General features: G+C 40.8%; 58 protein-coding genes and 2 tRNA genes (1 of these 60 running past the window's edge). 26 read left to right on the plus strand and 34 right to left on the minus strand.

All coding sequences use genetic code 11. The annotated features are described in order from the left end of the window. Nucleotides 1–1,313: type VI secretion IcmF C-terminal domain-containing protein (locus C5471_RS13920; protein ID WP_278250160.1), on the plus strand; the 1,313-nt coding region annotated here is incomplete at its 5' end. Nucleotides 1,314–1,424: 111 nt separating this feature from the next. On the opposite strand, the gene pykF is transcribed toward C5471_RS13920, so the two are convergent. From pykF to C5471_RS13940, 4 genes are all read right to left on the minus strand, one after another. Beyond that, nucleotides 1,425–2,834 carry a pyruvate kinase PykF gene (gene pykF / locus C5471_RS13925; RefSeq protein WP_133812839.1) on the minus strand — a complete coding sequence of 470 codons (1,410 nt, stop codon included), beginning with the start codon at nt 2,832–2,834 and terminating at the stop codon, nt 1,425–1,427. A 416-nt stretch (nt 2,835–3,250) separates the two neighbouring features. Then, a tRNA-Val gene (locus C5471_RS13930) sits at nt 3,251–3,327 on the minus strand. Between the two features lie 32 nt (nt 3,328–3,359). After that, a tRNA-Val gene (locus C5471_RS13935) sits at nt 3,360–3,436 on the minus strand. A 170-nt stretch (nt 3,437–3,606) separates the two neighbouring features. Next, nucleotides 3,607–4,980, minus strand: coding sequence for an MATE family efflux transporter (locus C5471_RS13940; RefSeq protein WP_133812840.1), 1,374 nt, complete (start codon nt 4,978–4,980; stop codon nt 3,607–3,609). A 226-nt stretch (nt 4,981–5,206) separates the two neighbouring features. Here C5471_RS13940 and C5471_RS13945 point away from each other — a divergent pair, with 226 nt between their 5' ends. Together C5471_RS13945 and C5471_RS13950 are read left to right on the plus strand one after the other, a co-directional pair. After that, nucleotides 5,207–5,863 carry a riboflavin synthase subunit alpha gene (locus C5471_RS13945; RefSeq protein ID WP_133812841.1) on the plus strand — a complete coding sequence of 219 codons (657 nt, stop codon included), beginning with the start codon at nt 5,207–5,209 and terminating at the stop codon, nt 5,861–5,863. Nucleotides 5,864–6,290: 427 nt separating this feature from the next. Beyond that, nucleotides 6,291–7,268, plus strand: a complete 978-nt coding sequence (locus C5471_RS13950) for a CgnE/CgnB domain-containing protein (RefSeq protein ID WP_133812842.1) — start codon at nt 6,291–6,293, stop codon at nt 7,266–7,268. Between the two features lie 52 nt (nt 7,269–7,320). On the opposite strand, the gene cfa is transcribed toward C5471_RS13950, so the two are convergent. After that, complete coding sequence (gene cfa / locus C5471_RS13955; RefSeq protein ID WP_133812843.1) at nt 7,321–8,472, minus strand: cyclopropane fatty acyl phospholipid synthase; 1,152 nt, start codon at nt 8,470–8,472, stop codon at nt 7,321–7,323. 270 nt (nt 8,473–8,742) lie between these two features. Further along, nucleotides 8,743–9,942 carry a purine nucleoside transporter PunC gene (punC, locus tag C5471_RS13960; RefSeq protein ID WP_133812844.1) on the minus strand — a complete coding sequence of 400 codons (1,200 nt, stop codon included), beginning with the start codon at nt 9,940–9,942 and terminating at the stop codon, nt 8,743–8,745. A 146-nt stretch (nt 9,943–10,088) separates the two neighbouring features. Here punC and punR point away from each other — a divergent pair, with 146 nt between their 5' ends. After that, nucleotides 10,089–10,997 carry a DNA-binding transcriptional activator PunR gene (punR, locus tag C5471_RS13965; protein WP_133812845.1) on the plus strand — a complete coding sequence of 303 codons (909 nt, stop codon included), beginning with the start codon at nt 10,089–10,091 and terminating at the stop codon, nt 10,995–10,997. 6 nt (nt 10,998–11,003) lie between these two features. On the opposite strand, the gene purR is transcribed toward punR, so the two are convergent. Further along, nucleotides 11,004–12,029, minus strand: coding sequence for an HTH-type transcriptional repressor PurR (gene purR, locus C5471_RS13970; RefSeq protein WP_133812846.1), 1,026 nt, complete (start codon nt 12,027–12,029; stop codon nt 11,004–11,006). 677 nt (nt 12,030–12,706) lie between these two features. On the opposite strand from purR, the gene C5471_RS13975 reads away from it, so the two are divergent. After that, a complete protein-coding gene (locus C5471_RS13975) occupies nt 12,707–13,054 on the plus strand; it encodes a Grx4 family monothiol glutaredoxin (RefSeq protein WP_133812847.1) in 348 nt (115 codons plus the stop codon). Nucleotides 13,055–13,168: 114 nt separating this feature from the next. On the opposite strand, the gene rnt is transcribed toward C5471_RS13975, so the two are convergent. Together rnt and gloA are read right to left on the minus strand one after the other, a co-directional pair. Continuing rightward, nucleotides 13,169–13,825 (minus strand): ribonuclease T, encoded by a 657-nt coding sequence (gene rnt, locus C5471_RS13980; RefSeq protein WP_133812848.1) that lies wholly within the window; start codon nt 13,823–13,825, stop codon nt 13,169–13,171. Continuing rightward, on the minus strand, nt 13,825–14,238 hold the full coding sequence (gloA, locus tag C5471_RS13985) for a lactoylglutathione lyase (protein WP_133812849.1): 414 nt from the start codon (nt 14,236–14,238) through the stop codon (nt 13,825–13,827). The genes rnt and gloA overlap by 1 nt, the downstream gene beginning before the upstream one ends. A 172-nt stretch (nt 14,239–14,410) precedes the next feature. Here gloA and C5471_RS13990 point away from each other — a divergent pair, with 172 nt between their 5' ends. Both C5471_RS13990 and slyA read left to right on the plus strand, forming a co-directional pair. Then, nucleotides 14,411–14,650: a DUF1289 domain-containing protein gene (locus C5471_RS13990; RefSeq protein ID WP_133812850.1), complete on the plus strand. Its 240-nt coding sequence runs from the start codon at nt 14,411–14,413 to the stop codon at nt 14,648–14,650. Between the two features lie 559 nt (nt 14,651–15,209). Beyond that, the gene (gene slyA / locus C5471_RS13995) at nt 15,210–15,641 is read left to right on the plus strand and encodes a transcriptional regulator SlyA (RefSeq protein ID WP_036849508.1); all 432 of its coding nucleotides are present in this window, start codon (nt 15,210–15,212) and stop codon (nt 15,639–15,641) included. Between the two features lie 87 nt (nt 15,642–15,728). Here slyA and C5471_RS14000 read toward each other — a convergent pair whose 3' ends face one another. After that, nucleotides 15,729–16,199, minus strand: coding sequence for an outer membrane lipoprotein (locus C5471_RS14000; protein ID WP_023045584.1), 471 nt, complete (start codon nt 16,197–16,199; stop codon nt 15,729–15,731). Between the two features lie 344 nt (nt 16,200–16,543). Here C5471_RS14000 and anmK point away from each other — a divergent pair, with 344 nt between their 5' ends. From anmK to pdxY, 4 genes are all read left to right on the plus strand, one after another. Then, nucleotides 16,544–17,656, plus strand: coding sequence for an anhydro-N-acetylmuramic acid kinase (gene anmK, locus C5471_RS14005; RefSeq protein WP_133814197.1), 1,113 nt, complete (start codon nt 16,544–16,546; stop codon nt 17,654–17,656). Between the two features lie 48 nt (nt 17,657–17,704). Then, complete coding sequence (gene pdxH / locus C5471_RS14010) at nt 17,705–18,358, plus strand: pyridoxamine 5'-phosphate oxidase (RefSeq protein ID WP_133812851.1); 654 nt, start codon at nt 17,705–17,707, stop codon at nt 18,356–18,358. A 119-nt stretch (nt 18,359–18,477) separates the two neighbouring features. Next, nucleotides 18,478–19,752, plus strand: a complete 1,275-nt coding sequence (gene tyrS, locus C5471_RS14015; protein ID WP_133812852.1) for a tyrosine--tRNA ligase — start codon at nt 18,478–18,480, stop codon at nt 19,750–19,752. Nucleotides 19,753–19,976: 224 nt separating this feature from the next. Then, the gene (pdxY, locus tag C5471_RS14020; RefSeq protein WP_133812853.1) at nt 19,977–20,840 is read left to right on the plus strand and encodes a pyridoxal kinase PdxY; all 864 of its coding nucleotides are present in this window, start codon (nt 19,977–19,979) and stop codon (nt 20,838–20,840) included. Nucleotides 20,841–20,911: 71 nt separating this feature from the next. On the opposite strand, the gene gstA is transcribed toward pdxY, so the two are convergent. The 9 genes from gstA to pspF all read right to left on the minus strand — a co-directional run bounded on the left by gstA (nt 20,912) and on the right by pspF (nt 30,603). After that, complete coding sequence (gstA, locus tag C5471_RS14025; RefSeq protein WP_133812854.1) at nt 20,912–21,517, minus strand: glutathione transferase GstA; 606 nt, start codon at nt 21,515–21,517, stop codon at nt 20,912–20,914. Between the two features lie 384 nt (nt 21,518–21,901). Continuing rightward, nucleotides 21,902–22,660: a hypothetical protein gene (locus C5471_RS14030; protein WP_133812855.1), complete on the minus strand. Its 759-nt coding sequence runs from the start codon at nt 22,658–22,660 to the stop codon at nt 21,902–21,904. Nucleotides 22,661–23,071: 411 nt separating this feature from the next. Continuing rightward, complete coding sequence (fabI, locus tag C5471_RS14035; protein WP_133812856.1) at nt 23,072–23,860, minus strand: enoyl-ACP reductase FabI; 789 nt, start codon at nt 23,858–23,860, stop codon at nt 23,072–23,074. Nucleotides 23,861–24,025: 165 nt separating this feature from the next. Further along, nucleotides 24,026–24,844 carry a putrescine export ABC transporter ATP-binding protein SapF gene (gene sapF, locus C5471_RS14040; RefSeq protein ID WP_133812857.1) on the minus strand — a complete coding sequence of 273 codons (819 nt, stop codon included), beginning with the start codon at nt 24,842–24,844 and terminating at the stop codon, nt 24,026–24,028. Next, complete coding sequence (gene sapD / locus C5471_RS14045) at nt 24,845–25,837, minus strand: putrescine export ABC transporter ATP-binding protein SapD (protein WP_133812858.1); 993 nt, start codon at nt 25,835–25,837, stop codon at nt 24,845–24,847. Beyond that, nucleotides 25,837–26,727 (minus strand): putrescine export ABC transporter permease SapC, encoded by an 891-nt coding sequence (gene sapC, locus C5471_RS14050; RefSeq protein ID WP_133812859.1) that lies wholly within the window; start codon nt 26,725–26,727, stop codon nt 25,837–25,839. The genes sapD and sapC overlap by 1 nt, the downstream gene beginning before the upstream one ends. After that, nucleotides 26,714–27,679 (minus strand): putrescine export ABC transporter permease SapB, encoded by a 966-nt coding sequence (gene sapB / locus C5471_RS14055; protein ID WP_133812860.1) that lies wholly within the window; start codon nt 27,677–27,679, stop codon nt 26,714–26,716. Before sapB ends, sapC begins: the two co-directional genes overlap by 14 nt. After that, nucleotides 27,676–29,340: an ABC transporter substrate-binding protein SapA gene (gene sapA / locus C5471_RS14060; protein ID WP_133812861.1), complete on the minus strand. Its 1,665-nt coding sequence runs from the start codon at nt 29,338–29,340 to the stop codon at nt 27,676–27,678. The genes sapB and sapA overlap by 4 nt, the downstream gene beginning before the upstream one ends. 258 nt (nt 29,341–29,598) lie before the next feature. Then, on the minus strand, nt 29,599–30,603 hold the full coding sequence (pspF, locus tag C5471_RS14065) for a phage shock protein operon transcriptional activator (protein WP_133812862.1): 1,005 nt from the start codon (nt 30,601–30,603) through the stop codon (nt 29,599–29,601). 183 nt (nt 30,604–30,786) lie between these two features. On the opposite strand from pspF, the gene pspA reads away from it, so the two are divergent. The 6 genes from pspA to tyrR all read left to right on the plus strand — a co-directional run bounded on the left by pspA (nt 30,787) and on the right by tyrR (nt 36,431). Then, entirely contained in the window at nt 30,787–31,461 is a 675-nt protein-coding gene (gene pspA, locus C5471_RS14070; RefSeq protein ID WP_133812863.1) for a phage shock protein PspA, read from the plus strand. Between the two features lie 36 nt (nt 31,462–31,497). Continuing rightward, nucleotides 31,498–31,716 (plus strand): envelope stress response membrane protein PspB, encoded by a 219-nt coding sequence (gene pspB, locus C5471_RS14075; protein ID WP_021325598.1) that lies wholly within the window; start codon nt 31,498–31,500, stop codon nt 31,714–31,716. Then, nucleotides 31,716–32,069, plus strand: coding sequence for an envelope stress response membrane protein PspC (pspC, locus tag C5471_RS14080; protein ID WP_133812864.1), 354 nt, complete (start codon nt 31,716–31,718; stop codon nt 32,067–32,069). The genes pspB and pspC overlap by 1 nt, the downstream gene beginning before the upstream one ends. Before the next feature lie 62 nt (nt 32,070–32,131). Next, a complete protein-coding gene (locus C5471_RS14085; protein WP_133812865.1) occupies nt 32,132–33,529 on the plus strand; it encodes a YcjX family GTP-binding protein in 1,398 nt (465 codons plus the stop codon). After that, nucleotides 33,526–34,590, plus strand: coding sequence for a YcjF family protein (locus tag C5471_RS14090; RefSeq protein ID WP_133812866.1), 1,065 nt, complete (start codon nt 33,526–33,528; stop codon nt 34,588–34,590). Before C5471_RS14085 ends, C5471_RS14090 begins: the two co-directional genes overlap by 4 nt. Nucleotides 34,591–34,847: 257 nt before the next feature. Next, nucleotides 34,848–36,431 carry a transcriptional regulator TyrR gene (gene tyrR, locus C5471_RS14095; RefSeq protein ID WP_166296008.1) on the plus strand — a complete coding sequence of 528 codons (1,584 nt, stop codon included), beginning with the start codon at nt 34,848–34,850 and terminating at the stop codon, nt 36,429–36,431. A gap of 41 nt (nt 36,432–36,472) precedes the next feature. Here the strand turns inward: tyrR and tpx are convergent, their stop codons facing one another. Next, on the minus strand, nt 36,473–36,976 hold the full coding sequence (gene tpx / locus C5471_RS14100) for a thiol peroxidase (RefSeq protein WP_132351589.1): 504 nt from the start codon (nt 36,974–36,976) through the stop codon (nt 36,473–36,475). A 170-nt stretch (nt 36,977–37,146) separates the two neighbouring features. On the opposite strand from tpx, the gene C5471_RS14105 reads away from it, so the two are divergent. Further along, nucleotides 37,147–38,769 carry a peptide ABC transporter substrate-binding protein gene (locus C5471_RS14105; RefSeq protein ID WP_133812867.1) on the plus strand — a complete coding sequence of 541 codons (1,623 nt, stop codon included), beginning with the start codon at nt 37,147–37,149 and terminating at the stop codon, nt 38,767–38,769. Between the two features lie 16 nt (nt 38,770–38,785). Beyond that, nucleotides 38,786–39,769 carry a zinc transporter ZntB gene (zntB, locus tag C5471_RS14110; protein WP_133812868.1) on the plus strand — a complete coding sequence of 328 codons (984 nt, stop codon included), beginning with the start codon at nt 38,786–38,788 and terminating at the stop codon, nt 39,767–39,769. Nucleotides 39,770–40,124: 355 nt separating this feature from the next. Here the strand turns inward: zntB and ttcA are convergent, their stop codons facing one another. The 7 genes from ttcA to C5471_RS14145 all read right to left on the minus strand — a co-directional run bounded on the left by ttcA (nt 40,125) and on the right by C5471_RS14145 (nt 45,245). Beyond that, nucleotides 40,125–41,057: a tRNA 2-thiocytidine(32) synthetase TtcA gene (gene ttcA / locus C5471_RS14115; RefSeq protein ID WP_208862174.1), complete on the minus strand. Its 933-nt coding sequence runs from the start codon at nt 41,055–41,057 to the stop codon at nt 40,125–40,127. 819 nt (nt 41,058–41,876) lie between these two features. Continuing rightward, nucleotides 41,877–42,299 (minus strand): hypothetical protein, encoded by a 423-nt coding sequence (locus C5471_RS14120; RefSeq protein ID WP_133812870.1) that lies wholly within the window; start codon nt 42,297–42,299, stop codon nt 41,877–41,879. A 47-nt stretch (nt 42,300–42,346) separates the two neighbouring features. Further along, nucleotides 42,347–42,667: a hypothetical protein gene (locus C5471_RS14125; protein ID WP_242688709.1), complete on the minus strand. Its 321-nt coding sequence runs from the start codon at nt 42,665–42,667 to the stop codon at nt 42,347–42,349. Nucleotides 42,668–42,786: 119 nt separating this feature from the next. After that, a complete protein-coding gene (locus tag C5471_RS14130) occupies nt 42,787–43,203 on the minus strand; it encodes a hypothetical protein (protein ID WP_242688710.1) in 417 nt (138 codons plus the stop codon). 47 nt (nt 43,204–43,250) lie between these two features. Then, the gene (locus tag C5471_RS14135; RefSeq protein ID WP_133812872.1) at nt 43,251–43,670 is read right to left on the minus strand and encodes a hypothetical protein; all 420 of its coding nucleotides are present in this window, start codon (nt 43,668–43,670) and stop codon (nt 43,251–43,253) included. A 152-nt stretch (nt 43,671–43,822) separates the two neighbouring features. Further along, nucleotides 43,823–44,242 (minus strand): hypothetical protein, encoded by a 420-nt coding sequence (locus C5471_RS14140; protein ID WP_133812873.1) that lies wholly within the window; start codon nt 44,240–44,242, stop codon nt 43,823–43,825. A 1-nt stretch (nt 44,243) separates the two neighbouring features. Further along, a complete protein-coding gene (locus tag C5471_RS14145) occupies nt 44,244–45,245 on the minus strand; it encodes a hypothetical protein (RefSeq protein WP_133812874.1) in 1,002 nt (333 codons plus the stop codon). A gap of 449 nt (nt 45,246–45,694) precedes the next feature. On the opposite strand from C5471_RS14145, the gene C5471_RS14150 reads away from it, so the two are divergent. Continuing rightward, nucleotides 45,695–46,174 (plus strand): Hcp family type VI secretion system effector, encoded by a 480-nt coding sequence (locus C5471_RS14150; protein ID WP_133812875.1) that lies wholly within the window; start codon nt 45,695–45,697, stop codon nt 46,172–46,174. A gap of 266 nt (nt 46,175–46,440) precedes the next feature. Here the strand turns inward: C5471_RS14150 and C5471_RS14155 are convergent, their stop codons facing one another. Further along, nucleotides 46,441–46,749 (minus strand): hypothetical protein, encoded by a 309-nt coding sequence (locus C5471_RS14155; protein WP_242688712.1) that lies wholly within the window; start codon nt 46,747–46,749, stop codon nt 46,441–46,443. Nucleotides 46,750–46,847: 98 nt separating this feature from the next. After that, nucleotides 46,848–47,738 (minus strand): hypothetical protein, encoded by an 891-nt coding sequence (locus C5471_RS14160; protein ID WP_133812877.1) that lies wholly within the window; start codon nt 47,736–47,738, stop codon nt 46,848–46,850. Nucleotides 47,739–48,313: 575 nt separating this feature from the next. On the opposite strand from C5471_RS14160, the gene C5471_RS14165 reads away from it, so the two are divergent. Further along, a complete protein-coding gene (locus C5471_RS14165; protein ID WP_133812878.1) occupies nt 48,314–48,793 on the plus strand; it encodes an Hcp family type VI secretion system effector in 480 nt (159 codons plus the stop codon). Nucleotides 48,794–49,437: 644 nt separating this feature from the next. Here the strand turns inward: C5471_RS14165 and C5471_RS14170 are convergent. Genes C5471_RS14170 through C5471_RS14180 form a run of 3 tightly spaced genes read right to left on the minus strand, consistent with a single transcriptional unit; the run spans nt 49,438 to nt 51,197 of the window. Then, nucleotides 49,438–49,848 carry a hypothetical protein gene (locus tag C5471_RS14170; RefSeq protein WP_166296013.1) on the minus strand — a complete coding sequence of 137 codons (411 nt, stop codon included), beginning with the start codon at nt 49,846–49,848 and terminating at the stop codon, nt 49,438–49,440. A 34-nt stretch (nt 49,849–49,882) separates the two neighbouring features. After that, nucleotides 49,883–50,305, minus strand: a complete 423-nt coding sequence (locus C5471_RS14175; protein ID WP_133812879.1) for a hypothetical protein — start codon at nt 50,303–50,305, stop codon at nt 49,883–49,885. Between the two features lies 1 nt (nt 50,306). After that, the gene (locus C5471_RS14180) at nt 50,307–51,197 is read right to left on the minus strand and encodes a hypothetical protein (protein ID WP_166296016.1); all 891 of its coding nucleotides are present in this window, start codon (nt 51,195–51,197) and stop codon (nt 50,307–50,309) included. Between the two features lie 547 nt (nt 51,198–51,744). Here C5471_RS14180 and C5471_RS14185 point away from each other — a divergent pair. Then, nucleotides 51,745–52,077, plus strand: coding sequence for a DMT family transporter (locus C5471_RS14185; RefSeq protein WP_021325552.1), 333 nt, complete (start codon nt 51,745–51,747; stop codon nt 52,075–52,077). 48 nt (nt 52,078–52,125) lie between these two features. After that, entirely contained in the window at nt 52,126–52,431 is a 306-nt protein-coding gene (locus tag C5471_RS14190; protein WP_133812881.1) for a putative hemolysin, read from the plus strand. Nucleotides 52,432–52,562: 131 nt separating this feature from the next. Here the strand turns inward: C5471_RS14190 and dsbB are convergent, their stop codons facing one another. Both dsbB and nhaB read right to left on the minus strand, forming a co-directional pair. Beyond that, nucleotides 52,563–53,072 carry a disulfide bond formation protein DsbB gene (gene dsbB, locus C5471_RS14195; RefSeq protein WP_133812882.1) on the minus strand — a complete coding sequence of 170 codons (510 nt, stop codon included), beginning with the start codon at nt 53,070–53,072 and terminating at the stop codon, nt 52,563–52,565. Nucleotides 53,073–53,253: 181 nt separating this feature from the next. After that, nucleotides 53,254–54,795 (minus strand): sodium/proton antiporter NhaB, encoded by a 1,542-nt coding sequence (gene nhaB / locus C5471_RS14200; protein WP_133812883.1) that lies wholly within the window; start codon nt 54,793–54,795, stop codon nt 53,254–53,256. A 223-nt stretch (nt 54,796–55,018) separates the two neighbouring features. Here nhaB and fadR point away from each other — a divergent pair, with 223 nt between their 5' ends. From fadR to dadX, 3 genes are all read left to right on the plus strand, one after another. Then, nucleotides 55,019–55,738 (plus strand): fatty acid metabolism transcriptional regulator FadR, encoded by a 720-nt coding sequence (gene fadR, locus C5471_RS14205; protein ID WP_133812884.1) that lies wholly within the window; start codon nt 55,019–55,021, stop codon nt 55,736–55,738. Between the two features lie 526 nt (nt 55,739–56,264). Next, a complete protein-coding gene (locus C5471_RS14210; RefSeq protein WP_133814199.1) occupies nt 56,265–57,575 on the plus strand; it encodes a D-amino acid dehydrogenase in 1,311 nt (436 codons plus the stop codon). A gap of 1 nt (nt 57,576) precedes the next feature. After that, a protein-coding gene (dadX, locus tag C5471_RS14215) for a catabolic alanine racemase DadX (RefSeq protein ID WP_166296019.1) crosses the window boundary here: on the plus strand, nt 57,577–57,671 show its start. 982 nt of this gene lie beyond the right edge of the window; the window shows 95 of its 1,077 coding nt (coding positions 1–95); it begins with the start codon at nt 57,577–57,579; its stop codon lies off the right edge, out of view.

The raw sequence follows: 57,671 nt of genomic DNA on the forward strand, positions 1-57,671 counted from the left end.
ACAAAGCGCGTAATCTGACCGAGGTGACAGACCAGTTAACCCTGATGGCGGATGGGCGTCAGTCCCCGCTGATAGCGTTAATGAACACCGTGGCGTATCAGGGGCAGACCGGCCAGCAAGGCCCGGCATCATTGGTGAAATCCGCTAAGGCGTTGCTGAATAAAACGGCGGTGCCGGTGATTAACCCGCAAGCCCATGAACTGAACGGGCCGATGGACAGCACCTTCGGCCCGTTACTGGCGTTGATGGGGAAAAATAATCCGCACAGTGTGATGACGGCGGATAACACCCTCAACTTGCAAACCTTCCTGACCCGAGTCACGCAGGTGCGTCTGAAACTGCAACAAATGAACACCAGTGACGACCCCCCGGAGATGGCGGAGAGGCTGGCGCAGACGGTGTTTCAGGGCAAAAGCGCTGACCTGACGGAGACGCAGGGCTATGGCAATCTGATGGCGGCCAGCTTGGGTGACCAATGGCGCGGTTTTGGTCAGACGATGTTCGTGCGGCCATTAAACCAGGCGTGGCAGGGGATACTGAAACCTGCGGCGGCCAGCCTGAACGCACAGTGGCAGACGGCAATTGTCGCCAACTGGAATACTGACTTTGCTGGTCGTTACCCGTTTGCTGGTGGGGAGAGTGACATTTCGTTGCCGATGTTGGGGCAGTTTATCCGTCCGGACACCGGGCGCATTGAGCAGTTTTTGACGCGTCAGTTAGGCGGGGTGCTGCACAAAGCGGGCAACCGCTGGGTACCGGACCGGGTGAACGGTCAGGGATTGCGTTTTAACCCGCGTTTCCTGAAAGCGGTGGATCAGCTCAGTCAGTTATCGGATGTGCTGTTTGCGGACGGCAGTCAGGGGCTGCGGTTTGAACTGCGTGCGCGAGCGGCGCGGGATGTGGTGGAAACCAACCTGACGATAGACGGTCAGAAACTGCGTTACTTCAACCAGATGGAAAGCTGGCAGCGTTTTCGCTGGCCGGGAGAGACCTATAAACCGGGCGTGATGTTGACCTGGACCAGTGTCAATGCGGGCGCGAGGCTGTTTGGTGATTATTCGGGAAGCTGGGGGTTGATCCGCTGGCTGGAACAGGCGAAAGCAGAAAAGCTGGATGAAAGCCGTTACCGGCTGACATTTACTATGCCGGACGGTTTGCCGATAACCTGGATATTACGCACGGAAATGGGCCGTGGGCCGCTGGCGTTGCTGAAACTGCGGGGATTTACGCTGCCGAAAGAGATTTTTATGGTAACGCCGGATGATGACACGCCTATGCCAGCGACTGATGATGGTGATTGGGAGGATGAGTAATGTTGCCTTGGTGGTTTGGTGTTACATCAGATTAGCAGGGAAAATCAACTATCTAATGTCCTGAAACACCGCCGTTTTTGCGGTGTTTCAGAAATAAAGCGACATATCAAATTAAAGGACGTGAACAGACGATGTGTTAGTTGTGCCGCTTGGCACCAGAGCACCAGATACCATAACCACGATTTCGCCTTTCTTCGCCAGCCCACTGGCCAGTGCTGCTTCTTTACCGATGCGATAGAAATCGTCGGTAGATGCGATTTCTTTAACGATTTGAGTAGCAACACCTTTAACTAATAGCAATTGGCGTGCGGTCAATTCATTGGTGGTTAATGCCAGAATAGGTGCACCAGGGAAGTACTTACGGATAGATTTAGCAGACTTACCGCCATAGGTTGCGACTACAATTAGGGGGGCTTCCAGCTTTTCGGCTGTCTCAACGGCACCACGGCATACCGCTTCAGTTACGCGCAGTCTACGGCAATTGACTGCTTCAATGCGGCTTGGCATGACACGATCTGTGCGCTCACAAATCGTTGCCATGATAGTCACGGCTTCTACCGGATATTTGCCTTTTGCACTTTCACCGGAAAGCATAACTGCATCAGTACCATCCAAAATGGCGTTAGCTACGTCACCGGCTTCAGCGCGGGTAGGGCGTGGGTTTTTGATCATGGAATCGAGCATTTGGGTTGCAGTGATAACAACTTTGCGAGCCATGTTACATTTTTGGATCATCATCTTCTGGGCGAAGATAACTTCTTCTACCGGGATTTCAACACCGAGGTCACCGCGGGCAACCATGATCCCGTCAGAAGCTTCCAGGATCTCATCAAAGTTGTTCAGACCTTCCTGATTTTCAATCTTAGAGATAATTTGAATATTTTCACCACCGTGCGCTTGCAAATGTTTGCGGATTTCCAGAACGTCAGAGCGTTTACGGATGAAAGAAGCGGCGATGAAATCAACACCTTGTTGGCAACCAAAGACCAAATCTTGTTTATCTTTTTCTGCCAGTGCTGGCAGGCTGATAGATATACCTGGCAGGTTAACACCTTTATTTTCACCTAAATCACCGTTGTTCAAAACCTGACAAATGACTTCTGACTGAGTGACTTCTTTAACTCTCATACCGATCAAGCCGTCATCAACCAGAACGGTGTTACCTGGAGCCAGATCCGCAGGGAAACCACTGTAAGTTACAGCAACGCGGTCTTTATTACCGATAACGGTTGTGTCGGTGGTAAAAGTGAAAGTCTGACCAGCCGTCAGGGAAACATCATTGCCACCTTCCAGCTTCATGGTTCGAATTTCAGGGCCTTTCGTATCCAGCAGAATAGCTGCCTGTTTACCTGTCTTAGTCATAACTGAACGGATATTTTGAATACGCTGGCCGTGCTCTTCATAGTCTCCGTGCGAAAAGTTGAGGCGCATAACATTCATGCCTGCATCCAACAGTTCGGTCAGTTTTTCTTCGGATTCTGTTTTTGGTCCGATAGTACAAACAATTTTGGTTTTTTTCATGACAACTTATCTACAGGTTTTAATGGATAAAATAGTGAACCACCAACTTTATGGTTTGCGCAGATACCATAGGGTGCTGAATGTTGCGCAACATCATTAAGGACAGGTGACGGGGAAGACATGCAGTGTTTTTTGTGTGAAATCAGGCATATGTAATTATATAAGTTTATGCATACTACCAATCTGTCATTTTTCAGCATCCAGCAAATTAATGAGCTGAAACCATTCAACTATGAATTGGGTCGTATTATAGAGATTTATTTCTGTGAAATGAATCAAAAAATGATTATATGAATTAATTATAACGTTAGGACGAAGAAATAATGCAAATAACAGCAGGGATGATAACTTACTGCTCAATTTTTTTATGGAAAATCAACTGATTATTTCAGGACGGAGGAATGATTTCAGAGATTTGGTGCGTCCGAGTGGACTCGAACCACCGACCCCCACCATGTCAAGGTGGTGCTCTAACCAACTGAGCTACGGACGCACTAAAAAGAGAGTGCTATCAATCAAGCAATTTGGTGCGTCCGAGTGGACTCGAACCACCGACCCCCACCATGTCAAGGTGGTGCTCTAACCAACTGAGCTACGGACGCAATCTAAATTGCATTGGTGACAACGGGGACGAATATTAGCGGCGAGTGAGCCTTCTGGCAAGGGGAATAATACAAATTGTTGTTCAACTGTTCGTATTTGCATCGGCTACAGTGAATTTGTCGTTTATTTCACCAGTTAAATATTCGTCCCCGGTTTTAGGGAAGGTAAATCAGTGGGTTGAGCGCAGCAGAACGACCTCGTCTGATTGTTTTTGTGTCCATAAAATACGGGAGGATATCATCACTGCTGATGCGGTCAGTCCAATAATAAAGCCAATCCAAAATCCTTGTGGCCCCATAGCGGGTACAACATGATCGGTTAATCCCAGAATGTAACCACTTGGCAGCCCGAGAATCCAGTAGGCGATGAACGTGATATAGAAGATAGAGCGCGTATCTTTATAGCCACGTAAGACACCGGAGCCCACAACCTGTATGGCATCAGACAGTTGGTAAAAAGCGGCAAACAGCATCAGATTTGATGCCATGATGATAACTTCAGGGTTATCGTTATACATCAAGGCAATCGGTTCGCGCAGAATGATAGTAAAGACCGCAGTTAAGCAGGAAAACATCAAACCGACGGCAATACCGGTATATGCTGATATCCGGGCATTTTCGATAGATTCTTGCCCCAGGTTGTAGCCAATGCGGATAGTGGTTGCTGCGGCTAAGGATATTGGAAACATAAACATCAATGAACTGAAATTCAGAGCTATCTGGTGCCCAGCAACTGCGGTAATGCCCAAAGGGGTGATCAATAATGCCACTATTGCAAATAGCGTAATTTCAAAAAATATCGCCATAGCAATAGGCAAGCCGAGGGCTGAAATACGTTTCAAGGTATGCCATTCTGGTGCCACCAAACGATGTTTAGGGCGGATATCCTTTTGTGATGATGAATGTTTCACATACCAGCGCAGTGACAGGAACATGGCCCAGTAAACACTGGCGGTAGCGACACCACAACCAATACCACCCAGAGCGGGAGCACCGAATTTACCGTAAATGAGTACGTAGTTAATCGGAATGTTAATTAATAATCCTAAAAAACCAATGATCATTCCCGGTTTGGTTTTCGATAAACCTTCACATTGATTACGGAGTACCTGATAAAACAGATAGCCCGGTGCACCCCACATTATTGCGTGGATAAATCCAACCGCTTTTTCTGCCAAAAGCGGGTCTATATTGTGTTGCCTGTCAATAAGAAATTTGCTGTGGTATAAAATAACAATAATGATGATTGAGAGGAAAGTCGCTAACCAAAATCCTTGCTGAGTTTGATTGGCAATCAGGTTTCTGCGACCAGAGCCGTTCATTTGCGCAATAATGGGTGTCAATGCTAATAGTAAGCCGTAACCAAATAAAATCACTGGCAGCCAGATAGAGGTACCAACAGCCACTGCGGACATTTCTGTTGCACTGACGCTACCCGCCATAACGGTATCCACAACCCCCATTGCAGTTTGAGAGAATTGGGCAATAATGACGGGGATCCCTAAAGCGAGCAGACTACGCGCTTCTTTTAAATACTTCTGCACGTATTACACCTTTTTTAAAAGTAAAAGAATATTAAGAAAAACTCCTGCATATAAGAAACGATTTTTGAAAAATCAACCGTTTACTAACTGGGGTATTGTATCTGTTTAATTCTATATTAGCCAACAATAATGCTGAATTTATATTCAAATGCTCAGGTGGTATTTATACGTGACAACTTGATATAAACTCACTAGTAATTTTATATGGCCATCAAGAGGTTCTTTTATGTTCACGGGTATCGTTCAGGGAAAAGCGCCATTAGTTGCTATTGATGAGAAAAATAATTTTCGGACTCATGTCGTTAAATTCCCGGCTGAATTATTGCGAGGTATTGAAACAGGCGCATCGGTTGCTAATAACGGTTGTTGTCTGACGGTAACCAAAATAGAAGGCGATGAGGTCAGTTTCGATTTAATGAAAGAGACGCTGCGCTTGACCAATCTTGGCGATTTACAGGTAGGGGATGATGTGAACCTGGAGCGGGCCGCTAAATTTGGTGATGAAATTGGTGGGCATTTGATGTCCGGTCATATCATCACTGTTGCCGAGATCGCTAAAATTTTCACTTCAGAAAATAATCATCAAATCTGGTTCAGGATCCACGATAAGCAATTGATGAAATATATCCTGCATAAAGGATTTATCGGCATCGATGGGATTAGCCTGACGATTGGTGATGTCGTGAATAATCGTTTTTGTGTCCACCTTATCCCTGAAACACTGGAGCGTACAACATTAGGTAAAAAACGTCTTGGTCATAAAGTGAACATTGAGATTGACTCACAGACTCAGGCGCTTGTCGATACAGTGGAACGCGTTCTTGCTCAGAAAGAACGGGAACGCGTTATCTCTCAGCAACCAGCCACTGTTATTGGCGAATAATCAATAAATTAACAAGCGACAGGAAGACTTGGCTTGTCGCTTCCGAACAAAATTAGCCTGTATTCCAACAAGGCTCGTTGAGCCTATTCGTGATCCTTTTGTGATTTGCATCTCAGTATTCTGTGTATTATGTTACTTAATATAGTTTGTGTTGTTATTATTGTGTTAATGCACTTTATCGTAAAGTGCAGGGTAACCTTACAAATATATTCTTAGAGACGATTTTAATGGAAAACGCGATTGAATTAGATGAATGGCTTGAAGAACCTACACATGATGATGCTATTGAAATGATGAATGCACAAGCTATTGTACCTTTCGGTACAGCACTTTGGCCTTAATGGTTCCTATAATAAAGCCTTTAGCGGTTCTCTATAATTGAAGTAAGGGGGCTTCCCCTTACTTAAAAATAAATAGGATTGCCCTCATGGATAAAAGTTTTGAAAATATGTATCGCTGTTTATCATATCACCCTGCAATTTCGGATAAAGTAAAAAAGGGTGAATGTATAAAGATATTGATTGGATCTGATACTGAGCATCGCGAAATTGCACAAAAGATGCATGGGTATAAAAAGAATTTTAATGTAAAATCTGATTTCGCTTCTTTAGAAGAAACATCAGTAGACGATATAAAACAAAAAATATCCGATTGTGACTTATTTATCTTTCTTTATGCATCATCAACATTAAAGAATGCATCTCCACAAGGGCCAGAATATTTAATCAAAATAAGAAAGTTTATTACTGAATCGTGGAAGAAATCAGTACTGTTTAAAGATTATGGCCCTCATTTTATTGAGGCATTCAGTGAACCACAAACATCAATAACAGAAAGGAACAAAAAGCTGATTGAACTATCAAGTCAGTCACAGAAGATTCAATATACAGATAATCAAGGAAACTCAATTATAGGTTATTTGGAGAAAGACCATAAGTGGACGTCCATTGATGGTAATGGAAATCTTGATGTTATTCCTGGGGAAATTGCGAGCCATATAAAGAATCTTAACGGAAGTGTTAGTTTTAGTGGCACTTTTTTGAGTACTGCGCCATTTGCCATAAAATATGGGGTTGTCAATGATATAATGACGATAAATATAAAAGAGGGTGAAATCATTGGGTTTGATTGTGATAATGCAGAATTTAATAGAGATTTTAATTTATATCTAAACCATAATCACGGAAATCGAGTTGTTGAAGAGTTTGGTATTGGCACCAACACGGGAGTGAAAGCGCTTTACGGCAGAAATGCGGGTTTTGAAGAACGCCATCCCGGTTTACATCTTGGCTTGGGAGGCGGTGTAAAGGGAAGCCATCATTTAGATTTGATATTTTCTGGTGGAAAAATAGCATTTGATCAAACGACCTTTTTTGATAATGGCTATGTTGGCTATTTTCGTTAGTGAAAAATACATCTATAAGCCACAGTGGGTTCCCACTGTAGCTTTGGGTTAATTATCGGGCTACCCGTAACCCGCCTTCAATACCTTTTGGGCTGAACATGATCTGCCATAATTGAATATCGCGCGCACGAAATGCACCTGCACAGGCATTCAGGTAATAACTAAACATACGTTTAAATGTTGGACTATAGCTATTTTGTATCTCCGGCCAACAGGCAATAAATCTTTCATGCCAAGCCATCAGTGTGCGATCATAATCTGCACCAAAATTATGCCAATCTTCCATAACGAAACGTTTTTTGCTGGTGTGTGCTATTTGCTCAATAGAAGGTACGCAGCCATTGGGAAAAATATATTTGCTGATCCACGGGTCAGCGCTGACTTTACTTTTGTTGGAGCCAATGGTGTGCAGCAGGAATAAACCATCAGATTTTAGGTTTCTTTGAACAACGTTGAAGTAAGTTGAATAATTCTTCGGGCCGACGTGTTCAAACATACCAACAGAAACAATCCTATCAAATTGCTTATGTAAATCCCGATAATCTTTCAGAATAATGTTTACGTCCAGATTTTCACATTGTTGCTGTGCATATTTCTGTTGTTCAGCTGAAACGGTTACACCGGTTACGGAAACACCATAGTTTTTCGCAGCATAAAGTGATAACCCTCCCCAACCACACCCAATATCCAACAAGGTCATACCAGGAGAGAGTTCTAATTTCTCGCAGATGAGCTTCAATTTATCAAGTTGAGCCTGTTCCAATGTTTCAGCTTGTTTCCAGTATCCGCAGGAATATTGCATATGAGGGTCAAGCATACGGGTAAAAAGATCATTGCCTAAATCATAATGTTTATGACCGACAATCCATGACCGTTTTGGTGTTTGTAAATTACGTAAGCGGGTTATTGCGATTTCCAGTGTATCTTTGAAACTACTGGGAATTTTATTTTCTAATCCAGCATGTAAAACGCGATAAAAGAAAATATCTAACCGCTCACAATCCCACCAGCCATCCATATAACTTTCACCTAATCCCATTGAACCCTGTTGCAAAACTCGTTTATAGAAATCAGGGTTTTTTACCTGAATATCATAGGGATTGTGACCATTAATTTGAACCCCTGCTTCTTGTAGCATTTCATTGGCAATTCGCTGCCAGGAATTAGTGACGGTTTTTTGGTTTTCAATGTGCGATGAACTCATATACTCTCCAATGTTAGGGCGATGGAATATTGAGGATCTCGTTTTAGCTAATAAAGTCGAGTGCAAAATGCAAAAGCGAGAAATCCTAAAAATCACTAATCCATAAGTTTAATATGGAAATTATTGCTCCTAAAAACCTCAAATTCAGATTATTTAGAATAAGGAACTTGTATGAGTATAAAAGCGGAAAATTGTTTCATCAATTAATAAATAAAGACTGTAATTAATTGATAATTAACAGTCTTTATTGAAGTAACGATTTGATTAATATCAGGAATGTTTTTCAACAGCTTGAATACAGCGATCAGCTTTTTTTTTCCACTGTATAAAATATCCTAGTGCCATCAGAATAACAGTAGAAGCCATGACCGTGGTTGTCGATATAAGCGGATTGTCAATAAATGCTGAAACAACTAGGCTGGCAATAAAACAGAGCCCTAATTGGAGCGTGTTTTGCAATGCAGCTGCTTTTCCACTGTCTTGTGGGTAAGTGGATAAAGCATTAGCGACTGCAATGGGATATGAAGCACCATTCATCGCGGCCATAAAGCAGAAAGGGACTAGGATCGTCAACATGGTCGGTTCGCTGAATTTTGCAATTAAATACAGCACAATCATGCTGACAGCATAGCCAACCAACAGATAAGGGAAAACAATTTGACTTCTTATTTTGGTCAAAATACTGCGGCATCCATAACCACCGGCCATAAAGGCTAATGTTTGTGGTACATAACTCAAACCGATATCGTTTGGGCTATAGCCCATATTAGCGAGAATAAAAGGTGAACCTGTTAGCCAGGCGAAAAAACCAGCGCTACATGATGCAAATATCAGAACGTTGCCACTAAACATCGGCGATTTTAGTATCGTAAGGAAAGATATATGGCTTTTCTGCGTTTCAGTTTCACTGTTTTTTTTGCGGTTTTCTTGCAGGAACAGAGTAGGCAGCAGCAGTAATAATGTAATTGCCAGTAATACCAGGAAAATGATACGCCAACCGCCATGTTGTAACAGCCAGGCACCCATCAAAGGTGCCAGGGCAGGGGAAAGTGCGACCAGGGGCATGATCGTGGCAAAAACGCGTTTGGTCTGGTTGGCGTCATAACGATCAATAACTAATGCTTGCCATGAAACTGCGGCTGAACAAACACCTATGGCTTGGATAAACCGCAAAACTAAAAGTTGTGTGGCATCTGTTATCCAAAGCATACCCAGACAGCCAACAGAAAACATTGATAACCCAGCGATGATAATAGGCTTTCTGCCAAAGCGATCTGAAAGAGGTCCCCACAAAAGTTGAGCAAAGGCAAAACCTGCAAGAAAGATACTTAGACTGGCACTAATTGCTCCCGCCGATGTGCCCAATTCTTGTTGCATAGAACCGAATGCTGGCAGATACATATCAATAGCCAGATAACCCAGCATACTCAAGCCTGCAAGGTAGAACATGAACTGACTTGAGTTTTTCATTTGATTATTCTCTTTGGATGTCATGATTGAAACAACTTGCTGTGTAGGTAGATAAGAAAATTTGTGTATATTCTATATGTCGTGATTTTTACTTGTGAAACGGTAATATTTGGATAATGCTGTGAAAAAAACTGAAAGGTAAAATTATGTGGTCAGAATATTCACTTGAAGTTGTGGATGCTGTTGTCAGAACGGGAAGTTTTAGTGCCGCTGCATCGGAGCTTCACCGTGTCCCCTCGGCAATCAGTTATACCGTAAGACAATTGGAGGAGTGGCTTGCCGTCCCGTTGTTTGAACGTCGTCATCGGGATGTGGAATTGACGGAGTCAGGCACTATTTTTATCAAAGAGGCTCGCATTGTTATCAAAAAAATGAATGACACTCGTCATCAGTGCCAGCAGGTTGCAAATGGCTGGAGAGGACAATTCAGCATTGCTATTGACCGGGTTGTTAAACCAGAACGCAGTCGTCAACTTATTCTTGATTTTTATCATCATTTTCCTGACATAGAACTGTTTATTCATCAGGAAGTCTTTAATGGTGTATGGGACGCGCTGGTGGATGGTCGGGTTGATGTTGCAATTGGTGCTACCCGTGTCGCGCCGGTAGGGGAAAGGTTCAATTTTCGGGATATGGGATTTATGTCTTGGCTGTGTGTCGTCAGCACCGGTCATGCTCTGACTCAGCTGGCCGGTCCACTGTCTGATGATCAAATGCGACCTTATTCAAGCTTGTGTCTTGAAGATACATCCCGCAATTTACCGAAGCGTGACACTTGGACTTTGGATAATCAGCGCAGGTTGGTGGTCCCTGATTGGGAATCTGGTCTGGCTTGTCTGAATGAGGGGTTATGTGTGGGGATGGTGCCTAAGCATAGGGCAATGCCGCTGATCCGGCAGAAGAAACTGGAAGCATTGGCATTAGAGCAGCCTTTGCCTGATAGCCCATGTTGTTTGACATGGGTGCAAAATAGCCATTCTCCGGCATTAAGTTGGCTTCTTGGCTATCTCGGCGATAGTGAAACTCTTAATGCTGAATGGCTTCAGGATGAATAGGGAGGATTAACGGCGATAGTCGATAAATGGGCCATCGGTGACAGAACGCCGTTCAACCAAACGTGGATGTACTTCAATAGTTTGTGCATCTTCACGTTTACTGACTATTCTGTCTAGCAACATAGAAAACGCCATTTGTCCCAGACGTTCTTTTGGCTGATGGATAGTTGTCAATGCCGGAGAGAAATAACGGGCATTGCGTATATTATCGTAACCGATCACAGAAATATCCTGTGGGACGCGTAATCCTAATTCATCAGCAGCACAAATAGCCCCCATTGCCATAACATCACCACCACAGAAGACTGCGGTCGGACGCTGTTTTTGATTTAGAATTTGATGCATGGCTTTGTAGCCCGATTCTGGTTCAAAATCCCCCTGAACAATCCACTCTTCTCTGATTGGAATGCTGGCTTCTTTTAATGCTTTCAAGAACCCCTGATGACGGCCACCACCGGTGTTGCGTGCCAGGGGACCAGGGATCGCACCAATATCACGATGACCACGCTCAATAAGATAGCGACCAGCCAGATAACCGCCGTGGAATGCGTTATCAATAATAGTATCAATGAAATCACCTCTGGCTTGTCCCCAATCCATGACGACCATGGGAATATTGCGATAATCTTCCAACATTCCTAATAACTGTTCCGGGTATTCTGAACACATCACCAGCAATCCATCCACCCGTTTTTGTGCCAACATGGCCAGATAGGCTTTCTGTTTATCAATGTTATTGTGTGAGTTACACAAAATTAGCGTATAGCCTTTGCTATAACAGCTGTTTTCAACGGATTCAATAACTTCAGCAAAATAGGGAGCTTCGCTGGACGTGGCCAGTAATCCGATCGATTTTGTATGGTTAACTTTCAGACTGCGGGCAACGGCACTGGGTGAATAACTCAGTTCTTTGATAGCAGCCCAAACGGCAGCCTTGGTATCTTCGGCGACGAAACGGGTTTTATTAATAACATGGGATACAGTAGTGGTTGAAACGCCAGCGTTCTTAGCCACATCTTTGATCGTTGCCATGAGATGAAAGACTCCTGACCTTTTGGTCTAAATTTAAAACTCTTTGTTAATCGTTTGCCAGTATCTTTATACATTAGGGTGTCTGCTGGCAATAAATTAGCGATAAATCCTGAATTTTGTCTGATCTGGCTCAAAAGTGAAAGCAATAATCAATGGTATAAAATGCAGGGTAGTCACTATTTTATGTTTTTTCCTTAATGTAAGGATAATTAACCATGTTAATTGAATGGTATTTGTGGTTATAGACTTCTATTCTGAGGGGGAGCGATGGATACCGATTTGAAGCTTGGCTTATTTACTGCGGTGAGTACGTTGGTGATGATTGCCATTTTTGCCGCTGTTTGCTTGATTTTTGCCTGATGTTTTGAATTGATTAGGTGATGTAAAAATTGGGTTTTTATATTGAAAGGTCAGCGGGCAGACAGCTTCAATGGCTTATCTGCCCTTTGAATGTTAGTTCGGATAGTCATCAGGTAAACTGATTCTAATGCATCTTTCGTGTGGCTATTTTTGCTAATTATCTTAATAACTTCTACGAAAAATAACAGTCAAAAAGAAACCATCCGTTCCAGGATAAAAAAATATCAGGATGCATATTGGTGAAAGAAAATGGTATTCTCCGCTAAGATTGTGACGATGTTGGTTATCAACATACTGTTGGTTTAAAGGAAATAAAAATGACGACTATTGATAAGATTGAACGCCAAATTAAAGAGAACCCGATTCTGCTGTATATGAAAGGCTCCCCTAAATTACCAAATTGTGGCTTTTCTGCACAGGCTGTTCAGGCTTTATCTGCATGTGGTGAACGTTTTGCTTATGTAGATATTTTGCAAAATCCAGATATTCGTGCAGAATTGCCAAAATATGCTAATTGGCCAACTTTTCCTCAGCTTTGGGTTGAGGGTGAGTTGGTAGGTGGATGCGATATTATCATTGAGATGTATCAACGTGGTGAGTTACAAACATTAATTAAAGAAGCCGCTGATAAATATCGCGCTCAGGACGAAAACGCGACAGAGTAATTTTTAAATTAGCGACAGGCTATTATGCTATCTCCCCATATGTTGATATATGGGGGTTTTTGTTATTGCTTAAATTTCAATTTGATTGTATTAAACTTATAGTTAGCTATAAATTTATCCGGTTTTTTCTTCTTCTGTTGTTGCTAAAGGCCAGCCACCAAGTTGTTTCCAGCGGTTAACCATTTTACAGAATAATTCAGCGGTACGCTCAGTATCATATAAGGCGCTGTGAGCCTGATTATTATCGAATGGGATCCCGGCTGTGGCGCAGGCTTTTGCTAAAATCGTTTGCCCTAATACCAGGCCACCTAAAGCCGCCGTATCAAAAGTTGCAAAGGGATGAAATGGATTCCGTTTCAGTCTGGCGCGTTCTGCGGCAGCCATAACAAAGCTATGATCAAAGTTAGCATTGTGCGCAACGATAATGGCCCGACTGCAATGACTATTTTTTATCCCTTTACGAACCATTTTAAAAATAGCGTGCAGCGCTTCATACTCGCTTACTGCTCCACGTAGCGGGTTTGATGGATCGATGCCGGTAAACGCCAGGGCCGCTGGTTCAAGATTTGCGCCCTCAAATGGCTCAATATGGAAATGAAGTGATTCGCTGGGTGCCAGCCAACCTTGATCATCCATCTCCAGTGTGATGGCGGCAATTTCAAGTAACGCGTCTGTTTTGGCATTAAAGCCGCCAGTTTCAACATCAATAACGACAGGGTAATAACCTCGAAAACGCCCACTAAGGACGTTTGGCTCTTTTTTGTCAGACATCAGATTGAGTTACCCAGGGCGTTGCGGGCATTTTTGTTTTCAATAAGCTCAATTTTGTAACCATCTGGATCTTCAACGAAAGCAATAATGGTTGTTCCACCTTTTACCGGGCCGGCTTCACGGGTAATGTTACCACCTGCTTTGCGAATAGATTCGCAAGTGGATGCGACATCATCGACACCCAATGCAATATGACCAAAGGCATCTCCCATTGCATAATGGTCAACTCCCCAGTTATAAGTTAACTCGATTGCCGCCCCTTTGCTTTCATCTGTGTAGCCAACGAAGGCGAGTGAGTACTTATATTCTGTATTCTCACTGACGCGCAGTAGGCGCATTCCTAATACTTTAGTATAAAAATCAACGGAGCGTTGCAGATCACTAACGCGGATCATGGTATGGAGTAAGCGCATAATTACCTCTCATTTAATGGTTTTACCAGTATTTTTGTGCGGAAGGTCGCACAAAAACCACTAACTATAACGTGTCTTACGGTTACAGTTCAATTTATCCATAATTATAATTTATTCTCATCTGGGTTTATAATTAAATATAGTATATGAATTGTATAGGGAACGGGATGTGATGGTCGAGCAACTGGAGTTCTTTGCTATTCCTAGTCCTTGTCGAGGAATTTGTCAGGCTAATGAGCGGGGTTTTTGTTTGGGATGTTATCGCAGCCGGGAAGAAAGATTTAATTGGATGAAAATGTCAGATGGGCAAAAGCGTGAAGTATTGAGATTGTGCCGGCAAAGATATTTACGTTCAGTGAGAGCACAAAATCAGACAGATGAAGAACTACCTGAGCAGTCATCACTATTTTAATTAGAAAATTTTGAGGCTATTAGAGTTAATAATTCAATGATTTACTTATATAGGGTTATATTTTTGGCGGAGTTATAAATGTTCTACTATAATTTACGGTGTTTTGTTTGTTATTTTTTTATTTATTGCTTAACAGGATGGCTAACGGTTTTTATTTTAAGTATTTCTGTAACTTTATGTTTTAAATGGAATTTTTAGTTTGATTGTGTGACAAATGTAAAATAAAAACAACGTTAATGTAAAAATAGATAGCTTAGCATTTAGATGACAGCTATCCTTATAGTACTTGGAATAAAGTATTGAATGATATTTATTGGTTTCTGTTTGTTTGTATTCATATTTCTGATAGTTTTTGTGGTAAAAATATTGTATGTTAATTGTTTTGTTCTAAATTTAATTTAAGTTTAGTTGTTCTTGGTTATAGTTACCTGAATTAGTTAGTTACTAAGAGTTTACTGTGATTACACAGAAGTTATATCTATTTTTTTAAGGCTAATTAGCCTGGTTTAGAAAAATTTGGCTGTTATGTTTAGTAGGCTAGTTATTTAAGGAGGGACAATTGGAATCTACATTGGGATCAGATCTGGCACGGTTAGTCCGTATTTGGCGTGCTTTAATTGATTATCGTTTAAAGCCGTTGGAATTAACTCAGACTCATTGGGTAACGTTATACAATATTAGCCGGTTACCCCAGGAGCAATCTCAGATACAGTTGGCGAAAGCTATCGGTATTGAACAACCATCTTTAGTCAGAACATTAGATCAGCTTGAGGAAAAAAGACTTATCACCCGGCATACTTGTGCCAATGATCGTCGTGCCAAAAGAATCAAGCTGACTGAAGACTCTGCATCGGTTATTAGGGAGTTAGATGGTGTTATTGCATCGACAAGAAATGAGATTCTGGATGGTATTTCACGCGAGGAACTTGCTTTTCTTTCCACTTTAGTGCAGAAACTAGAGCAAAATATTATCCAATTACAGAGTAGATAGTAATTACGATATCCATGAAATGCTAACCAGATGAAAGAAGACCGCGACTTACAAAGATCAAGTCACGGTTTTCTTATCTATATTATTTTATTGTCGAGGTGAAACCGTCAGATTATTGCCTTGGCCTGCGATTCGGACACGTTGGCCTTTACTGAAGACTGTTTTGCCTTGTTTTTGAACAACAATGATGCTTTCACCGCTGTCACGACGAATTTCCAGTTCTACACCTTTAGTTGTGTTGAGTGCCCCCTGAATGTTTTGGCCTGCAACACCACCAGCAACTGCACCCGCAGCCGTCGCCAATGTGTTGCCACTGCCACCACCAATAGTATTACCAACCAGGCCACCCAGAACTGCGCCACCGATAGCACCTAATACATTCTCATTGCTGCCTGCTTGAATATTGACAGGACGAACGGAAACAATCGTACCGTAAGAGACTGTCTGGACTTGTTTAGCTTGTCCGGCAGTATAGGTATCACCAGAAAGGGAATCGGTGTTGACACAGCCTGATAATGATGCGACTGCAACCGCGCTAACTAAAAAATGCTTAAACATAGTAACTCCTGATTTTGATGCCTGACTGCGGAAATCTGATAGCTTATGGGCAACCAGGCTACAACCGGCATTGGCAACAAGTAATAAAAAATTTATTCGGATAGAATAATCGGTACATTAGCAATCTAGTGCTAAACATATATTAAACGTCAATAGAGATTTTTAAAAGAAATAGCTATTAATGAAAAATTCCACATTTTTGTGAAGTTGTTTCCAAAACTTAGGTTTTATTCCTTTGTTTTCCTATTAACCATATACAGCTAAAACCACCGCGCTTTATAGTTATTGGCGTAATTTCTGATTTTATCAAGACAGATTCTAAGCGGGAAGGCAAATTAATGGTTATGAAGTCAGGTCGTTATATTGGTGTTATGTCGGGTACAAGTCTGGATGGGGTTGATGTGGTGCTTGCAGCAATCAGCGATAAAGTTGTTGCTCAACAAGCCAGTTATTCACATCCATTTCCATATGAACTCAAGCAAAAAATTCTTGCAGTTTGTCAGGGGCAACAAACGACATTATCTGCGATAGGCCGGTTAGATTATGAACTAGGTTCTTTATTCGCTGAGGCGGTACAAGGTTTACTCACTAAAACTGGGTTAACGACAAGCGATATCATTGCAGTGGGATGTCATGGGCAGACCGTTTGGCATGAGCCGGACAGTCATACGCCTTTCACTATGCAGCTTGGCGATAATAACCGTATCGCGGCGTTAACCGGGATGACCACTGTTGGTGATTTTCGCCGGCGAGATATGGCATATGGTGGGCAGGGTGCGCCATTAGTTCCGGCTTTTCATTTCGCTGTGTTAGGTCATCCAACAGAACGCAGGATAATTCTCAATATCGGTGGTATTGCCAACATAACGACGTTGTTACCTGGATCGTTAGTTAAAGGGTATGACACAGGCCCGGGTAACATGCTGATGGATAGCTGGGTATGGTGCCATCAGAAAAAACCGTATGATAAAGATGGTCAATGGGCCCGAGAAGGTGTCGTTAATAACAGCTTGCTCAGACAAATGCTTTCTGATCACTATTTTTCACGGCCCGCCCCTAAAAGTACTGGCCGGGAGTATTTCAATATGAGTTGGTTGGAAGCTCAATTGGTTAATTTTCCTGATATATTGCCTGTTGATGTTCAGGCCACACTGGCCGAGCTGACAGCGGTATCTGTGTCACAGCAAATCATGTTGAGTGGTGGGTGTGAACGTCTGCTGGTTTGTGGTGGTGGTGCGCGTAATCCGCAAATAATGAGCCGACTTTCTGCATTATTGCCGGGGACGGAGGTATGTCCGACAGATAAATATGGTCTTAGTGGTGATGATATGGAAGCACTGGCATTTGCCTGGTTAGCATTCCGTACGATGTCAGGAGTTTCAGGGAATTTACCTTCTGTTACCGGTGCCAGCACTGAAACTATTTTAGGTGCAATTTATCCTGTTACTAATGAATAACAATGGTAAGCTGTCTGGTATTTAATAAGTCATAAGCAGAGCTACATAATGTCAGAACGTAATGAATTTGATGTTGCAGAGTTACGCCGCGAATATGTTCGTGGCGGGTTAAGACGTAAAGATTTGACCAAAGAACCCATCGAACTTTTTGAGCGTTGGCTCAAGCAGGCATGTGAAGCCAAATTGTATGATCCAACGGCAATGTGTATCGCAACGGTTGATGAGAATGGTCAACCATATCAACGTATTGTGTTATTGAAGCATTTTGATGCCAATAGTTTGGTTTTTTATACAAATTTAGGCAGCCGAAAAGCAAAACATTTGGCGCAGAATAACAAAATCAGCCTTCATTTCCCTTGGCATCCATTGGAAAGGCAAGTTTCTTTTCTGGGTAAAGCTGAACGTCTCTCTCCTGTTGAAGTGGTGAAATATTTCCATAGCCGCCCCAAAGATAGTCAGATTGCTGCATGGGTGTCGCAACAATCTTCTCGTATTTCCACGCGTAGTGTTTTGGAAGGGAAATTCCTTGAGCTAAAACAGAAATTCCTAAATGGTGAGGTTCCTTTACCCAGCTTTTGGGGGGGATTTAAAGTGACCTTTGATTCTGTTGAGTTTTGGCAAGGTGGTGCAAATCGGCTCCATGACCGGTTTATTTATCAACGGGAAGGCGATAACTGGCATATTGATAGGCTTGCACCATAAATTGTGGATTACTATTTTTAGTACTGGCACTTATAGTATTGGCGCTTTATGCTATGCCGCACTCTTTTTGAATCGCGATTTATACAACAGACGAAATAAACAAACTGATGGAGTCATTAATGTCTAGCAATAACCTGATAAAACAACTGCAAGAGCGGGGCCTCATTGCCCAGGTTACGGATGAAAATGCGTTAGTAGAGAGACTGGCGCAAGGCCCTGTTTCCCTCTATTGTGGTTTCGATCCGACCGCTGACAGCTTGCATTTGGGGCATCTGGTTCCCTTGCTGTGTTTAAAACGATTCCAACTGGCTGGGCATAAGCCTGTGGCGTTGGTTGGTGGGGCTACGGGTTTGATTGGCGATCCAAGTTTCAAAGCCACTGAACGTAAATTAAATACCGAAGATACCGTTAAAGAGTGGGTAGAAAAAATCCGCCGGCAGGTTTCACCTTTTCTGGATTTTGATTGTGGTGAGAGCAGCGCTAAAACAGCCAATAATTACGATTGGTTTGGCAACATGGATGTTTTGACTTTCCTGCGTGATATTGGCAAGCATTTCTCAGTTAATCAGATGATTAATAAAGAGGCGGTTAAACAGCGTTTGAACCGTGATGATGTGGGTATTTCTTTCACTGAGTTTTCTTATAACTTGCTGCAATCGTATGACTTTGCCCGCCTGAATGAAGTGCATGGTGTTGAGTTGCAGATTGGTGGTTCTGACCAGTGGGGGAATATTACTTCTGGTATTGATTTAACCCGTCGTATCAACCAGAAACAAGTATTTGGTATGACTGTTCCGCTGATTACTAAATCTGATGGCACTAAATTTGGTAAGACAGAAGGTGGGGCCGTTTGGTTGGATCCGAAGAAAACCAGCCCATACAAATTCTATCAATTCTGGATTAACACTGCCGATGCCGATGTCTATCGCTTCTTGAAATTCTTTACCTTTATGAGTCTTGAAGATATTGATGCTTTGGAAGAAGAAGACAGAAACAGTGGCAAAGCGCCTCGTGCCCAGTACGTATTGGCGGAACAAGTCACTGGCATGGTGCATGGTGCAGAAGGGTTGGCAGCCGCTAAACGTATTACCGAAAGTTTGTTCTCCGGTGCGGTCGCTGATTTGACCGAAGAGGATTTCGCTCAACTGGCACAGGATGGTATGCCGGTAATCGAGTTGGAAAAAGGCGTAGATTTGCAACAGGCTCTGGTTAATGCCGGGTTAGTTCCTTCTCGTGGTCAAGCTCGAACTATGATTAGTTCCAACGCTGTTGCGGTGAATGGTGAAAAACAGCCTGAGCCTGAGTATGTGTTTACTGACAGTAATCGCCTGTTTGGTCGTTATACATTGTTGCGTCGTGGTAAAAAACACGATTGTTTGATTTGCTGGAAATAACCAATATTGCGTATATACCCAATAGATTTCAAGTTGCCGCGCGGCGGCAAGTGAACGCCTCCCCAGGCGCATAGATAACTATGTGACTGGGGTAAGTGAAAGCAGCCAACAAAGCAGCAACTTGAAAGATGAAGGGTATCAATGGGCAACGGTAATGTTGTCCATTTTCTTACTATGACGTTATCTTACAAACAGAAGCCAGAATAAAAATATAGGCCACGATTGTGAAAAATATCCTTTCGATTCAATCTCATGTTGTCTTTGGGCACGCTGGTAACAGCGCTGCGGAATTCCCTATACGACGGATGGGGGTAAATGTTTGGCCGTTGAACACCGTCCAGTTTTCAAATCACACCCAATATGCTCAATGGAAAGGGTGTGTTATGCCAGCTGACCATCTCACCGAAATCGTTCAGGGCATTGAAGAAATTGAACAGCTTAAATCTTGTAGTGCCGTTCTGAGTGGATATATCGGCTCACCAGAGCAGGGTAATCATATTATCGATATTGTGAAACGGGTAAAGGCGGCGAATCCTGATGCTTGGTATTTCTGTGATCCCGTGATGGGTCATCCAGAAAAAGGTTGCATTGTTGCGCCGGGGGTTGCTGAATTTTTGTGTGAAAAAGCGCTTCCTGTGAGTGATATCATTGCTCCAAATTTGCTGGAGCTTGAAACGCTCAGTATGCAGAAAGTGACCAATGTCGAACAGGCGGTTACGGCTGCCCGATCTCTGTGCGAAAGAGGGCCGGACATTGTACTGGTTAAACACCTTAGTCGTGCTGGTTATCGGGCGGATCGTTTTGAAATGCTATTAGTGACTCAAGAGCATAGTTGGCATGTTAGTCGGCTTTTGGTGGATTTTGGCGAACGTCAGCCGGTTGGTGTTGGTGATTTAACCAGCGGTTTGCTATTAGTTAATCTATTAAAAGGAGAGTCTTTACAAGCGGCTCTTGAACATGTCGCTGCTGCGGTTTATGAAGTGATGATAACAACCAAAGATATGGACGAATATGAGTTACAGATTGTCGCTGCTCAAGACAGAATGGTGATACCTGACCATGAATTCCGTGCGACACAATTAGATTAATACGTAATTAGATTAATAATGTATTTAACCGTTCCACTGATATTGTGTGGAACGGTTTGTTTATCTGTAGATCAAATTAACCCCTCAGCTTTCAATGCATCACGAACGTTTGGACGTTCTGCAATTTTTTCCTGATAGGCTTTAAGATGTATCAGGCCGGATAAATCTAACTGAATCAAAGGTGCCCAGTTGCTGACTGTAAATAAATAGGCATCAGCAACAGTAAAGTTATCTCCGGTAATGTAGGGCTGTTTTGCCAATACTTCATCTATATAATTGAATTTTTTAAGTAGATAATTAATAGCAACAGGACGATAATTGTCTGGTGTTCCTGGTAAAAACAGTGGTGAATATCCTTTATGAATTTCACTGGAAATATAACTAAGACATTCAAGCTGGTGATATCGCTCCATTGTCCCGGCGGGTGCAATTAATTTTCTCTCCGGTTTCTGGTCTGCAATATATTGAACAATAACAGATCCTTCGGTAAGGATCTCATTGTTATCTAACAGGAGAGTTGGCACCTGGCCTTTTGGGTTAACGGCGAGAAAGTCGTCGCCGTTCTCCGTTTTTTTCGTTTTTAGATCTACTTTAATAACGCTGAAATCAAGCCCTACTTCACGGAGGATGATGTGAGGAGATAGGGAACATGCTCCAGGCTGGTAATAAAGTTTCATGTATCGCTCCTTAAAAATTTCCGGTAGTAAATACAATGGGATAAAGGAACTCAGTAAGGCGTTTATCATAGCCTCAATATATATTACCACGAAATATGGAAATATGTTATGTAAAATTGATAATTAAGCAGATATAAGGTGGTGTGATTGTATCGTGATGCGGTTTTTCTTTCATCTCTTTGCTTATATAGTGGGTATTCTGTTTTTCATAATGTTTTCTGATAGATTGATCGCTAATATCGAAATTTAGGGTCAGTTATGGATGTAATTATTTATCCAGAACTGACCTGCATTTTGTGTTATATAGCATATTTACATCTAATTATATTATACGAAATAAATAATAGAGATTGTTGATAATTTCAGAAATTCATTTTGTATTAGTTATAAAATAATTAATATATTATTCTTATTAAATGATTTGTAATCATAAGAAAATAAATTTAATTTGTTTGTTAGGTCACTTAAATAAACCATGCATTGCCTATAGTTTCTTGTAAAAATATTTTTTTTATTTTCTTTATTAAAATGTTCAATTAACTTATTGTAAGTGTTGTTAATTGTTTTTATTTGTCCATTAAGCCTATTGACTGAGTTGTTTATAGTTTCCAGGCTAAATGAAACATCTGGTATGTTTAAAATAATTTCTTCTATCAATAAATAAATTTTATATATCTGGTTTTTATTTTCTCCGTCGGGAATGATTTTTAATAATTTTTGGATTTTTATATGTGTTTTCCCGGCGAAATTTTTCTTACACTCAAAATTAACTTTAGCTATTTCAAATGGTTGTGTTATTTTTGCAATAAAATCATTTACCTTACTAAAATCTGATTCAATTTCTTTCAATGTATGACTGATTCTGGCAATATAACCATGACCTAAATATCCACAGCCAAGTGATCCTAAATAAGTTGTTGCTTTTTTTATATTTTCAATAATGGAATCAATATCTTGTTCATCGAATTTATATGCATATTCATAATTTTCCAATGCTGATGGCCAGCCATATAATGATCTACTAAATTCATTCCAAAAAGATTTAATTTCTTGTGATGGATCATAATTTTTCAGACATTCTGGTAGTGTTATATTCGTAATGGATTTAAACATATTAGATATAATTAAAAAGTCATTTTTCATTTTATGCACCTTACTAAAATAATAAACATTATTAAACTCTATAAAAGTATGAAATATAATATTTGAACTAAAAGGTTAAAATAATAATAAAATATTGTATTGATAATCGATTTTATGAAAGTTAACTTGTTGATTATATTAAAGGATAGATTACTGATTAGTGCAAGGAAATGAGATGATATTTTTTATTTTATTAAAATACTTATAAGATGATATCATTTAACTACTTAATTACAAAGGCTTTAATCGATTTTCAAAAATGTTTTTTTATATTTTAATTTAAAATTAATCTTTATCTATTAGTGATAATTTAACTAAGAAATTGATGTGTTATTTTTATCAATAATAAAAGGCCTGAAAAAACTCATTTTCCCGGCCTTTTACGTTAATCATCAAGGATGATTAATCGGATTATCTCAATTCCAGCTCATTCATTGCTGCAATGCTAAAACCACCGTCAACATGCAGGATTTCACCGGTAATACCGCCGGACAGATCCGAACACAAAAATGCCGCAGCGTTACCGACATCTTCAGTTGTCACAGTACGGCGAATTGGGTTAATAGACTCACAGTGAGCCAGCATTTTACGGAAATCTTTGATGCCGGAAGCGGCTAAAGTGCGGATAGGGCCGGCAGAGATACCATTAACACGAATACCTTCCGCACCCATAGTATTAGCCATATAACGCACGTTAGCTTCCAGAGACGCTTTTGCTAAACCCATCACGTTATAATTAGGGATTGCACGCTCTGCCCCCAAATAGGTGAGGGTCAGCAAAGCGGAATTTGGATTTAGCATTTCACGGCAAGTTTTTGCCATCGCGACAAAGCTATAAGAACTGATGTCGTGTGCGATTTTAAAGCCTTCGCGGGTCACGGCATTCACGTAGTCACCATCTAATTGATCAGCGGGTGCAAAACCAATGGAGTGAACAAAGCCATCAAATTTTGACCATACTTTGCCCAATTCAGTGAACAGGGTTTCAATACTTTTATCTTCAGCAACATCGCAAGGCAGAACGATAGCTGAGTTCAGGGAAGCCGCAAATTCTTCAACACGAGGTTTCAACTTGTCATTCTGATAAGTGAAAGCCAGTTCGGCGCCCTGATCATGCATTGCTTTTGCAACACCATAAGCGATGGAGAGTTTACTGGCGACGCCAGTGATCAGAATGCGCTTGCCGGTCATAAAGCCCATAACAGTATCCTTGTGTGATAAAGCCAATAATGATATTAATGGATTAAAATTGCTAACAGAGACAATATCAATATGGCATTTTATTGTTAATAAACCCAGTGATTCTATCATGCTGGAGAGAAATGTGCTGTATTTTGCGTTCTGCTCCGAGCAGTGATTATTGTTTTATATGCGTAAAGGAATATCCTGTCGCCAAGCATCAGAGGTGAGTGGCTCACCGAAATGGCTGGCGATCAGACGGCGGGTCATATCATGCAGCGGAGAAGCCAATACTTCAGCGGTATTTCCTCGTTCGACAACTTCGCCTTGATGCATGACCAGAACCTGATCGCTGATATGCTTCATCATGCCAAGGTGCTGGGTAACATAGAGGTAAGAAATACCCTGTTTTTCCTGTAATTCCAACATCAGATTAATTATTTGAGAGCGCATAGACATATCCAGTGATGCTAATGCTTCATCGGCAATAATAATCTGTGGCTGTAATATTAATGCCCGCGCCAGTGCTACCCGTTGCTTTTGGCCTGAGGCTAACATATGAGGATAATAATTGGCATGGTCAGGTAACAGGCCAACTTGCCGCAATGTTTGATTGATCCGTTTTTCCCGCTCGGTTGTATTGAGTTCGGTATTGAGCAGAAGAGGAACATCAAGAATTTGCCCAATCCGTTGGCGAGGATTCAGTGAGGTGCTTGGATCCTGAAATATCATGCGAATGCGTTGACTGCGATAGTTATAGTCACCATAAGTGAGTTTATGCCCTTCAATCATGATTTCGCCGGAAGTGGGTTCCATGACACCTGAAAGCATTTTTGCCAGGGTTGATTTTCCAGAACCATTTTCACCAATAATTGCCAGGGTCTGTTTTGCTTTTAAGGTGAAGCTGACAGGCTTTACCGCGTCAAGATGCTGACGATGAAAAAACCCCGTACGATAACGGAAAGTTTTAGCTAAATTCCTGACTTCCAGCAAAGTATTAACCAATTACTGTTCCTCCAGATTCAATGGAAAATGGCAGGCAAAAGCATGGTTTCTAATTACCCGCAACCGTGGTGTTTCAATACAGGTTTTTTGTGCGTAAGGGCAGCGTGGACCTAAACGGCAGCCGATGGGCAGATGCTCAAGGGATGGAATGGCACCTGGCAATGTATTTAACCTGCTTTTATGAAGCAGAGAGCTACCGAAATCAGGAATAGCGCGGCTTAACGCTTGTGTATAGGGGTGGTGTGGTGTGATTAATAATTCATTGGGCGCGGCGCTTTCGACAGTTTGACCACAATACAGAACATTAATGCGATCCACCAGTTTGCTCATGATTTGCAAATCATGGCTTATCAGTAAAATGGTGGTGTTATTGTTCTGATTCAATCGAGCTAACAGCCGGAAAATCTGAGCTTGAGTGGTTGGTTCCATTGCATTAGTGGGTTCATCTGCAATCAGCAAACGCGGTTGGTTAGCCAATGCAATAGCAATCATCACTTTCTGGCATTCCCCCTCAGTTAATTCGTAAGGGAAACTACTCATAATATCTTTATGATCTTTAATTCCTACACGGTGGAGTAACTCGATAGCCCGGCGTTTTCGCCATTTGAAGCGTTGCCACCAACGGCCTTTATAAGTCCAGCCGGGGATAGCCTGAATAAGTTGCTGACCAATATTTTCAGAAGGATCAAGACAAGATTGTGGCTCCTGAAAAATCATTGAGATATTGTGGCCGATCACTTTTCGGCGCTGGCGGGGAGTCAGGCGCAGCAGATCAATATCATCGAAACGAAAACGGTCAGCGGTCACTTTGAGATTATCTTTAGTGACCCCGCTTATTGCTTTGGCAATCAGGCTTTTACCAGAGCCTGATTCACCAACCAGACCGCGTATTTCACCTTCTGTCAGTGAGATACTGACGCGATCAACGGCTTTAACTGGCCCTTTGGCAGTCATAAATTCAATAGTGAGATTGCGAATATCAAGTAATGGCATTATTCCACCCCAGAATTAATTGCACGGTGTAATCCATTACCCAGTAAATTGATCAACAAGACACTCACCATTATCGCCGCGCCTGGCAGCATAACGGTCCAGGGCGCAACATAGATTAGCTCCAGTGAATCGCCCAACATCGCTCCCCATTCAGGCGAGGGAAGCTGGGCACCAAGATCAAGAAAACCAAGAGAAACGATATCAAGTATGGCAATAGAAAGGGCGCGGGTCAGCTCGCTGACCAATACGGCGGTAATGTTTGGTAATACGGCATACCATAGAATATGGTAATTAGAGGCACCATCCAGGCGTGCGGCAATAACATACTCTTTATCCAGCTCATCATGAACCGCACTGTAAACCGTGCGAACGATACGTGGCAATAGCGCCAGCCAAATAGCGATTATGGCATGGGATAAACTGGCACCGACAAAAGCGACGACAATAATTGCCAGCAATAATGAAGGGATAGAAAGTAATGAATCAAGAATATGATTGAGCACGGCGGATTTCAGCCCTCGTGTCATGCCTGCCAGACAGCCGATGATCAGACCGCATAAAGTGGCTGCCAATGTGACCAGCAGTGCTGAACCGAATGTGGATGCCGTACCTATCAATAATCGGCTGAGAATGTCGCGCCCAAGATCATCGGTACCCAAAAAAAAGGCGATATTACCGTGATGTGACCACGAAGGTGGCAGCAGCTGATACCCAAGAAATTGTTGATCGAGTTGATAGGGTGCCAAATACCCCCCAAACAGACTTAGGGCAACCAGAATAAATACCCCATAAAATCCCGTCATTGCCAGCATATCAGAAGAGAAAAAACGCCAGATCACCTTTATCGGTGACGGCATTTTCTTTTCACGATAAAAATTATCTAAGGGCATACCATTCCTTATGCTTTAGAGGGGTAGTCATTGTGCCAATGATATCAGACAGAATATTGACCAAAATAACCAGCGTGCCAATAACCATCACACCCGCAGAAATGGTGGAGTAATCTTGCTGGCGGATTGCACTGACTAACCAGTGGCCAAGCCCCGGCCAGTTAAATACCAGTTCCGTCATCATCGCCAGTGTCAGCATGGTGGAAAATTGTAATCCCAGCTTCGGAATGATGGGAGGCAGCGCATTATGCAGAACATGACGACGGATAATTGTCAGCCTTGATAAACCTCGGGTTGAGGCGGCTTTAATGTAGTTTTCACCAAAAACGTCTTCTGTGCTGTTTCTCATCAGCCGGATAACTTCGGTTGTTGGTGCAACCGCGAGTGTAATCACTGGCAGGATCAAGTGGCGCATGGCACTGATAATCATTTCATTACGATAGGGTGATTTTGATAACCAGGCATCAATGAGTGAAAAACCGGTTACAGGCTCAATCTGGTATAGCAGATCAAAACGACCGGAGACCGGTAGCCAGCCAAGATAAAGGGAAAAAAATAGGGTCAATAATAACGCCAACCAAAAAATTGGAATAGAAAACCCGACTAAAGCAATAGAAGTGATAACGGTATCCGCTGCTTTGTTACGCCACACTCCCGCGATAATACCCAGAGGGATACCGGCCAGTAAGGCAGCAGAGAAAGCCAAAATACAGAGCTCCATTGTGGCAGGGAACACTTCCCATAGTTGTTCGCTGATGAGTTCACCATTGATACTGGACACACCAAAATCCCATAGTAATAAACTATGGAAATAGAATGTATAAGCGTCGAACAGGGATGCGCCGCCAAGTGGAGCATTGGGGGTAAAGTAACTGAGGCTGAAACTGATCAGCGACAGGAAAAATAGGGTGATAATCAGCAGTAGCAGACGACGGAGAATGTAAATAATCATTTTTCACCCTTCTGAGTCATTTGGTTAGTCTCTTTTTCCCGGTAAACACCGGCAAAAGAGGTATTTCCAAATGGGCTGAGTACCAGCCCTTTAATATCATAACGATAAGCTTGCAAGCGCAAGGAATAGGCTAAGGGTAATACCGGTAATTGCTGTTCAAGAATTTGTTGAGCAGCATGATAATACTTAATTCGGGATAATAATTGCTGGTTAATCAAAGCTTGTTGCAAGATTTTGTCAAATGTTGGATTACACCAATGGCTGAAATTTGTCTGTGAGGCGATCGCCGCGCAACTTAGCAATGGCCGGAAAAAACTGTCTGGATCATTACTGTCAGTGGACCAGCCTGATAGCGTCATATCATGGGATTTATCCATCAGTTTGGTTTCCTGAAAGCGGCCTTCAACAGGTTTGATATGCATGGTAATCCCCACTTGTGCTAAATCAGCCTGGATCAGTTCTGCCATTTTTAGTGGACTTGGATTATAAGACTGAGAAGCGGAAGGGACCCATAAGCTCAACTGCATTCCATTCAATCCAAGGTCATTCAGCATTTTGCGGGATTTTCCCGGGTTGTATTCTGTAATCTCAGTTTGATTATCATAAGCCCATGACGCCCGCGGTAAAATTGATGCGGCGGTTTCCGCAGTACCATAATAGATGGATTGCATCAGCCGTTGGTTATTAATTGCGTAGGCAATAGCTTGTCGAACTTGTAATTTATTAAGTGGTGGCTTGCTGGTATTGAAAGCCAGATAGGCGATATTCATTCCTGGGCGTAAAGTGAGACGCAGGCGGGGATCGTCCCGCAGAACTTTAAGCTGACTGGCTGCGGGATAAGCTAATACATCACACTCGCCAGTTAAAAGTTTGGACATTCTCCCTGTGCCGCCAGCACCGACGTCAATCACAATTTGTTGCATCTGTGGCTTGCCTTTCCAGTATTTATCATGGCGAACCAGACGGATAAATTGCCTGGTTCGATGATTTTCCAGCATAAATGGGCCTGTGCCGACAGGTTTCCAGTCAATTTGCTCATGGCGGTTCATTTCATGCAATTGCTGCCCATATTCTTGTGAGAGTATTGGGGCATAATGCGTTGCCAAATGCCAAAGAAAAGAAGCATCGGGTTCGTTCAGACGAAATTCCACCGTATATTGATCAATTTTACGGATACTTTGAATAGAATCGGCTAACTGGAGACTGTCAAAATAGGGATAATGCCCGCCATTGACGTAATGATAATAGTGTTGCTTATCAAACAAACGTTTAAAGCTAAAAATGACATCATCGGCATTCATGTTACGGGTCGGAGTAAACCAGCCTGTTGATTGAAATGAGACATTACGGCGTAAATAAAAACGGTATGTTGCGCCATTATCCAGCACCTCCCAGCGGGAGGCTAATTCAGGCAGCAGGCGGTAAGTATAAGGGTCAACATCTAGCAGACGTTCATAGAGTTGGGCTGCCAGAGTATCGACCGTTAAACCGCTGGTAGTCAGTTGCGGGTTAAAGGTATTCAGGTTGCCATTAACACAATAAACAAATCCTTGCTGCCGGATATCAGCCGGAACATGGGACTTTTTTTCAGGCGTAGCCATTGTCTCTGCAATAGCCGGAGCTGAGAGGGATAATATGATCCAATAAATCAAACTACGCATATAAGGCATCTGTTATTAATTAGAATTGACACATTGTATCTCAATTAGCGCTTGAGCCCAAAAAAACGGAACGATGAACGATAATGAGAAAAATTCTCAATAAAGTGCTTTACAAATCGTATTGAGAAACATTATCATCTGTATCGCACTTCCGGGGAACAGTTTTTGTTATCCTAGGAAAGGCACGACATTGCTCACATTGCTTCCAGTGTTTTTTAGCCAGCTCGGGTGCTGGCTTTTTTTTATCTGTCATTCGGATCACTTATCGCCTGTACTGATATTATGTTTCTTTATTAAGCCGCGCAATTGATGATAGGTCAGCCCTAGTTTTTCTGCCGCTTTTCTCTGATTAAATCTATTGGCTTTTAATGATAATTCTATTAATTGTCGTTCGCTGTCGTGTTGCCATTGTTTCAGATTAATCGGCAGGGAAGGCAGAGGCGGTAAAGATGAATCGTTATTGTTATCAACATCGACGATAGAATGTGGCGCAGAAACGAATGGATTAATAATAATATTATCAAGTTGATCGACATTTTCGCCGTGACGATAAACCGAGCGTTCCACTACATTTTTCAGTTCACGGATATTACCGGGCCAGTTGTAATGCTGTAACTGTTGTTTTGCCTGTGCAGTGAAACCGGGAAATAATGGCAAATCCAGTTCACGGCACATCTGAATAGCAAAATGTTGTGCCAGTAACATGATGTCCTGCTGCCTTTGGCGCAATGGTGGGATTTGCACTACATCAAACGCGAGTCTATCGAGTAAATCCGCGCGGAATTTACCTTCGGTTGCCATTGCTGGCAGATTATCATTGGTCGCGCATATCAGTCGAACATCGACCTGCAATGGCTGGCTGCCGCCAACCCGTTCAAGATGCCCATATTCAATGACGCGCAACAACTTTTCCTGAACCTGCATAGGGGCGGTTGCCAGCTCATCAAGAAACAGCGTTCCGCCATCAGCACGCTCAAATCTTCCCTGATGCTTTTTTTGTGCACCGGTAAATGCGCCAGCCTCATGACCAAATAGTTCTGAATCCAGTAAGTTTTCGTTCAGCGCAGCGCAGTTTAGCGAGATAAATGGTCCTTGCCAACGGGGAGACAGGTAATGCAGACGGCGGGCAATCAACTCTTTGCCTGTTCCTCGTTCACCAATAACCAGCACCGGTTTATTTAATTTTGCCAGAGCAGATACCTGCTCCAGAATTTCAATAAAGCTGTTTGCTTCACCTAGTAGGTTTTCTGTAACGTCATTCATGGTTATTTTCGCCAACAGTTGGTTATTATGACCACTCTATTTCGTTATGATAAAAAGTCAAATAAAAAAATTTATTTATATTTCATGTGGATAAAGAGAATGAAAAAGTTGGCACGACTCTTGATAGTATGTCATTAGCAGTACAACAAATCTGAAAATCTTAGCCAAAGAGGATAATTTACTATGGGTATTTTCTCTCGTTTTGCCGATATCGTGAACGCCAACATCTCTTCATTACTGGATAAAGCGGAAGATCCGCACAAAATGATCCGCCTGATGATTCAGGAAATGGAAGATACTTTGGTTGAAATTCGCTCAACTTCTGCGCGTACACTGGCAGAAAAAAAACAGTTATCTCGCCGCATTATGACCGGCGAACAGCAAATACATGACTGGCAGGAAAAAGCAGAATTGGCGTTGAATAAAGATAGAGAAGATTTGGCGCGGTCGGCACTGATTGAAAAACAGAAAGTTGCTGCTTTAGTGGAGACACTGAAACATGAGTTAACCATACTGGAAGAAACCCTTGAACGCATGAAAGGGGAAGTGACTGAGCTTGAAAACAAACTCGGCGAAACCCGGTCAAGACAGCAAGCGTTAGCCTTGCGTCATCAGGCTGCCGCTTCTTCCCGACAGGTTCGTCGCCAGCTAGACAGCGGTAAAATTGATGAGGCAATGGCTCGCTTCGAGCAATTTGAGCGCCGTATTGATCATATGGAGGCTGAAGCGGAAACTGTGGGCATGGGGAAACAAAAATCCCTGGATCAACAGTTTGCTGAATTAAAAGCAGACGATGAAATTAGTGCGCAGTTAGCGGCAATGAAAGCTAAAATAAATGCTAATAAAGAACAACATTAAATGTTGGTGCACTCAACTCACCATTGAGGAAAAATGATGAGCTCTATATTTATTGGCATTCCACTGATCATCTTTGTACTTTTTGTTTTACCCATCTGGTTGTGGTTGCATTATAACAGCCGGAATTCAAACCAAAGTCAGTTGGATCAGAATGAAGTTCAGCGCCTGGCAGAGCGCGTACAGCATATGCAGGCACGCATCAAAACACTGGAAGATATTCTGGATGCGGAGCATCCTGACTGGAGGCAATCATAATGTCGAATTATAATCGTCGGAAACTGTACCGAATACCTGAAAAAGGCAAGATTAAAGGTGTTTGTGCTGGGTTGGCTTACTATTTTGACGTACCGGTAAATTTAATTCGCGCAATGACTATATTGTCGCTGTTCTTTGGCCTGTTTGGTTTAGTTGTTATTGCTTATATTGTACTGGTTTTCGTCTTGGAGCCGGCCCCGGCCAATTATACCGAAGACGCTGGTTTTTCGGTGCAGAAATTACTGAATGAAGCCGATTATCAATTGAAAGCGGGTGAGCTTCGTCTGCGCCAAATGGAGCGTTATGTCACCTCGGAAACATTCAGTGTTCGCAGCCGTTTCAGACAGCTTTGAGAGTAAGAATGGTATATTGCCGGGCATAATAAAATTGTCGTAAGACTTACCATAGGACAGACATGAAACGGCTACAAAACGAATTAACGGCGCTTGTTAATCGCGGGATGGATCGTCATTTACGGTTAGCTGTTACAGGATTAAGCCGTAGTGGTAAAACAGCGTTTATCACATCTTTGGTTAATCAGCTACTTCATCTCCATAGCGGTGCCCGGTTGCCGCTATTTTCCGCTGTGCGTGATGGTCGCCTGCTGGGGGTGAAACGGGTTCCTCAACGGGATTTGGGTGTTCCTCGTTTTGCTTATGATGAAGGATTGACCGCGCTTTACGCTACTCCTCCCAGCTGGCCGACACCGACTCGTGGTGTCAGTGAAATCCGCCTGGCACTTCGTTACCGTTCAGAGAATTCTCTGCTGCGCCATTTTAAAGAGACTGCCACATTATATCTGGAAATTGTCGATTATCCCGGCGAATGGCTGTTGGATTTGCCGATGTTGGCACAAAATTATTTAGCATGGTCACGCCAGATGAATGGCTTATTACAGGGACAGAGAGCTGAATGGGCAAAACCCTGGCTGGAACTGTGTCAACAGTGCGATCCATTGGCACTGGCAGATGAGGACCTACTGGCTGCTATTGCACAGGCATATACGCAATACCTGATTAAATGCAAAGAACAAGGATTACATTTTATTCAACCGGGGAGATTTGTTCTGCCAGGTGAAATGATGGGGGCTCCGGCTTTACAGTTTTTTCCGTGGCCGGATATCGGTCATATCACTGAGTCACAATTTACTCAGGCAGATCAACATACGAATATCGGTATGTTGCGTAAGCGTTTTGAATATTACTGTCAGTCGGTTGTGAAGGGGTTCTATAAAGAACATTTTCTGCGTTTTGATCGGCAAATTGTGTTGGTAGATTGTTTACAGCCATTAAACAGCGGGCCACCGGTGTTTAATGATATGCGCCTAGCGCTGACACAATTAATGCAGAGTTTTCATTATGGTAAACGAACACTCTTCCGCCGCCTGTTTTCCCCTTGCATTGACAAGTTAATGTTTGCGGCCAGTAAGGCTGATCATGTTACCGCAGATCAACATGCCAATCTGGTTGCTTTACTGCAACAGTTGGTGCAGGAAGCCAGACAAAATGCGGCTTTTGAAGGTATCAGCATGGATTGTGTGGGTTTGGCATCGGTACGGGCGACAGAAAGTGGAATGATTGAACATCATGGCGAAAACGTTCCGGCGCTGAAAGGATGTCGCCTGACAGACGGTAAATTACTGACCTTTTTCCCTGGTGAAGTGCCACGGTGTTTACCTGAGGATAATTTCTGGCAAAAGCAGGGTTTTGGTTTCGAAGAATTCAGCCCCCGTCAGGTAAACATTGATACACCATTGCCGCATATCCGGTTGGATACCGTGCTGGAGTTTTTACTGGGAGATAAAGTGAAATGACAGATTCCCTAAAGCCAAGAATTGACTTCGAAGAACCCTTATTGGAGCCGCAAGAAGCGGTTTTAAAACCCGCTCAGATCTTTGATGGAAAAGACACGGCGAATTTCTATCCTGCCTCACCAGAGCTTGAGGATGAGGAGGGCGAAGGCCAGGTAGAGGGAATAGTGAATGCGGCATTGAAGCCCCGGCGCAGTTATTGGCGTAAAATGGTCTATAGCGCGCTGATTTTACTGGGAATGAGTGTTGTGGCTCAGTCGGTGCAGTGGATTTATCGATCATGGCAGCAACAGGATTGGATTGCGTTAGGCGTGGCTGCGGCGGGGGGCATGATAGTCTTTGCCGGTATGGGTTCTATGGTCAGTGAATGGCGTCGTCTTTACCGGTTAAGAATGCGTGCGGAAGAACGTGATACCGCGAGAGAACTACTGCAACATCATGGTGTGGGTAAAGGCCGGGCATTTTGCGAGAAGCTGGCAAGTCAGGCGGGTATTGAGCCGCATCATCCGGCGTTACAGCGTTGGCAGGCGGCTTTGCATGATACACATAACGATCGTGAAGTGGTGGCGTTGTACGGTAAATTGGTTCAGCCTGTTTTGGATTCGCAAGCAAGCGCTGAGATCAGCCGCTATGCTGCGGAATCAGCATTAATGATAGCCGTCAGCCCGTTGGCAATAGTCGATATGGCATTTATTGCCTGGCGTAATATCCGGCTGATTAACCGTATTGCTGCGCTGTATGGTATTGAACTGGGATATTTCAGTCGTATTCAGCTTTTTCGTCTTGTTTTGCTGAATATTGTTTTTTCGGGTGTTTCAGAGGTGGTGCGGGAGGTTGGGATGGATTGGTTATCTCAGGATATCGCGGCGCGTCTTTCTGCCAGAGCTGCTCAAGGGATCGGTGTGGGTTTACTGACAGCCCGGCTTGGCATTAAAGCGATGGAGTTATGCAGGCCATTGCCTTGGATAGAAGGTGATAAACCTAAATTAGGAGATTTCCGTCGTCAGTTAATCACTCAACTTAAGCATATCCTGCCAAATAAATCTAAGAATGTGGTTGATTAAATGATATATACTTTAATTCTATACTAACGCACAAAATATCCAGATAACGGCAGCATTTTACGTTATTTTATTAAACCGTTTTATAGTTAATCTTGGAATCTGTTTATTTTAGTGAAAGTTTCAAATGCTGTGTTATTTACGCCACTAAAAAACCGGAGTCTTGTCAATTTTTACTGACAGAATGCTTCATATGAATAATAGTAGAGAGTAGTATTTAGAAAAATTATATGTATTTAGTGTAAATAAGGTCAAAACAGATGCGCTTAGAAGTTATTTGCCGTGATCGAATCGGGTTGACCCGGGAATTGCTTGATCTACTGGTATTACAGGATATTGATTTGAAAGGGGTGGAAATATCCCAAACTGGCCGGATTTATCTTAATTTTTCACCCGTTGATTTCAATATATTCCGTAGATTAATGGCAGAAATTCGCCGTATTAATGGTGTTATTGATGTTCGTACGGTCTCTTTTCTACCTTCGGAAAGAGAACACAAAGCGATGTGCGCACTGTTGGAATCTTTGCCTGAGCCTGTTTTTTCGGTTGATCTAAAAGGAAATATTGAGCTTGTTAACTCTGCTGTGTACAAGCTATTTGGCGTTAGTGAGGAAGAGATCTATCAGAAACCTATCGGGCAGTTTATCAGCGGTTATAACTTCACTCGCTGGTTTGAAAATAAAAATACCCAGCAACGTGTGGAGAGGATAACGCTCAAAGGCTTGGACTACCTGATGGATATTATGCCGCTTCATTTGGCTGATGAAAAGCAGCAAATGCAGTGTATCGGCACGGTGATTATGCTCAAATCCGCTGCCCGGATAGGTCATCAACTGAAAAAACTGACTGTCAATGATGGTGGTGAGTTTAGGCAAATTATCTCTGTCAGCCCAAAAATGACTCAAGTTATTGAGCAGGCCCGCAAAATGGCGATATTGGATGCGCCACTGCTTCTGATTGGTGAAACAGGAACCGGTAAAGATATTTTGGCAAAAGCGTGTCATTTACACAGTTTGCGCGGAAAACAACCTTTTCTGGGATTAAACTGTGCATCGATGCCGGATGATGTGGTAGAAAGCGAACTGTTTGGCTATGCTGCCGGTGCTTATCCTAATGCTATTGAAGGGAAAAAAGGTTTCTTCGAGCAGGCCAATGGCGGCACTGTTTTACTGGATGAAATTGGCGAAATGTCGCCACAGATGCAGATTAAGCTGCTGCGTTTTCTTAATGATGGGACTTTCCGCAGAGTAGGGGAAGAAAACGAAGTCAAAGTGAATGTCAGAGTCATCTGCGCTACACAGAAAAACCTGGTTGAATTAGTACAGCGGGGGGAATTCCGTGAAGATCTCTATTATCGCCTTAATGTACTGACTGTTATGCTTCCGCCCCTGCGTGATCGTAAAGCGGATATTATGCCGCTGGTGGAATACTTTATTGAGCGCTTTGCTGAAGAACAAGGGGTACCGAAACCTAAACTATCCCCTGAACTTTCTCACTTTCTGGCTAGTTACAGTTGGCCAGGTAACGTAAGGCAGTTACAAAATGCCGTCTATCGGGCATTGACTCAGCTTGAAAACATGGAACTGGCTCCGCGGGATATACAATTGCCGGAATTTGAAACAGAGATCTCTTTCAATGAAGATGTATTCAATGGTTCTTTGGATGAAATCAGTAAACGTTTTGAACGCTCGGTGTTAACGCGTCTTTACCGGCACTACCCAAGTACGCGTAAACTGGCTAAACGCCTTGGGGTATCGCATACGGCGATCGCCAATAAATTGAGAGAATATGGTCTGAGTAGCCGGAAGCATGCTACTGGGCATGAATTGGATGATGATGAGTGAAATAATGCCCACTTTAAGTGGGCATTATAAAATCAATGGGATTATTTCAGTGCCGCCAGTGCACTGTCATAATCTGGCTCATTAGTGATTTCATCAACTAACTGGCTGTAAATCACGTTATCGTTTTCATCAAGCACAACAACTGCTCGGGCTGTGAGACCACTCAGAGGGCTGTTGCTGATAGCAACGCCATAATCTTCAGTGAAAGTACCGCCACGCAGAGTAGAAAGAGTCACCACATTTGACAACCCTTCCGCGCCGCAGAAACGTGACTGTGCAAAAGGCAGATCGGCGGAAATGCACAGTACAACGGTGTTTTCCAGGTCATTCGCGACCTGATTAAATTTACGGACCGATGCTGCACAAACACCGGTATCAATGCTTGGGAAAATATTCAGCACCTTACGTTTTCCGGCATAGTGGCTGAGAGAGACATCGGAGAGATCTTTGGCTGTCAGAGTAAAATCTTTTGCTTTTTCCCCTGATTTTGGGAAATGGCCGCTTACGGAAATATCATTGCCTTGAAATTTTACTGTTTGTGTCATAGTTTTCTTCCTCTGATAGATGAACCACAGCCTCCCAGTGTAGAAGAATAGTCGGCTCTTGCCCATCAAAATAGCGTCTATGAAGTAAAATTGTCTGATTGTGCCACTTTGACAATGGTTTATAATTCGATTCTGGAATAATTATTTTACATACAGGGCAGATTACCTTAATGCGCTATTTCAGCTTGACTTCATGTGCACTACTTATCAGTGGCTCCTTTCTTATTGCTTCGGCCTTCGCTGCGGAAGTGCCTCCCGGTACTCAGCTTAATGACAAACAAGAATTGGTGCGTCACCTAAAAGATGAACCGGCATCCTTAGACCCGATTAATGCGGTGGGCTTGACGGAAGCTCAGGTTCAGCGTGATCTGTTTGAAGGGCTGGTCAATCAGGATGCGCATGGCAATGCAATCCCCGGCGTCGCGACAGCGTGGAAAACGGCAGACAACAAAACCTGGTTTTTTACCTTGCGTTCTGATGCCCGATGGTCAAATGGGGAACCGGTTACTGCGGTGGATTTTGTGTATAGCTGGCAGCGATTAGTCACTCCAGTTAATACCTCTCCTTTTGCTTGGTTTGCCGCCTTGGCGGGTATTGAAAATGCGCAGGAAATTATTGACGGAAAACTGGTTCCTGCAAAACTGGGTGTTAAAGCCATTGATAAGCACATATTACAGGTGACGCTAAACCGGCCTGTACCTTATTTTCCTAATTTGACTGCGAATTTCAGTCTTTATCCGGTAAATAAGAAAATAGTAGAAAAATATGGGAAAGAGTGGATAAAGGTTGGTCATTTGGTGGGGAACGGTGCTTTCAAATTACATGATCGGGTTGTGAATGAGAAAATTGTTCTGACACCAAATATTTATTACTGGGATCATAAAAAAACAGTTCTGACCGAAGTCACATTTGTCCCCATTAATCAGGAATCACACGCGACTAAACGCTATCTGGCGGATGATCTGGATATCACCGAATCCTTCCCGAAAAATAGGTACAAAAAGTTGCGCCATGAATTACCTGGGCAGGTTTATACGCCGGATCAATTGGGCACCTATTATTATGCCTTTAACACACAGCGTGCACCCACCAATGATGCCAGAGTGCGTAAAGCGCTTTCTATGGCGATAGACCGTAAAGTTATTGCGGAAAAAGTATTGGGGACAGGAGAGAAACCCGCCTGGCATTTCACGCCGGATGTGACTGCCGGTTTCCATCCTGTGACCAGTGATATGGAACAACACACACAAGCAGAGCTGGACCAACAGGCCAAGACATTGTTACAGGCGGCGGGTTATGGTCCGAACAACCCCCTGACACTTTCTCTGCTCTATAATAGTTCCGAAAACCATCAGAAAATTGCTATTGCCGTCGCCTCTATGTGGAAGAAAAAACTGGGGGTGCAGGTGAACCTAGTGAATCAGGAATGGAAAACGTATATTGATAGCCGTAACACCGGCAATTTTGATGTGATTCGGGCGTCTTGGGTGGGGGATTATAACGAGCCATCCACGTTTCTAAGCCTGTTAACTTCAACGCATAGTGGCAATATTGCCAAATTCCATCAGGCAAATTATGACCAATTGTTACAATCTGCCAGCTTGCAAACGGATGATGCCCGGAGAAACGATGACTATAACAGAGCGGAACAGATGATTGCTGAACAGGCACCTATTGCCCCGATTTATCAGTATACGAACGGCAGGTTGATAAAACCCTGGTTAAAAGGATACCCGATCACCAATCCTGAAGATGTGGCTTATAGCCATACTATGTACATTATCAAACACTAATAGTAAGGAGCTGGATGTGGAAACAATTTATGGTTCATCATTTAAAGATGCCGATGCAGTCTATGCCTGTCAGTTTGATGGTCAAGGCGGTATGACATCGATAGATATGGATGCATCAGCCACACCAGCTCAACCTTTCTGGCAACATCTGGATTACCGTAATCCCAAGAGTTATCGCTGGATAATAGAGACGGATTTATTACCAGAATCAGTCAAAATGGGGCTGGCTGGAGAAAGTTTGAGGCCGAAAATAATCCGTACCGGCGATGGTACGATGATCACGCTGCGAACAATGAATAGCAATGAAAGTGAACGCCCCGATCAGCTGGTGGTGTTCCGTATTTATATTAATGCTAACATTGTTATTTCCAGCCGCCATCGTAAAGTTCATTCACTTGAACAGGTTTTGAGTGATTTGCAAAATGGTATTGGCGCGCAAACTACCGGGCACTGGCTGGTTGACATGGTTGATGCAATCACTGATGAAGTCGGTAATTTTATTGAAGATCTTCATGACAATCTTATAGAGCTTGAGAATATGATCCTAGAGCAGCGAATACCGGGGCGGGGTGGATTGGCCTTGCTGCGTAAACAATTGATTGTCTTGCGTCGTTATATGGCACCTCAAAGAGATGTATTTGCCCGTCTTGCCAGTGAAAGATTACCTTGGATGAGTGATGAAGATCGTCGTCGGATGCAGGAGATGTCCGAGCGTCTGGGAAGGGAATTGGATGATTTGGATGGTTGCATTGCCCGTACCGCCATTATTTCAGATGAAATTACATCAATGATGGCGGATGCGATGAATCGTCGTACTTATGTAATGTCATTATTTGCGATGGTTTTTTTGCCAACAACATTCCTGACCGGATTATTTGGCGTCAATCTTGGTGGTATTCCTGGCAATGAATATTATTGGGGCTTTAGTATTTTTTGCTTGTTATTACTGGGATTGATTATATTTGTTGCGTGGTGGTTAAAGCGCAGTAGATGGTTATGAAAATTAAATAATTGCTCAGAGCAGTGAAACACAGCTACCGGGAAATATGGCTAAAACTGACCCTGAATTTGAGATATATCAATACTCACCCGGCGTCATTGAGGCATTATGTTCCCGCAGGTGAAAACAACGTTAAGCGATGAACGTTGTTCTCCGTAATTGTAGTTTTTCTCACATGAGTCTTTATACAGAATAATTGCCCATTCTTGTGCCGATATTATTTTTAATATCGGCATTTTTTATTTTTCATGACCACTGTCAGTAGAATGGGGAAATAGTCAATAAAAATGGCAGTAAGAAAATAACAGAAAATTACCGCTCTGAAATATATTCAGAGCGATATTATTAAGGAACACTATTTTACTTCGATAATATCCAGTCGTTCTGATGGATAATCGGGTTGATCTTCTATATTAACGGCGGGGGGTTGTATTGGTAATTCTTCGCGGTCAAAAGCGAGATCACCGCCATCAATAACATCACTGCCATGAGTGATATTCTTAAAATCGAACAGATTAAAATCACTGAGATGAGAAGGCACGACATTTTGTACCGCACGGAACATCGTTTCAATTCTTCCCGGATAGCGTTTATCCCATTCCCGTAACATATCTTTGATAACCTGACGTTGCAAATTGGGTTGTGAGCCACAGAGATTACACGGAATAATTGGAAATGCTTTAGCGGCAGCATAGCGTTCAATATCTTTTTCACGGCAATAGGCGAGGGGGCGAATCACAATATGTTTACCGTCATCACTCATTAATTTGGGTGGCATACCTTTTAATTTGCCGCCGTAAAACATATTGAGAAACAGGGTTTGCAAGATATCATCGCGGTGATGGCCTAATGCAATCTTGGTTGCGCCCAGCTCTGTTGCTGTGCGATATAAAATACCCCGGCGCAGACGGGAACAGAGTGAACAGGTTGTTTTACCTTCAGGAATCTTCTCTTTCACAATGCCGTAAGTGTTTTCTTCGACAATTTTATATTCGACACCCAGTTCATTTAGATAAGCGGGAAGGATATGCTCAGGAAATCCTGGTTGTTTCTGATCCAGATTAACGGCAACAAGTGAGAAATGAATTGGGGCACTTTTTTGCAGATTTTGCAGGATGGACAACAAGGTATAGCTGTCTTTACCACCGGAAAGGCAGACCATAATACGGTCGCCTTCCTCAATCATATTGAAATCAGCGATGGCCTGACCGACATCACGGCGTAAACGTTTCTGTAATTTGTTTTGGTTATATTGTGCTTTCTGATCCACCACGGACGCTCTGTAAATAATGTTTAAATGGGATTTAGGGGAGAGAGTATACCATTTTTATCATCCTGTACCTTAACGAGTTTGTGATCAATTCTGCTCGTTTTTACCTGTCAATGCTGATGAATTGATAGTTTTTTCTGTTATAGAAGATGAGGATCGCGTATTCAGATTGACGGTGGGTGTTATATGTTTACATTTATATAAGATATTTAACCATTTTTTACAATTTTATCATTGAAACCAAATAAAAGGGGTTAACAATGGCGGTTTAAATTAAACCATGGGGTAAATATGATTTATCTAACGATAAAAGGTGAAACGCAAGGGCTTATATAAAATTGATGATATCTGACATGAGATTATTTATCGATAGAAAAAAATTTGTTTATCATCACTATTGCATTCATATTTTTCTCTTGATTTCGTTGAATAATCAGGGGTGTTTTCTGTATTTTCAGGCATTCTATTTGATATTGCGACAGATAAAAATCATGTAATTAATTAAGTCTTTTATGTTTTTTTAATGCTAAAATGCTAAAATGCTAAAATGCTAAAATGCTAAAATGCTAAAATGCTAAAATGCTAAAATGCTAAAATGCTAAAATGCTAAAATGCTAAAATGCTAAAATGCTAAAATGCTAAAATGCTAAAATGCTAAAAAATATTTATTGATATAATTAAAAAGAAGAAGGAAAAAATAACGGGAACAATTGTTACTAAGTCTGATATGCTAATAATAAATGCTCTATAAGTAAATTCGCAAAAAAAACATAGCCTTCTAAAGTCCATAGTTACCTATATAATCCTATCCAGCTTAATAATTGGTCTAAAAAATGCCTAATTGAAAAATTGCCAGGCATATTTATCATATGTAAGAAATACTATTCCAATAGCGAAAGACAATAAGCTAATAGTGATAGTTGTCATGTAAATTTTTAACCAATTTGTTGTTCTTTTTGGTAACTTCTGAATAAAATCATAGGATTTTTGATACATATATTTACTATCAGGCTCATTGATTCTTATTTTTCTTCCGGTTAATAGCATATAGAAAAATATAGCGACATAAAATTGACCATCAATGCCTAAAAAATGGCCCATTCTTGCTCCCGCTGACATATAAAGCCCAGCTTCTGTATATAATTCAATGATTTTATTGATATTATGCTGATTTATCTTGTAAATAGCTACTGATATAATGAAAAAGCCAATAAAGGAAATGTAAGAGATAACAACGATAAGAGGAATTATTCTGTGCATATTAATATCCTATTGAGTTTTCAACATATTTCAGTTGAGTTTAGTTGTTAGTTTAAAAGATAAGAGTATTTGAGACATAATCCCGTTACTGTTGATATAAAGAAGCATGTGCCACCTATATTAATGGTGATGAAATATATTTTTATCCAATGAGTTAAATGCGAAGGTAAACTTTGAATAAAGTCGTAATATTCTTGGTACATATATTTACTATCAGGTCTATTTATTATCATTCTTTTTCCTGTTAATAGCCTATAGAAAAATATGGCAGGATAAATATGACCTTGAATACCCATGTGATGGCTTGTATATACTCCTGATGGCAAATAAAATCCTTTTTCTATATATAATTCAATAATTTTATCCATTTTTTTCTGATTTATTTTGTAAATAGTTATTGATATAGCCATAAAAAGAAAAAAAGAAATGCAAGAAATAAGTAAAATGATAAAAGTGATTCTATTCATATTAACCTTTTGTTAAATATTCAACATAGATAAGCATATTTTTTTAATAAAAATATTATCATTATTATAAGGAAAAACAAACAACTGATATTAATGGTAATAAAATATATTTTTATCCAATGAGTTAAATTAGAGGGTAAATTTTGAATGAAATCATAAGATTTCTGGTACATGTATTTGCTATCTTTTTCATTTATTCTCATTCTCTTACCGGTTAGTAATTTATAGAAAAATACAGCAACCTGAAATTGGCCATGAACGCCTAAGAATCGGCCTAATTTTACGCCTGCTGACAAATAAAGCCCTTCGCTAATATATGATTCAATAATTTCATCCATTTTTTTCTGATTTATTTTGTAAATGATTATTGATACAATAAGCGAAGCAAGAAATAAAATGTGAAGGATAAGCATGATAGTATAAATTATTCCATTCATATTAATATCTCATTGAATTTTCAACATATTTTAGTTGGATTTGGTTGTTAGTTTAAAAGATAAGAGTATTTGTGACATAAACTCGTTATTAATGATATAAAGAAGCATGTTCCACTTATATTAATTGTAATGAAATATATTTTTATCCAGTGAGTTAAACTAGAAGGTAAACTTTGAATGAAATCATAAGATTCTTGTGGCATATATTTACTATCAGGTCTATTTATTCTTATTCTTTTTCCTGTTAATAACCTATAGAAAAATACGGCAGGATAAAACTGACCTTGAATACCCATAAGATGACCCATATATGCGCCTGATGACAAACAAAGTCCTTCTTTCATATATAATTCAATAATTTTATCCATTTTTTTTTGATTTATTTTGTAAATAATTATTGATATAGCAAGAAAAAGAAAAAAGGAAGTGCAAAAAATAAGCAAAATGATAAAAGTGATTCTATTCATATTAATGCTCGATTGAATGTTTAGTTATAGTTAAGCGTATTTTTCAAATAGGTATATTGCCATTGTTAGGCGGATTCACATGATAAGAGGAATTATTCTGTGCATATTAATATCCTATTGATTTTTCAATATATTTCAGTTGAGTTTAGTTGTTAGTTTAAAAGATAAGAGTATTTGAGACATAAACCCGTTATTATTGATATAAAGAAGCAGGCTCCACTTATATTAATGGTAATGAAGTATATTTTTATCCAATGAGTTAAACTGGAAGGTAAACTTTGAATAAAGTCGTAAGATTCTTGGTACATGTATTTACTATCAGGTTTATTTATTCGCATTCTTTTTCCAGTTAATAACATGTAGAAAAATGTAGCAACCTGAAACTGACCATGAACACCTAGAAAGCGGCCAATATTTACGCCTATTGACAAACAAAGCCCTTTTCCTATATATAATTCAATAATTTCATCCATTTTTTTCTGATTTATTTTGTAAATGACTATAGATATAACCAGGAGAAGAAGGGCGGAAATATAAGAAATAAGTAAGATGATAAAAGCGACTCTATTCATATTAGTATCCTATTGATAGTTCAACAATAAATTCGGCTAACCAGTCGCCACCTTTACTACCGGCATAACCACCTGCAAGGCCACCACCAGCCATACAAAGTCCCATCGTCAAGCCATCAGTTGCAGCTCCAAGAGCGAAACATGCCGCACCTGCTGCTATACTGCCATAATACCCTCCAGCCATTCCCAGTCCCGTTCTACCAGCAAATTTACTATATTCCTTAACTGCCACTTTTTCACATTTTCCTGATTGTCCGTAATTACAGGCATCAATAACCTGCCCGGTGGTATCAACAAAATCCAATCCGATCGCAATACGGCCACCGTATTTCATCCATTTAACCATTTTTGCACTTTGGATAATTGTTTGACTATATCCTTTTATTGCCCCAATCCCTGCTTTATCCCATTGATGAGCAATGGCTTTGGTTGATAACTTGAGTGCATGTTTTAAGTTAGGGTGTTCTTCGATTTTTAAAGAAAGTCGCCCAACCTTATTCAATAGTCTCTTTAGGTTACCCATAATCTTCTGTCTTGCTAGATAAAACTCGGGGCTGACATACTTTCGATTTAGCCCATTTAACCGATATTCTTTCTCATAAAGAGACTGTAACCTTGACAGGTTTTTATTAATTTCAGAAAAATAGTTTCCACTCAGCGATGAAGCCGTACCGATCAGCGTTCCTCCCTGATCCAGTAAAAAGTGAAACAGACCAAAATGACGATGCAAAAATGCGGCATACTCATTAGGTAAGGTCGAAACAGATTGATTTATTTCATACTGGGATTGCTGTAATAGCTGCATGATATGCGGAGGATTATAAGAATCCGGATCAGCAACAAGTAGAATCTGTCCTGGTTTCAGGAACTGGTAATTCGAATTCAACGCCATAAAATACTGGGCCGCTTTGCTATTCGAATGACTGAACAGCAAGCTTGCCTGAAAACTTAATCCTCCAGGTTGCGGTACTACGCAGAAACCCGGTTGAATGTTCCTCTCCATACTATTTCCCCCCTCAAAGCGCTTTTAAATAAGGTTTCTTGATTTCAGACAATATAAGTTTCTTATAGTTCCATGACTATGGCTTAATCAGATAATAGGACGATTTCTAATTTATGGATATACCGGTTCTTAATCCCTCGACGCTGTATTCTTTCAGGTGATAGTAAAGGTTATCGTGTTGAATAGCAAAACTGGAACCTATCATCAGCATTTGCTCTTATTCCTTGTCGAATCTTTCTAACAAGCTTGCGATAGATTCCGCCTATTCTTACCTGAATTGACAGCTTTTTCTGTTATAAAGAAGAGGGGGATTATCCATTCAGTTTGGCTGTGAAGGTTCTATATTTACATTTATATAATATATTTGACATTTTTTTACAATTTTACTATTGAAATCAAATGAAAGGGATTCACAATGAAAGTTTAAACTAAAACACAGGGTAAATAATATGGCGAATATGATTTATGTAACGATAAAGGGTGAAACTCAAGGGCTTATTTCTCAAGGCTGTTCAACTCTGGATTCTATTGGTAACCGGTATCAGAATGGACATGAAAATCGAATTATGGTACTGCAATTCAATCATGGCTTGACTGTCGCGCAGAATGTCAATTATCAGCCGGTAAACTTCATTAAACCATTAGATAAATCTTCGCCATTATTAATGATAGCGGCGGCTAATCGTGAAAAAATGGAATTGACATTTGATGTTTATCGGACCTCGCAAATAGGCTCACAGGAACTTTTCTATTCCATCTTGCTCACTGGGGCAAAAATTTGCGGTTTAAATGTTAATTATCCGCATGTTGTTAATGATAATAAAGGACAACCGGAGGAAGTTGTTTCAGTTCAGTATGTTAACATTACTTGTCGGCATTATATGGCAGGAACATCAGGATATTGCATCTGGGATGAGATGGTTTATTGATAACTATAATTTATACGCTTAGTTTTTAGTTAATCACTAAGCGTGTTTTTGCAATAAATATGTTAATATAAAGAAGTTGTGGTTATCGTAATCCTAATTATAGAATATAATTGATATGTTTAAGTTTTTGATTTATTTTGTAAATAATTATTGATATAACAAGAAAAAGAATAAAAGAATAAAAGAATAAAAGAAATACAAGAAATAAATAAAATGACAAAGGTGATTCTGTTCATATTAATGCTCGATTGAATGTTTAGTTATAGTTAAGCGTGTTTTTCAAATAGGTATATTGTCATTGTTATAAGGATAAATATCCCACTTATATTAATGGTGATGAAATATGTTTTTATCCAATGGGTTAAATTGGAGGGTAAACTTTGAATGAAATCATAAGATTCTTGGGGCATATATTTACTATCAGGTCTATTTATTCTTATTCTTTTTCCTGTTAATAGCCTATAGAAAAATACGGCAGGATAAAACTGACCTTGAATACCCATAAGGTGACCCATATATGCTCCTGATGACAAACAGAATCCTTTTTTTATATATAATTCAATAATTTTATCCATTTTTTTCTGATTTATTTTATAAATGATTATTGATGTAATCAAAAAGAAAAAAAATGAAAAAAAACATATGGTCATTATCAAATTCAATATGCTCATAGTTAATTTCCTATAAACAAATCTACAATAAATTCAGCAGCTCTTTCGCCACCTTTATTGCCGATATAACCACCAGCCAAGCCTCCTCCCGCCATACAAAGTCCAATGGCTAATCCATCAGTTGCAATTCCAAAAGCAATACATGCCGCACCTGCTGCTATACCGCCATAATACCCTACAGCCATTCCCACTCCCGTTCTACCAGCAAATTTACTATATTCCTTAACTGCCACTTTTTCACATTTTCCTGATTGTCCGTAATTACAGGCATCAATAATCTGCCCGGTGGTATCAACAAAATCCAGACCGATCGCAATACGGCCACCGTACTTCATCCATTTAACCATTTTTTCACCTTGGATAATTGTTTGACTATATCCTTTTATTGCACCAATCCCTGCTTTATCCCATTGATGAGCAATGGCTTTAGTTGACAACTTTAGCGCATGTTTTAAGTTAGGATGTTCTTCGATTTTTAAAGAAAGTCGCCCAACTTTATTCAATAGTCTCTTTAGGTTACCCATAATCTTCTGTCTTTCCAGATAAAAATCAGGGCTGGCATACTTTCGATTTAGCCCATTTAACCGATATTCTTTCTCATAAAGAGACTGTAACCTTGACAGGTTTTTATTAATTTCAGAAAAATAGCTTCCACTCAGCGATGAAGCCGTACCGATAAGCGTTCCTCCCTGATCCAGTAAATAATGAAACAGACCAAAATGGTGATGCAAAAATGCGGCATATTCATTGGGCAAGCTCGAAACGGATTGGTTTATTTCATACTGGGATTGCTTTAATAGCTGCATGATATGCGGCGGATTATAAGAATCGGGATCGGCAACAAGTAGAATCTGTCCTGGTTTCAGGTACCGGTTATCGGCATTCAACGCCATAAAATACCGGGCTGCTTTGCTATTCGAATGACTGAACAGCAAGCTTGCCTGAAAACTTAATCCTCCAGGTTGCGGTACTATGCAGAAACCGGGTTGAATGTTCCTCTCCATACTATTTTGCCCCTCAAAACGTGTTGAAATAAGATTACTCGAATTCAGGCAGTATAAGTTTCTTTTAGTTCCACAATGATTGCCTAATCAGATAATAGGATTATTTTTAATTTATGGATATACCGGTTCTTAATCCTTCGACGTTGTATTCTTTCAGGTGAGGGTAAAGGCTATCATATTGAATGGTTTTGGTCTAAATGGCAAAACTGGAACCTATCATCAGCAGTTGCTCCTATTCCTTGTAGAATCTTTCTAACAAGTTTGCGATAGATCCCGCTCATTCTTACCTGAATTGACAGCTTTTTCTGTTATAAAGAAGAGGGAGGTGTCCATCCAGTTTGACTGCGAGGATTATATATTTACATTTATATAATATATTTGACAGTTTTTTACAATTTTACCATTGAAATCAAATAAAAGGGATTCACAATGAAAGTTTAAACTAAAACACAGGGTAAAATAATATGGCGAACATGATTTATGTAACGATAAAAGGTGAAACCCAAGGGCTTATTTCTCAAGGCTGTTCAACTCTGGATTCTATTGGTAACCGATATCAGAATGGACATGAAAATCGAATTATGGTACTGCAATTCAATCATGGCTTGACTGTCGCGCAGAATGTCAATTATCAGCCGGTAAATTTCATTAAACCATTAGATAAATCTTCGCCATTATTAATGATAGCGGCGGCTAATTGTGAAAAAATGGAATTGACATTTGATGTTTATCGGACCTCTCAAATAGGCTCACAAGAACTTTTTTATTCCATCTTGCTCACTGGGGCAAAAATTTGCGGTTTAAATGTTAATTATCCGCATGTTGTTAATGATAATAAAGGACAACCGGAGGAAGTTGTTTCAGTTCAGTATGTTAATATTACTTGTCGGCATCATATGGCGGGAACATCAGGATATTGCATCTGGGATGAGATGGTTTATTGATAACTATAATTTATACGCTTAGTTTTTAGTTAATCACTAAGCGTGTTTTTGGAATAAATATGTTAATATAAAGAAGTTGTGGTTATCATGTGCATCCGCCTATTCATATTATTTACTTGTAATAACATTGTAAATAAATTCATCTCCTAAATCCCTAATGTTGTGATGATTATTTTAGGTGTTGAGCAGAAATTTGTACATTGGAAATAACAATGCGGTTAGTAAAAATAATATCATCATAAATATAGAAATATAGTAGTATCTTATTATAAATGATGATAATCTTTTTGGGATTTTTTTTGCGAATATAAACGCTTCATTTGGTATGTGGTTCTCTATGAAAGAATATGATAGTGGTAATTTCCTCTTAGTTATCAACTGATAGAAAAAACAAGAAACAATAATACTGCCAAAGATCCCTGAGAATGAAGACATATAGATGATTTGAGGTATAGAATAACCTTCACGGATATAAAGATCCGTTAGTTCTCTGAATTTTGAACTATTTAACATGTAAAAAATAATAAACACCAAAATTAAAAAAAAGGTAGAACAGGATATAAAGAATGTAACGTATTTTAAAATGCTCATATTATTCACTTATAGTCTCTCAGAAGTATTTAAAATATAAGGTAAATATCATTTCAATAGAGAAGGATAATAGAGATGGCTAAAATATAGGATTTCAACCAATTTGTCATGTTTTTCGGTAATTTTTGAATGAAATCATAAGATTCTTGGGACATATATTTACTATCAGGTCTATTTATTCTTATTCTTATTCTTATTCTTATTCTTATTCTTATTCTTATTCTTATTCTTATTCTTTTTCCTGTTATTAGCTTATAGAAAAATACGGCAGGATAAAACTGACCTTGAATACCCATAAGGTGACCCATATATGCTCCTGATGACAAACAGAATCCTTCTTTCATATATAATTCAATAATTTCATCCATTTTTTTCTGATTTATTTCGTAAATGGCTATTGATATAATTAAAAAGAGAAAAAAATAGAAAAAGCAAATGGTCATTATCAAATCTAATATTCTCATAATTAATCTCCTATAAACAGATCCGTAAAGATTATTAATTAAAAAATTGCCAGATATATTTATCATATGTAAGAAATACTATTCCAATAGCGAAAGACATTAAGCTAATAGTGATAGTTGTCATGTAAATTTTTAACCAATTTGTTGTTCTTTTTGGTAATTTCTGAATAAAATCATAGGATATTTGATACATATATTTACTATCAGGTTCATTTATCCTAATTTTTTTTCCGGTTAATAGCCTATAGAAAAATACAGCGACATAAAATTGACCATAAATGCCTAAAAAATGGCCCATTCTTGCTCCCGCTGACATATAAAGCCCAGCTTCCATATATAATTCAATAATTTTATTTATATTATGCTGATTTATCTTGTAAATAGCTACTGATATAATGAAAAATCCAATAAAGGAAATATAAGAGACAACAACGATAAGAGGAATTATTTTGTGCATATTAATCTCCGATAAAATATTCAGCAGCAGATTTACCAATCCATTCTCCACCTTTACTTCCAACATAGCCTCCCGCCAAACCACCACCGGCTATGCAAATTCCAGCAACTAATCCTCCAGTTACGGCTCCAAGAGCAACACATGCTGTACCGGCAGCAATTCCACTAACATATCCCATGCCTATTCCTCCAATTGTTCTACCAGCAAATTTACTATATTCCTTAACTGCCACTTTTTCACATTGCCCTGATTGCCCATAATTACAGGCATCAATAACTTGTCCAGTGGTATCAACAAAATCCAGACCGATCGCAATACGGCCACCGTACTTCATCCATTTAACCATTTTTTCACCTTGGATAATTGTTTGACTATATCCTTTTATTGCACCAATCCCTGCTTTATCCCATTGATGGGCAATGGCTTTAGTTGACAACTTTAGCGCATGTTTTAAGTTAGGATGTTCTTCGATTTTTAAAGAAAGTCGCCCAACCTTATTCAATAGTCTCTTTAGATTACCCATAATCTTTTGTCTTTTTAGATAAAAATCGGGGCTGGCATACTTTCGATTTAGCCCATTTAACCGATATTCTTTCTCATAAAGAGACTGTAAATTTGACAGGTTTTTATTAATTTCAGAAAAATAGCTTCCACCCAGTGATGAAGCAGTACCGATAAGCGTTCCTCCCTGATCCAGTAAATAATGAAACAGACCAAAATGACGATGCAAAAATGAGGCATATTCATTAGGTAAGCTCGAAACGGATTGGTTTATTTCATACTGGGATTGCTTTAATAGCTGCATTATATGCGGCGGATTATAAGAATCGGGATCGGCAACAAGTAGAATCTGTCCTGGTTTCAGGTACCGGTTATCGGCATTCAACGCCATAAAATACCGGGCCGCTTTGCTATTTGAATGACTGAACAGCAAGCTTGCCTGAAAACTTAATCCTCCAGGTTGTTGTACTACACAGAAACCGGGTTGAATGTTCCTCTCCATACTATTTTGCCCTCAAAACGTGTTGAAATAAGATTACTCGAATTCAGACAGTATAAGTTTCTTTTAGTTCCACAATTATTGTTTAATCAGATAATAGGATTGTTTTTAATTTATAAATATATTGGTGTTTAATCCCTCGACGCTATATTTCCCCAAGTGATGGTAAAGGTTCCCGTGCTGAATGATTTTGGTCTGAATCGCAAAACTGGAAGCTATCATTAGCACTTTTCCATATTCCTTGTAGAATCTTTCCAACGATCTTCCTGCCGTCAGGATACTTCTGCGGACACGCTGTAAATAATGTTTAAATTGGATTTAGGGAACGAAATATATCATTTTTGTTACGTTACTCTTACCAGAATTTGTGATAGATTCAGCTCGTTTTTGTCTATTAGTGTAGTTCAATTTATGTTTTTCTGTTATAGCGAGTAAGGTTATGAATGGATTTGTATATTTGGCAATGGCAATTGTTGCTGAGGTTGTGGCAACCGCTTCATTAAAAGCTTCCGATGGGTTTAGTAAATTATTTCCTTCTATACTGGTCATTGTTGGATATGGCATTGCTTTCTGGGCATTATCTCATGTAGTTAAAGTAGTGCCATTGGGAGTTGCTTACGCGATATGGTCTGGTCTTGGTATTGTGCTGGTTTCGGTTGCGGCGATATTTTTATATCAGCAGAAGTTGGATTGGGCGGCTATGTTAGGTATGGCGCTTATCATTGCGGGCGTTATGGTAATAAATTTGCTTTCTGACAGCAGTGCACATTAATTAATGATGCTGCATGGTTTTCCCTGAATTGTTTTTCGGAGAAGAGATATGTTAAATATCGACGATAAGAAAGGATCCAATAAGGTTTTAATAGGAGCCCTACTCTTTAATTTTACTTTATTGGCTGGCTGTAGTAGTCAAACAGGGAAAACATTTGCCCAATATCAAGCGATGCAATATTCTCAGCCAGAAATTGGTCTTGGAATTGATGCCAGAGCAACTTGTATTTATGCAGGTGGTACACCTGCATTAGCCATACAATTAAATGGTACACAAACACCGGTGTGTCAGTTGGTAAATGGCAAACGTTGTGATGAAAGGGCGTTATTGCAAGGTTCTTGCACGCCCATTTAAAGTAGAAATCAGGCAACTGCCTGTTATGAGCAGGAACATGCCGTTGAGGTCACGATGGTAGATACCTTTAGGCATGATTCTGCGAGTATATTTGATCTACGAGCTAACCGTTTTAACGCCTGAATTGGCAATTATTGACGATCAAAAAATTGGCTGATCAACACCAATACAGCAATAACCAGATAAGCGGCAAAAATACCAACTAACCATTGTGGCATCTCTAATGACAAAAATTGCCATTGTCTTGTTGAACAGTCACCGGAGGCTTCAAACACCGAAGGGAGCCATTTATCTAATGCTAACCATGAAGGAAAGTTTACAAAAAAATCACAAGTATTAAACGGGGAAGGATATAACTGGATCATAGTATGTTCCCATGACAATTGCAGGCCACGCCAGGCACTGTAGATCCACAAAATAATAGCCAACCAACGTAATGGCGTTTTTGGTGCGATTGCGCCCAGTAACCCAGCACCTAACACACCAAACAGAGCAACCCGCTCATAAATACACATCACACAGGGCTGTAATTTCATCATGTGCTGAAAATATAAGGCTGAACCTTCCAATGTTAAGGCAGCCAAAGCCATTAGCAGCCATGCGCTTCGTCCTTGGGAATAGTGGTTTAAAAATCGCATCATGTCCTTTTTTCCATGCAGATAAGGTAAATGAACGCCTATTTTGCCGCCTAAAATGCAACAAAAAAAGTCAATTAAAGTAAATCTGTTTTTTCGGGTAAAAGATAAAGCCGGATTGAGCACAAGCAGTGTTCAATCCGGCATGGGTAATAACGTTATGAAGTAAACTTGTTGCCAGTTATGGCTACGTGATTAAACCCCACTGGACCATGATGTCAGTCATCGGAATTAACAGAAACTCCACACATAACAAACCCACCAGAGTCATCACAATGGTGTAGGGTAATGCCATAATGACCATTCGACCATAAGACAAACGGATTAAGGGTGATAATGCCGAGGTTAACAAGAACAGGAATGCAGCTTGCCCGTTAGGTGTTGCAACGGAAGGCAGGTTAGTGCCGGTATTAATGGCAATCGCCAGATATTCAAATTGTTTATGTGAAATCAATCCTTCTTGCAGAGCAGCCTTGGCTTCATTGATATAAACCGTACCAACAAACACGTTATCTGATACCGCTGAGAGCAGGCCATTAAACAGATAGAATAGGGAAAGCTGAGAAGTTTCTGACGCCTGTAAAACGAACTGAATAAATGGTGTAAACAGTTGTTGGTCAACTATCACTGCAACAATCGAAAAGAATACCGTTAATAATGCCGTGAAGGGCAATGCCTCTTCAAATGCTTTGCCCAGTGCATGTTCTTCCGTGATACCGCAAAAAGAGGTGGTCAGAATGATCACTGACAGACCGATCAGACCAACCTCTGCCAAATGAAATGCCAGAGCGACAATTAACCATAGGCCAATCAGTGCCTGAGTAATAAGCTGTGCTTTTTCCTGGCGGGTTCGTTTTTCGCTGGTTTTTTTATCATAATTTTCCAGTACTTGCCGGACACGTTCCGGCAATTCTGCACCGTAACCGAATAATTTAAAGTGTTCGACCAGAAAACAGACCAGCAGTCCACAGATAAAAACAGGCAAGGTAACCGGAGCCATGCGAATAAAAAAAGTGACGAAATCCCAGCCAACACTTTTGGCGATAATCAGATTTTGGGGTTCTCCCACCATCGTCATCACACCACCGAGCGCAGTCCCTAAACCTGCATGCATCATCAGGCTACGTAAAAAAGCGCGAAACTGTGTGAACGTTTGCTTCCTTTTCTCTGCATCAATGTGATGATCATTATTCGGCTTCAATGCATCATGCTGCTTAGAGATAAAATTGTTATAGATAGAATAGAAGCCAAGGGAAACACTAATAACCACCGCGATCACCGTCAGGGCATCAAGGAATGCTGAGAGGAATGCACTGGCTAAACAGAATGCCAGCGCAAGCATCCGTTTGGATTTTATGGAAAGAAGCAATTTAGTGAACGCAAATAACAATAACTGCTTCATAAAGTAAATCCCTGCGACCATGAATATCAGTAGCAGAATCACTTCCAGGTTATTAGCAATTTCATGGCCAATTTGTTGCGGTGAGGTCATACCGATGATGACGGCTTCAATTGCCAATAAACCACCGGGTTGTAACGGATAACATTTAAGTGCCATTGCCAAAGTAAAGATAAATTCGACAACCAGCAGCCAACCGGCAACAAATGGGTTGATGAAGAAGAATACAAGTGGGTTGATGATGAGAAAAGCGATGATAGCTAACTTATACCAATTCGGCGAGTTGCCGAGAAAGTTTTTTATCGCCGCTTTCCGGGTATTGGTTTCCATGGTAATTAAAATTCCTCTCAATTCAGAAGGTCGTGTTCTCTAAACAATAGTACGCTTTAATATAAAATATTTTAAGGGATGATGAGGTACAGTTAAACAATTCGTGTGCTTTTTTCGTGACCGTTTTTGTGGTTTCTAGACTAGACAGCTATATTGGAGGGGCGCATTCTGATATAATTTCATCTATTATTAGTTGAAAAATTCACGTTGGAATAACAAAAATATGGTCATTAAGGCTCAAAGTCCCGCAGGTTTTGCGGAAGAATATATTATTGAGAGTATATGGAACGGCCGTTTTCCTCCTGGTTCTATTCTTCCGGCAGAACGTGAATTATCTGAGTTGATTGGTGTAACAAGGACTACCCTGCGTGAGGTATTGCAGCGTTTGGCGCGTGATGGTTGGTTGACTATTCAGCATGGCAAGCCAACAAAAGTGAATAACTTTTGGGAAACATCAGGTCTTAATATTTTAGAAACACTGGCTCGTCTTGATCACGATCGTGTTCCTGAGTTAATTGATAATCTACTGGCAGTGAGAACGAATATTGCCGCAATATTTATTCGCACAGCTTTTAGGCATAATCCAAGTCAGTCATTGGAAGTGTTGGCAAAAAAAGAGAATGTGGAAGATAACTCAGAGTCTTTCAGCGCTCTGGATTATGATATTTTCCGTGGTTTGGCTTTTGCTTCGGACAATCCAATTTACGGCCTTATTATCAATGGGTTGAGAGGGCTATATACTCGTGTAGGGCGTTATTACTTCTCTAATCCTGAGGCACGCAAATTGGCGTTGAACTTTTATCAGCAATTGGCGGTGTTATGCCGTGATAAATCCTACGATAAAGTTATGGAATGTGTACGTAACTATGGTAAAGAGAGCGGTATCATTTGGCACAGTATGCAAAGTACGATGCCAAGTGATTTAACTGAAGTTTGTCGTTGATATGATATCTCGTTAGTATTTTTACTTAATGCCAGGTCTTAATCCAATTCATTAGTTTCAAATCAAAACTATTTTGAACTGACCCGGGACAGCATGTTCTGCCCCGGGAATTTTGTTGATTTTTTCTTCTCATTTCAAGTCAATCATCAAGGTGTTAATTTCAGAATATTATTTTGAGTTTGTGGGTTTTGTTTGCTTTTTTGTTTCGATTAATTGATAGTTATTGGTATCTTGTGGTTGTTTAATTGATTCATCGTTTTCGCTGAAAAAATAAGAATAATGACTGTATATTCAATAATTAGCCTGCGATATAAATCTTGATTTTTATTTTAATTTCATCATCTTAGTATCAGGTTTTGTAAATTTCCTGTGTATAAGCAACAAATGTTCTTGTTGCATAAATGTAATGTTATTGTGACCTAAATCATAAATATAGATTATTGACGTTACCGAGGATTGTCCTATATTGGTTTTTTTTAGGCAGCATATTATGCTTGGCTAAATTTTTAATCATCAGGGGACCATGATGAAAATCCTTGTTATAGGTAGTGGCGTTATTGGTGTAACCAGTGCCTGGTATTTGGTACAGCAAGGTCATGAAGTAACCGTTATTGATCGTCAGGGAAGTGCTGCACAGGAAACCAGCGCGGCGAATGCCGGTCAGATCTCGCCGGGATATGCGACGCCGTGGGGAGCGCCAGGTATTCCACTGAAAGCCATTAAATGGATGTTTCAACGTCATGCTCCGCTGTCTATCCGCCCTGATGGTTCGTTGTTTCAGTTACGCTGGATGTGGCAGATGTTGCGCAATTGTGATGCAAGTCACTATGCAATCAATAAAAGCCGGATGGTACGGCTGGCAGAGTACAGTCGTGACTGTATCAAACAGTTAAGGGCAGATACTGGCATTCAATACGAAGGTCGCCAGCGGGGTACTCTTCAATTATTCCGCACCAATAAGCAGTTTGATAATGCGATGAATGACATCGCGGTTCTTGAACAAGAAGGTGTGCCTTACAACCTGTTAACGGCAGATAAGTTGGCGACAGTTGAACCGGCATTGGCCCATGTCGCTCATAAATTGACGGGAGGCTTACAATTACCGAACGATGAAACGGGTGATTGTCAGCTTTTTACCAAAGAATTGGCAAAAATGGCAGAAACGGCTGGTGTCACGTTTTTGTTTAATAAACAGGTCAAACAATTGCAGGTAGAAGGGCATCGTATTACGGGTATCCAGTGCGAAGATGGCGTCATGACGGCAGACAGCTATGTTGTTGCGATGGGAGCCTATTCCACTGAACTGTTGAATGGTCTTGTCAAAATCCCGGTCTATCCGCTGAAAGGTTATTCATTAACTATGCCTATCGTAGATACGGAACGGGCTCCGATCTCGACTGCGTTGGATGAAACATACAAAATTGCGATTACTCGGTTTGACAATCGTATTCGTGTTGGCGGTATGGCAGAAGTTGTGGGCTTTAATTTGAATGTGCTTAAAGCACGTTGTGAAACACTGAAAATGGTGGTGCAGGATCTCTATCCGGGAGGGGGCGATATTGCTCAGGCTAATTTCTGGACAGGCTTACGGCCAATGACACCAGACGGTACTCCAATTGTTGGTCCGACTGACTATAACAATCTCTACCTCAATACAGGGCACGGCACGTTAGGATGGACAATGGCATGTGGTTCCAGTCAGTTACTGGCGGATCTTATTTCAGGTAGGAAGCCTTCCATTGCTTCTGATGATTTGTCAGTATTCCGTTATATTAATGGTTTTAATACGAAATTTGGGCCATTGCGCCATCAATTGCACACTGAACTGAGGGGCTGATATGCCACGTCCGATTTCAGCAACGATCCATCTTGATGCGTTGAAAAATAACCTAGCGATTATTCGTAATAGGGTCGGTAATAGCAAAATTTGGGC

Origin of the sequence: Photorhabdus tasmaniensis, from assembly GCF_011189505.1 — a bacterium.
GTDB classification, from domain to species: domain Bacteria; phylum Pseudomonadota; class Gammaproteobacteria; order Enterobacterales; family Enterobacteriaceae; genus Photorhabdus; species Photorhabdus tasmaniensis.

Bases quoted from the DNA above. Each gene is read 5' to 3' on its own strand.
- purR (WP_133812846.1), bottom strand. From the start codon at position 12,029: ATGGCAACGATCAAAGATGTGGCTAAGAACGCTGGCGTTTCAACCACT.
- C5471_RS14175 (WP_133812879.1), bottom strand. From the start codon at position 50,305: ATGCACAAAATAATTCCTCTTATCGTTGTTGTCTCTTATATTTCCTTT.
- C5471_RS14150 (WP_133812875.1), top strand. From the start codon at position 45,695: ATGGCGAATATGATTTATGTAACGATAAAGGGTGAAACTCAAGGGCTT.
- C5471_RS14180 (WP_166296016.1), bottom strand. From the start codon at position 51,197: ATGGCGTTGAATGCCGATAACCGGTACCTGAAACCAGGACAGATTCTA.
- sapC (WP_133812859.1), bottom strand. From the start codon at position 26,727: ATGCCCTTAGATAATTTTTATCGTGAAAAGAAAATGCCGTCACCGATA.
- C5471_RS14125 (WP_242688709.1), bottom strand. From the start codon at position 42,667: ATGGATAAAATTATTGAATTATATATAGAAAAAGGATTTTATTTGCCA.
- C5471_RS14085 (WP_133812865.1), top strand. From the start codon at position 32,132: ATGAAACGGCTACAAAACGAATTAACGGCGCTTGTTAATCGCGGGATG.
- C5471_RS14210 (WP_133814199.1), top strand. From the start codon at position 56,265: ATGAAAATCCTTGTTATAGGTAGTGGCGTTATTGGTGTAACCAGTGCC.
- C5471_RS14000 (WP_023045584.1), bottom strand. From the start codon at position 16,199: ATGTTTAAGCATTTTTTAGTTAGCGCGGTTGCAGTCGCATCATTATCA.
- C5471_RS13975 (WP_133812847.1), top strand. From the start codon at position 12,707: ATGACGACTATTGATAAGATTGAACGCCAAATTAAAGAGAACCCGATT.
- C5471_RS14190 (WP_133812881.1), top strand. From the start codon at position 52,126: ATGTTAAATATCGACGATAAGAAAGGATCCAATAAGGTTTTAATAGGA.
- sapA (WP_133812861.1), bottom strand. From the start codon at position 29,340: ATGCGTAGTTTGATTTATTGGATCATATTATCCCTCTCAGCTCCGGCT.
- gstA (WP_133812854.1), bottom strand. From the start codon at position 21,517: ATGAAACTTTATTACCAGCCTGGAGCATGTTCCCTATCTCCTCACATC.
- C5471_RS14185 (WP_021325552.1), top strand. From the start codon at position 51,745: ATGAATGGATTTGTATATTTGGCAATGGCAATTGTTGCTGAGGTTGTG.
- rnt (WP_133812848.1), bottom strand. From the start codon at position 13,825: ATGTCTGACAAAAAAGAGCCAAACGTCCTTAGTGGGCGTTTTCGAGGT.
- C5471_RS14155 (WP_242688712.1), bottom strand. From the start codon at position 46,749: ATGGATAAAATTATTGAATTATATATAAAAAAAGGATTCTGTTTGTCA.
- C5471_RS13945 (WP_133812841.1), top strand. From the start codon at position 5,207: ATGTTCACGGGTATCGTTCAGGGAAAAGCGCCATTAGTTGCTATTGAT.
- pdxH (WP_133812851.1), top strand. From the start codon at position 17,705: ATGTCAGAACGTAATGAATTTGATGTTGCAGAGTTACGCCGCGAATAT.
- cfa (WP_133812843.1), bottom strand. From the start codon at position 8,472: ATGAGTTCATCGCACATTGAAAACCAAAAAACCGTCACTAATTCCTGG.
- nhaB (WP_133812883.1), bottom strand. From the start codon at position 54,795: ATGGAAACCAATACCCGGAAAGCGGCGATAAAAAACTTTCTCGGCAAC.
- pspC (WP_133812864.1), top strand. From the start codon at position 31,716: ATGTCGAATTATAATCGTCGGAAACTGTACCGAATACCTGAAAAAGGC.
- C5471_RS14140 (WP_133812873.1), bottom strand. From the start codon at position 44,242: ATGAATAGAGTCGCTTTTATCATCTTACTTATTTCTTATATTTCCGCC.
- gloA (WP_133812849.1), bottom strand. From the start codon at position 14,238: ATGCGCTTACTCCATACCATGATCCGCGTTAGTGATCTGCAACGCTCC.
- C5471_RS14160 (WP_133812877.1), bottom strand. From the start codon at position 47,738: ATGGCGTTGAATGCCGATAACCGGTACCTGAAACCAGGACAGATTCTA.
- dsbB (WP_133812882.1), bottom strand. From the start codon at position 53,072: ATGATGCGATTTTTAAACCACTATTCCCAAGGACGAAGCGCATGGCTG.
- tyrR (WP_166296008.1), top strand. From the start codon at position 34,848: ATGCGCTTAGAAGTTATTTGCCGTGATCGAATCGGGTTGACCCGGGAA.
- C5471_RS13950 (WP_133812842.1), top strand. From the start codon at position 6,291: ATGGATAAAAGTTTTGAAAATATGTATCGCTGTTTATCATATCACCCT.
- tyrS (WP_133812852.1), top strand. From the start codon at position 18,478: ATGTCTAGCAATAACCTGATAAAACAACTGCAAGAGCGGGGCCTCATT.
- punC (WP_133812844.1), bottom strand. From the start codon at position 9,942: ATGAAAAACTCAAGTCAGTTCATGTTCTACCTTGCAGGCTTGAGTATG.
- C5471_RS14090 (WP_133812866.1), top strand. From the start codon at position 33,526: ATGACAGATTCCCTAAAGCCAAGAATTGACTTCGAAGAACCCTTATTG.
- C5471_RS14130 (WP_242688710.1), bottom strand. From the start codon at position 43,203: ATGAATGGAATAATTTATACTATCATGCTTATCCTTCACATTTTATTT.
- C5471_RS14105 (WP_133812867.1), top strand. From the start codon at position 37,147: ATGCGCTATTTCAGCTTGACTTCATGTGCACTACTTATCAGTGGCTCC.
- sapD (WP_133812858.1), bottom strand. From the start codon at position 25,837: ATGCCATTACTTGATATTCGCAATCTCACTATTGAATTTATGACTGCC.
- fabI (WP_133812856.1), bottom strand. From the start codon at position 23,860: ATGGGCTTTATGACCGGCAAGCGCATTCTGATCACTGGCGTCGCCAGT.
- pspF (WP_133812862.1), bottom strand. From the start codon at position 30,603: ATGAATGACGTTACAGAAAACCTACTAGGTGAAGCAAACAGCTTTATT.
- sapB (WP_133812860.1), bottom strand. From the start codon at position 27,679: ATGATTATTTACATTCTCCGTCGTCTGCTACTGCTGATTATCACCCTA.
- punR (WP_133812845.1), top strand. From the start codon at position 10,089: ATGTGGTCAGAATATTCACTTGAAGTTGTGGATGCTGTTGTCAGAACG.
- pykF (WP_133812839.1), bottom strand. From the start codon at position 2,834: ATGAAAAAAACCAAAATTGTTTGTACTATCGGACCAAAAACAGAATCC.
- fadR (WP_133812884.1), top strand. From the start codon at position 55,019: ATGGTCATTAAGGCTCAAAGTCCCGCAGGTTTTGCGGAAGAATATATT.
- C5471_RS14170 (WP_166296013.1), bottom strand. From the start codon at position 49,848: ATGAGAATATTAGATTTGATAATGACCATTTGCTTTTTCTATTTTTTT.
- pspB (WP_021325598.1), top strand. From the start codon at position 31,498: ATGAGCTCTATATTTATTGGCATTCCACTGATCATCTTTGTACTTTTT.
- anmK (WP_133814197.1), top strand. From the start codon at position 16,544: ATGAAGTCAGGTCGTTATATTGGTGTTATGTCGGGTACAAGTCTGGAT.
- tpx (WP_132351589.1), bottom strand. From the start codon at position 36,976: ATGACACAAACAGTAAAATTTCAAGGCAATGATATTTCCGTAAGCGGC.
- C5471_RS14135 (WP_133812872.1), bottom strand. From the start codon at position 43,670: ATGAATAGAATCACTTTTATCATTTTGCTTATTTTTTGCACTTCCTTT.
- C5471_RS14120 (WP_133812870.1), bottom strand. From the start codon at position 42,299: ATGCACAGAATAATTCCTCTTATCGTTGTTATCTCTTACATTTCCTTT.
- C5471_RS13990 (WP_133812850.1), top strand. From the start codon at position 14,411: ATGGTCGAGCAACTGGAGTTCTTTGCTATTCCTAGTCCTTGTCGAGGA.
- pspA (WP_133812863.1), top strand. From the start codon at position 30,787: ATGGGTATTTTCTCTCGTTTTGCCGATATCGTGAACGCCAACATCTCT.
- C5471_RS14145 (WP_133812874.1), bottom strand. From the start codon at position 45,245: ATGGAGAGGAACATTCAACCGGGTTTCTGCGTAGTACCGCAACCTGGA.
- C5471_RS14030 (WP_133812855.1), bottom strand. From the start codon at position 22,660: ATGAAAAATGACTTTTTAATTATATCTAATATGTTTAAATCCATTACG.
- C5471_RS14165 (WP_133812878.1), top strand. From the start codon at position 48,314: ATGGCGAACATGATTTATGTAACGATAAAAGGTGAAACCCAAGGGCTT.